Source organism: Fibrobacter sp. UWB2 (assembly GCF_002210425.1).
Classification (GTDB): domain Bacteria; phylum Fibrobacterota; class Fibrobacteria; order Fibrobacterales; family Fibrobacteraceae; genus Fibrobacter; species Fibrobacter elongatus.
This window is the reverse complement of record NZ_MWQK01000005.1, coordinates 346030-403700: the sequence shown is the minus strand read 5'-3', so window position 1 is coordinate 403700 and position 57671 is coordinate 346030. Positions and strand designations below refer to the sequence as shown.

General features: G+C 49.6%; 46 protein-coding genes and 2 tRNA genes (2 of these 48 only partly in view). 34 read left to right on the top strand and 14 right to left on the bottom strand.

The window, feature by feature from the left end:
• Positions 1–917: the 3' portion of an NYN domain-containing protein gene (locus B7982_RS11950; protein ID WP_088660945.1), read on the top strand. The gene continues 238 nt to the left of window position 1, outside the view; the window shows 917 of its 1155 coding nt (coding positions 239–1155); the start codon falls outside the window, past its left edge; its stop codon occupies positions 915–917.
• Positions 918–967: 50 nt separating this feature from the next.
• Here B7982_RS11950 and B7982_RS11945 read toward each other — a convergent pair whose 3' ends face one another.
• The 4 genes from B7982_RS11945 to B7982_RS11930 all read right to left on the bottom strand — a co-directional run bounded on the left by B7982_RS11945 (position 968) and on the right by B7982_RS11930 (position 3873).
• Positions 968–2266, bottom strand: coding sequence for a TolC family protein (locus B7982_RS11945; protein ID WP_088660944.1), 1299 nt, complete (start codon positions 2264–2266; stop codon positions 968–970).
• 99 nt (positions 2267–2365) lie between these two features.
• Positions 2366–2440: transfer RNA gene (locus tag B7982_RS11940), tRNA-Val, on the bottom strand.
• A gap of 129 nt (positions 2441–2569) precedes the next feature.
• Positions 2570–2998: a PTS sugar transporter subunit IIA gene (locus tag B7982_RS11935; RefSeq protein ID WP_233138531.1), complete on the bottom strand. Its 429-nt coding sequence runs from the start codon at positions 2996–2998 to the stop codon at positions 2570–2572.
• Positions 2999–3111: 113 nt separating this feature from the next.
• Positions 3112–3873, bottom strand: coding sequence for a type I 3-dehydroquinate dehydratase (locus B7982_RS11930; protein ID WP_088660943.1), 762 nt, complete (start codon positions 3871–3873; stop codon positions 3112–3114).
• Positions 3874–3977: 104 nt separating this feature from the next.
• Between B7982_RS11930 and B7982_RS11925 the strand changes: the two genes are divergently transcribed.
• From B7982_RS11925 to B7982_RS11900, 6 genes are all read left to right on the top strand, one after another.
• A complete protein-coding gene (locus tag B7982_RS11925; protein WP_088660942.1) occupies positions 3978–4559 on the top strand; it encodes an ATP-dependent Clp protease proteolytic subunit in 582 nt (193 codons plus the stop codon).
• A complete protein-coding gene (ftsY, locus tag B7982_RS11920) occupies positions 4559–5479 on the top strand; it encodes a signal recognition particle-docking protein FtsY (protein WP_085492103.1) in 921 nt (306 codons plus the stop codon). The genes B7982_RS11925 and ftsY overlap by 1 nt, the downstream gene beginning before the upstream one ends.
• 4 nt (positions 5480–5483) lie before the next feature.
• Positions 5484–5864 (top strand): hypothetical protein, encoded by a 381-nt coding sequence (locus B7982_RS11915; protein WP_088660941.1) that lies wholly within the window; start codon positions 5484–5486, stop codon positions 5862–5864.
• Positions 5861–6337 (top strand): DUF255 domain-containing protein, encoded by a 477-nt coding sequence (locus tag B7982_RS11910; protein ID WP_088660940.1) that lies wholly within the window; start codon positions 5861–5863, stop codon positions 6335–6337. The genes B7982_RS11915 and B7982_RS11910 overlap by 4 nt, the downstream gene beginning before the upstream one ends.
• Positions 6334–7485: a glycosyltransferase family 2 protein gene (locus tag B7982_RS11905; RefSeq protein WP_088660984.1), complete on the top strand. Its 1152-nt coding sequence runs from the start codon at positions 6334–6336 to the stop codon at positions 7483–7485. Before B7982_RS11910 ends, B7982_RS11905 begins: the two co-directional genes overlap by 4 nt.
• A gap of 177 nt (positions 7486–7662) precedes the next feature.
• Positions 7663–8121 (top strand): hypothetical protein, encoded by a 459-nt coding sequence (locus B7982_RS11900; protein ID WP_088660939.1) that lies wholly within the window; start codon positions 7663–7665, stop codon positions 8119–8121.
• A gap of 77 nt (positions 8122–8198) precedes the next feature.
• On the opposite strand, the gene B7982_RS11895 is transcribed toward B7982_RS11900, so the two are convergent.
• Both B7982_RS11895 and B7982_RS11890 read right to left on the bottom strand, forming a co-directional pair.
• Complete coding sequence (locus tag B7982_RS11895; protein WP_088660938.1) at positions 8199–9272, bottom strand: glycoside hydrolase family 5 protein; 1074 nt, start codon at positions 9270–9272, stop codon at positions 8199–8201.
• A 51-nt stretch (positions 9273–9323) separates the two neighbouring features.
• Positions 9324–9614 carry a hypothetical protein gene (locus B7982_RS11890; protein ID WP_088660937.1) on the bottom strand — a complete coding sequence of 97 codons (291 nt, stop codon included), beginning with the start codon at positions 9612–9614 and terminating at the stop codon, positions 9324–9326.
• A gap of 87 nt (positions 9615–9701) precedes the next feature.
• Here B7982_RS11890 and B7982_RS11885 point away from each other — a divergent pair, with 87 nt between their 5' ends.
• Complete coding sequence (locus tag B7982_RS11885; RefSeq protein ID WP_088660936.1) at positions 9702–10523, top strand: menaquinone biosynthetic enzyme MqnA/MqnD family protein; 822 nt, start codon at positions 9702–9704, stop codon at positions 10521–10523.
• 50 nt (positions 10524–10573) lie between these two features.
• A complete protein-coding gene (locus tag B7982_RS11880; RefSeq protein ID WP_088660935.1) occupies positions 10574–11443 on the top strand; it encodes a diguanylate cyclase in 870 nt (289 codons plus the stop codon).
• 134 nt (positions 11444–11577) lie between these two features.
• Here the strand turns inward: B7982_RS11880 and B7982_RS11875 are convergent, their stop codons facing one another.
• From B7982_RS11875 to B7982_RS11865, 3 genes are all read right to left on the bottom strand, one after another.
• Positions 11578–12219 carry a bifunctional 4-hydroxy-2-oxoglutarate aldolase/2-dehydro-3-deoxy-phosphogluconate aldolase gene (locus B7982_RS11875; RefSeq protein ID WP_088660934.1) on the bottom strand — a complete coding sequence of 214 codons (642 nt, stop codon included), beginning with the start codon at positions 12217–12219 and terminating at the stop codon, positions 11578–11580.
• A 66-nt stretch (positions 12220–12285) separates the two neighbouring features.
• Positions 12286–13491: an ABC transporter permease gene (locus B7982_RS11870; RefSeq protein WP_088660933.1), complete on the bottom strand. Its 1206-nt coding sequence runs from the start codon at positions 13489–13491 to the stop codon at positions 12286–12288.
• The gene (locus tag B7982_RS11865) at positions 13488–14267 is read right to left on the bottom strand and encodes an ABC transporter ATP-binding protein (protein WP_088660932.1); all 780 of its coding nucleotides are present in this window, start codon (positions 14265–14267) and stop codon (positions 13488–13490) included. The genes B7982_RS11870 and B7982_RS11865 overlap by 4 nt, the downstream gene beginning before the upstream one ends.
• 223 nt (positions 14268–14490) lie before the next feature.
• Between B7982_RS11865 and B7982_RS11860 the strand changes: the two genes are divergently transcribed.
• Together B7982_RS11860 and B7982_RS15165 are read left to right on the top strand one after the other, a co-directional pair.
• Complete coding sequence (locus B7982_RS11860; RefSeq protein WP_088660931.1) at positions 14491–16611, top strand: polysaccharide biosynthesis tyrosine autokinase; 2121 nt, start codon at positions 14491–14493, stop codon at positions 16609–16611.
• A 19-nt stretch (positions 16612–16630) separates the two neighbouring features.
• Entirely contained in the window at positions 16631–18733 is a 2103-nt protein-coding gene (locus B7982_RS15165) for an OmpA family protein (RefSeq protein ID WP_088660930.1), read from the top strand.
• A 234-nt stretch (positions 18734–18967) separates the two neighbouring features.
• Here the strand turns inward: B7982_RS15165 and B7982_RS11850 are convergent, their stop codons facing one another.
• Positions 18968–19384 carry a GtrA family protein gene (locus B7982_RS11850; RefSeq protein WP_088660929.1) on the bottom strand — a complete coding sequence of 139 codons (417 nt, stop codon included), beginning with the start codon at positions 19382–19384 and terminating at the stop codon, positions 18968–18970.
• Between the two features lie 30 nt (positions 19385–19414).
• Between B7982_RS11850 and B7982_RS11845 the strand changes: the two genes are divergently transcribed.
• The 14 genes from B7982_RS11845 to B7982_RS11780 all read left to right on the top strand — a co-directional run bounded on the left by B7982_RS11845 (position 19415) and on the right by B7982_RS11780 (position 44664).
• The gene (locus tag B7982_RS11845) at positions 19415–20902 is read left to right on the top strand and encodes an acetyl-CoA hydrolase/transferase C-terminal domain-containing protein (RefSeq protein ID WP_233138530.1); all 1488 of its coding nucleotides are present in this window, start codon (positions 19415–19417) and stop codon (positions 20900–20902) included.
• A 165-nt stretch (positions 20903–21067) separates the two neighbouring features.
• Entirely contained in the window at positions 21068–23065 is a 1998-nt protein-coding gene (locus B7982_RS11840) for a histidine phosphatase family protein (RefSeq protein ID WP_088660927.1), read from the top strand.
• A 50-nt stretch (positions 23066–23115) separates the two neighbouring features.
• A complete protein-coding gene (locus B7982_RS11835; RefSeq protein WP_233138529.1) occupies positions 23116–25326 on the top strand; it encodes a histidine phosphatase family protein in 2211 nt (736 codons plus the stop codon).
• Positions 25327–25404: 78 nt separating this feature from the next.
• Positions 25405–26244: a hypothetical protein gene (locus B7982_RS11830; protein ID WP_088660925.1), complete on the top strand. Its 840-nt coding sequence runs from the start codon at positions 25405–25407 to the stop codon at positions 26242–26244.
• Between the two features lie 48 nt (positions 26245–26292).
• On the top strand, positions 26293–26655 hold the full coding sequence (locus B7982_RS11825; RefSeq protein WP_014546277.1) for an acetyl-CoA carboxylase biotin carboxyl carrier protein subunit: 363 nt from the start codon (positions 26293–26295) through the stop codon (positions 26653–26655).
• Positions 26656–26669: 14 nt separating this feature from the next.
• Positions 26670–27830 (top strand): sodium ion-translocating decarboxylase subunit beta, encoded by a 1161-nt coding sequence (locus B7982_RS11820; RefSeq protein ID WP_014546278.1) that lies wholly within the window; start codon positions 26670–26672, stop codon positions 27828–27830.
• Positions 27831–28093: 263 nt separating this feature from the next.
• The gene (locus tag B7982_RS11815; protein ID WP_088660924.1) at positions 28094–28930 is read left to right on the top strand and encodes a TIGR02147 family protein; all 837 of its coding nucleotides are present in this window, start codon (positions 28094–28096) and stop codon (positions 28928–28930) included.
• Between the two features lie 13 nt (positions 28931–28943).
• Positions 28944–30767, top strand: a complete 1824-nt coding sequence (locus tag B7982_RS11810) for an FISUMP domain-containing protein (RefSeq protein WP_088660923.1) — start codon at positions 28944–28946, stop codon at positions 30765–30767.
• 196 nt (positions 30768–30963) lie between these two features.
• On the top strand, positions 30964–31848 hold the full coding sequence (locus B7982_RS11805) for a TIGR02147 family protein (protein WP_233138528.1): 885 nt from the start codon (positions 30964–30966) through the stop codon (positions 31846–31848).
• Positions 31829–34276, top strand: a complete 2448-nt coding sequence (locus B7982_RS11800; protein WP_088660921.1) for a fibrobacter succinogenes major paralogous domain-containing protein — start codon at positions 31829–31831, stop codon at positions 34274–34276. Before B7982_RS11805 ends, B7982_RS11800 begins: the two co-directional genes overlap by 20 nt.
• Before the next feature lie 182 nt (positions 34277–34458).
• Positions 34459–35328 carry a TIGR02147 family protein gene (locus B7982_RS11795; RefSeq protein WP_088660920.1) on the top strand — a complete coding sequence of 290 codons (870 nt, stop codon included), beginning with the start codon at positions 34459–34461 and terminating at the stop codon, positions 35326–35328.
• The gene (locus tag B7982_RS11790) at positions 35312–36790 is read left to right on the top strand and encodes a fibrobacter succinogenes major paralogous domain-containing protein (protein ID WP_088660919.1); all 1479 of its coding nucleotides are present in this window, start codon (positions 35312–35314) and stop codon (positions 36788–36790) included. The genes B7982_RS11795 and B7982_RS11790 overlap by 17 nt, the downstream gene beginning before the upstream one ends.
• A 35-nt stretch (positions 36791–36825) precedes the next feature.
• Positions 36826–42585 (top strand): GLUG motif-containing protein, encoded by a 5760-nt coding sequence (locus B7982_RS11785; protein ID WP_088660918.1) that lies wholly within the window; start codon positions 36826–36828, stop codon positions 42583–42585.
• Between the two features lie 165 nt (positions 42586–42750).
• The gene (locus tag B7982_RS11780) at positions 42751–44664 is read left to right on the top strand and encodes a SpoIIE family protein phosphatase (RefSeq protein ID WP_088660917.1); all 1914 of its coding nucleotides are present in this window, start codon (positions 42751–42753) and stop codon (positions 44662–44664) included.
• Between the two features lie 142 nt (positions 44665–44806).
• Here the strand turns inward: B7982_RS11780 and B7982_RS11775 are convergent.
• Both B7982_RS11775 and B7982_RS11770 read right to left on the bottom strand, forming a co-directional pair.
• A tRNA-His gene (locus B7982_RS11775) sits at positions 44807–44880 on the bottom strand.
• Between the two features lie 92 nt (positions 44881–44972).
• Entirely contained in the window at positions 44973–45329 is a 357-nt protein-coding gene (locus B7982_RS11770; protein ID WP_088660916.1) for a hypothetical protein, read from the bottom strand.
• A gap of 136 nt (positions 45330–45465) precedes the next feature.
• Here B7982_RS11770 and B7982_RS11765 point away from each other — a divergent pair, with 136 nt between their 5' ends.
• Positions 45466–46305 (top strand): ComEC/Rec2 family competence protein, encoded by an 840-nt coding sequence (locus B7982_RS11765; protein WP_088660915.1) that lies wholly within the window; start codon positions 45466–45468, stop codon positions 46303–46305.
• Between the two features lie 169 nt (positions 46306–46474).
• Positions 46475–48235 carry a hypothetical protein gene (locus B7982_RS11760; protein WP_088660914.1) on the top strand — a complete coding sequence of 587 codons (1761 nt, stop codon included), beginning with the start codon at positions 46475–46477 and terminating at the stop codon, positions 48233–48235.
• 42 nt (positions 48236–48277) lie between these two features.
• Here B7982_RS11760 and B7982_RS11755 read toward each other — a convergent pair whose 3' ends face one another.
• Positions 48278–49024: an acyl-[acyl-carrier-protein] thioesterase gene (locus B7982_RS11755; protein ID WP_014546297.1), complete on the bottom strand. Its 747-nt coding sequence runs from the start codon at positions 49022–49024 to the stop codon at positions 48278–48280.
• Between the two features lie 89 nt (positions 49025–49113).
• Between B7982_RS11755 and aroA the strand changes: the two genes are divergently transcribed.
• From aroA to B7982_RS14835, 6 genes are all read left to right on the top strand, one after another.
• On the top strand, positions 49114–50442 hold the full coding sequence (aroA, locus tag B7982_RS11750) for a 3-phosphoshikimate 1-carboxyvinyltransferase (protein WP_088660913.1): 1329 nt from the start codon (positions 49114–49116) through the stop codon (positions 50440–50442).
• Positions 50439–52031: an extracellular solute-binding protein gene (locus B7982_RS11745; protein ID WP_088660912.1), complete on the top strand. Its 1593-nt coding sequence runs from the start codon at positions 50439–50441 to the stop codon at positions 52029–52031. The genes aroA and B7982_RS11745 overlap by 4 nt, the downstream gene beginning before the upstream one ends.
• 9 nt (positions 52032–52040) lie before the next feature.
• A complete protein-coding gene (gene dacB / locus B7982_RS11740) occupies positions 52041–54191 on the top strand; it encodes a D-alanyl-D-alanine carboxypeptidase/D-alanyl-D-alanine-endopeptidase (protein WP_088660911.1) in 2151 nt (716 codons plus the stop codon).
• 440 nt (positions 54192–54631) lie between these two features.
• Positions 54632–55606 (top strand): hypothetical protein, encoded by a 975-nt coding sequence (locus B7982_RS11735; RefSeq protein ID WP_144065962.1) that lies wholly within the window; start codon positions 54632–54634, stop codon positions 55604–55606.
• Entirely contained in the window at positions 55603–55830 is a 228-nt protein-coding gene (locus B7982_RS11730) for a hypothetical protein (protein WP_088660909.1), read from the top strand. Before B7982_RS11735 ends, B7982_RS11730 begins: the two co-directional genes overlap by 4 nt.
• Entirely contained in the window at positions 55820–56077 is a 258-nt protein-coding gene (locus B7982_RS14835) for a hypothetical protein (RefSeq protein ID WP_158213009.1), read from the top strand. The genes B7982_RS11730 and B7982_RS14835 overlap by 11 nt, the downstream gene beginning before the upstream one ends.
• A 97-nt stretch (positions 56078–56174) precedes the next feature.
• Here the strand turns inward: B7982_RS14835 and B7982_RS11725 are convergent, their stop codons facing one another.
• Positions 56175–56642, bottom strand: a complete 468-nt coding sequence (locus B7982_RS11725) for a hypothetical protein (protein WP_088660908.1) — start codon at positions 56640–56642, stop codon at positions 56175–56177.
• A 211-nt stretch (positions 56643–56853) separates the two neighbouring features.
• Between B7982_RS11725 and B7982_RS11720 the strand changes: the two genes are divergently transcribed.
• On the top strand, positions 56854–57671 hold the 5' portion of the coding sequence (locus B7982_RS11720; protein WP_088660907.1) for an adenylosuccinate synthase. 466 nt of this gene lie beyond the right edge of the window; 818 of the gene's 1284 nt are visible here — the first part of the coding sequence; the start codon lies at positions 56854–56856; the stop codon falls past the right edge of the window.

Here is a 57671-nt window from a genome sequence, read left to right as displayed (position 1 = left end):
TGACGGTCGATACGATGGAAGTGGCGCTCGATTCCCAGGTGCAGTGGATTGTGCTTGCTACGGGTGATTCCGACTTTTCGCCGCTTTTCCGCAAGCTGCGTGAACAGGGCAAGGAAGTGATTGGCGTGGGACCCAAGTCCCCGCTGAGCGAATGCGTCAAGAATTCATGCTCCCGCTACATTTACACGGACGATGCGGCCCCAGCCGATGACGATTCCGGCGATGAAGTCGCCGATGCCAAGGAACGCGCAAACCTGATTGTTTCCGAGAAAATCGATTCCATGGAAATGCTCCGTAGCGTTTTGCAAAAAGAAGATGGCCCGATTGCTCTTGCGGCGATCAAGCCCAAGATGCTCGGACTCGATAATGCATTTAACGAAAAACGCCTCGGTTTCAAGACGTTCAAGGATTTCGTGAAGTCCGCTGACTTTGTTCAAATGACGGATGTGGGCGGCGGTTCATACATGGTCGCACTTGCCGAGCAGAAAGTCGCTGTCGAAGAAGATGCGCAGATGGTTTTGGCAAAGGCGCTTAAGCGTAAGGGCTGGGATATGTTCCCGCGCAATATGCTCAAGAAGATTTATGCCGAAGCTTGCGACCTCACTTCGTTTGTTCCAATGAACAAGCAGGATCTGGTTCAGGAAATTGTTGCAAAGAATATTGCCGGTACGACGAGCAGCATTATCAACCGCGCGCTGAGCACGTTCTTCAAGGCGAAACTCGTGACGATCAGTGGTGGCGATGACAAGCTCTGGACGCTTACCGAGACAAACCAGTACTGGAAAGAAATTGACAAGGCGATGCTTGACAGGCTCCGCGTGAGCCTCAAGGAGACCGGTCAAAAGGTCCCCAAGAAAGATATCATCGCTATTTTGTACGGAAAGTACGCTGAAGGCGAAGCCGAAAAACTCGTGTAGCGGCTACGCCTTTCGCATTGTCATTCCCGCCTTGAGCGGGAATCACCTTTTTAATCTAGCTTTCCTTGATACAGATCAAGAAGGTTGCGGGCCAAGAGGCTTGTGTACTTGGCGTTCGTGAGCGTGGATTGTGCGCTTTCGAGGCGATTCTTCTGCGTGAGGTAATCGGTGTACGTGAGGGCGCCTACGTTACGCTGTTCTTCGGCGACCTGCAAGGCTTCGTTTTCCGCTTCGACCTGGAGGATTGCCGCCTTCCACTGCATGTCGGCGCTGAGTGCGTTCAGGTAAAGCTTTTCGATATTGTTTTCGAGCGTTTTTGCCTGTTCCTTCAAAGCGACCTGACTTTCTGTTTCGCTAATCTGCGCCTGCAAGACTTTGTTCTCGGTTGCACCGCCGTCGATAATCGGGATGTTGATGTTCAACGAAACGCTGTGCGAGTAGCCGTTTTTGAGCTGGCTTCCGTACTTTCTGGATTCCCAGGCCTGGAGGCCGGTGCTTGCGCTTGCGCCGAGCGAGACCTTGATGGACTTGCCCTTGCCTGCAATTTCGGTGTTCTTCTTTGCGACCTGGATGGCGAGGCTGTCAGACTTTAATCCCGGATTTGTTTCCGTGGCTGTGGACTGGAGCTCATTGAGGGTCGGAATCGGCGTGAGAGCGTCCGGTGTCTGGATTTCGGTTTCCGGAGCGGAGATCTCGAACGCTTCGCTTTCCGGGAGTTCCAAGAGCTGGCGGAGAGTCGTCTTTGCGGTATTCACGCTCAGCTGAGCTGCGAGCTGGGACGCTTCCTTCTGGAGCACGTTTGCCTGCGACTGTGTCAAGTCTTTCTTGGTGATGGAGCCTGCTTCGAACAGCGTGTTGTAGTGCTCGAATTCGGCCTTCGCCAGTTCGACGGTTGCGTCTGCGGTGTGCAACTTTTCGATTGCGGCGAGCAAGTTCATGTAGGCGTTCAAGACGCTTTCTTGCACGGAGCGCTCGGTTTCCTTTGTTGAAAGGCGCGTCGCTTCCTTGTTGATTTCATTTGCTTGGATGGAAAGTCTCGTAGAGCCACCGTCCCAGAGCGTGTAAGAAGCGCTAAGGCCTGCGTTTAAGCGGTAATGGTCTTGCGGACCGTCTCTGAACGGGGAATCGTAAAGGGTATTGCCGATGCTTGCGGAAAGCGTGGGGTAGTTTCCGACTTTCGCCTGTTCGAGGCTCACATCAGCTTTCTGTTCGCGGAGCTTTGCGGATTCGAGCTTGAGGCTCTTTTCTTTGGCCTGCTTGAGGCATGCGCTTAAGGTCCAAGAACCATCAGCGAAAACGAGCGATGCTGACGCAAAAATACCGAGAACGATTGCTTTTCTGTAATTCATACCTTTTAGATGCCCCAGCTATATATTTTGGTTGCGTGAATTTTAAGATAGCAAATTTGTACAAACACAAAAAGGCTTCCTTGCGGAAGCCTTTTCGAATGGACGGTACTGGATTTGAACCAGTGACCTCTGCCGTGTGAAAGCAGCGCTCTAAACCAACTGAGCTAACCGTCCGAGGTGAGAGCAAATATAGAAAAGCTATTGAAGATTGTCAAGTGATGTTGAGTTATTAGTTTTGAGTTACTAGATAAATTCGTTTCTATTAACTAGTAGCTATTGACTAGTAACTGCGGCGAAGCCGCATTAAAGGAACTTGTCTTCGGCGGCGCGGAGAATGGTGAGGAACTCTGCCGGGGTCTTGGAGGCAATGAGGTCCTTGCGCACGTTGCCGTCAGCGAGGAGGCGGCTCACGGAAGAAAGTGCCTTGAGGTGCGGGCCGACTGTATTGCCTGGGCTCACGATGAGGATGAGCAAATAAACCGGTTCACCGTCAAAGGACTGGAAGTCCAGGCCCTTTTCGATGGTAGCGGCGACCATGCACATGCGGTCGACGTAGTCAATCTTGGCGTGGGGGACAGCAAGACCGCAACCGATGCCCGTGGAACGGCTCTGTTCGCGCGTCCAGATGGCTTCAAAGATTTCGTCGCGGTGGTCAAGTTTGTAGGCGCTGCAAAGAGTATCTACCAATTCGTTAAGAATGGCTTCCTTAGTTTCGCTGGAAGAGTTAATCAAGATGCAATTATCTACAAATCTTTCAGAAAGTCGCATGATTTATTATGTTCCTTTTTGTGTATCTGTCAAACAACCATTTTAGAATAATTATTGCGGTTTGGTAAGATTTATATCTAAAATATGTTTAAAAAAGAAGATAATTCTAGCTGTGAAGTGGTATTTTCGAGCCTGTCGATGGCTTTTTTCATGAGTGCAACGTCAATTTGGCCGGGGGCGGCCGCCTTTCCGATGGAACCGTAAGTGAGGTTTGCGCCCTCCTTCAAAGACCAAATTCGGCTGATTTTTCCGGTTTCGCCCATGCCGAATGCGGCGATGAACTTGAACCCTTTTGCCCTTTTGGCGAACTTGTAGAGGCGCGTGCAGTCGTCTTCGGAGTTGCTCATGGCGGCGATTTTGATGCCGTCTGCCTTGACTCGTTTGACGTCGGTGAGGTAGTTCTTGAGTTCGAGGTCGCTCGGGATGCGGGTGAAGTTGTGCTCGGAAATGAGGATCTTCACGCCCTTTGGGGTAGCAAGTTCGCGGAGCTTGTCATAGTCGTGCAAGCAGTCGCGTTCAAGGTCCAGCCATTCCGGGACGTCCGATGCGTTAAGAATTTGTTCGAAAAGTCCGAGGCGCTCGATGGCTCGTGCATCGGGGAATGTACCGCCATCACGCTTGAGGCGGATTGTGCCGAGCTGAATTGCGTTCGGGACGAGCTTGCGGATTCTTGCTGAAAGCCCTGTCCATTCGGATTCGTCAAAAAAGTCGTAGCGGATTTCGAGGATGTCGCAGCTTTCGTAGTCAATGCGCGCCGGGTGGAGTTCTTCGCTCTCGGCGGCGGTAAGCGTTTCGGGACTCACGAGCCCGACTAGGTATTTTTGAGAATCTGTTGGCATGGTGGTGCAAATTTAGCAACTCTCTAATAATAGTTGACTAATGACCAATGACGAACGATAATATATTGAATTTTCTACATTATAATAGAACAAAAGGAATTTTTATGGCAGATTGTAACGAAAACAAAGAAAAGCAGACCCCGGACATGCTCAAGAAGGCTGAAGAATACCTCGCCTCCAAGCGCAGAATTTTCTTGTGGGGTGGTGTCGATGACGAAAGTGCCGAACGCATTGTGAAGCAGCTCCTGTACCTGGATTCTTTGAATCACGAAGACATTATTTTCTTCATCAACAGCCCGGGTGGCGTGATTTCTAGTGGTCTTGCCATTTACGACTGCATGAACGCTATTGAAAGTGATGTCGTGACGGTTTGCTGTGGACAGGCTGCCTCGATGGGTGCCGTGCTCCTCACTGCCGGTGCAAAGGGCAAGCGCGCTGCATGGCCGAACGCCCGCATCATGATCCACCAGCCGCTCATTCATGGCGAGATTGTCGCCCCTGCAAGCGATATCCAGATTCAGGCCGAAGAAATGCTTCGTATCCGTGGCATCACGGGCAAGATTCTTGCTGAAACTTCTGGTCACACGATTGAACAGATTGACCGCGATACCGAACGCGACAACTTTATGTCTGCCGAAGAGGCCAAGGCTTACGGTCTCGTGGATAAAGTCGAGAGTATTATCTAATGGGTTTATTTTCTGCAATTAAGAGTGGCCTTGCCAAGACCCGCGACGCTCTCCTCGGGGAGTTGAAGGGGATTGTCGGTGCCGGTAAGATTACGGACGAGACGCTCGAAGAACTCGAAGAGCATCTCATCAAGGCTGATGTCGGCGTCGAAGCGGCATTCCTTTTGACGGATGCGCTCCGCGAAAACGCTTTGGGCAAGTCGCTTACGACAGAGCAGGTGCTCGACATCATGCGTAACGAAGCGGAACGCTTGCTCAAGGATCCTCCTCCGTTTGAACTCAAGGGCAAGCCGCATGTGGTGCTCGTGATTGGTGTGAACGGAGCAGGCAAGACGACGACAATCGGTAAGCTTGCCGCCCGCCTCAAGAACGAAGGCAAGAAGGTCATGATTGCCGCTTGCGATACGTTCCGTGCGGCTGCAATTGACCAGCTTGAAACATGGGCCGAACGCTCGGGTGCTGAATTCGTGAAGCATCAGGAAGGCTCCGACCCGGCTGCCGTGGCATACGATGCTTGCAGTGCGGCTGTCGCCCGTGGTTGCGATGTTGTCTTGATTGATACCGCTGGCCGTTTGCACAACAAAGACTACTTGATGGAAGAACTCAAGAAGATTGTTCGCGTCATCAAGAAGGTGAGCCCGGACATGCCGCATGACATGTGGCTTGTGATTGACGGCAACACCGGACAGAACACCATCAACCAGACGAAGATTTTCAACCAGAGCTTCCCTCTCACAGGTCTTGTGGTGACAAAGCTCGATGGAACCGCGCGTGGTGGCTCCGTGCTCTCGATTGCTAGTTCGTTGCAAATTCCGATCCGCTGGGTCGGCATGGGCGAACGCATCGACCAGCTCGTGGAATTCAACAAGCGCGACTACGTTGACGGTCTCTTCGAAAACGCTCTAGAAAACAGGGAGTAGTCTATTGCTCTCGAAGCTTCGCGCAATCTTTGCATTTCTGCATTCGGCTATCTATGTGATTGCCCTCGTCGTTGGGGTGGTCATTTTGGCGTTGTTCATTTTTTCGAAGACGCCCGAGAATACCGATGACCACCTTGTGTCTGCGTTTGTAGAAATGCGAGTTGCCGAACAGCTTTATGGTGGCGATTCTCCCATGGGGCGCCTTGTGCGTCGCGATGTGTTGAAGAAGTACGGCTACACCCGCGAGGAGTTCCTCAAGGCGACCGATGAACTTCTCGAAGACGAAAAGCGCTGGATGCCGTTCCAGTTGGCGGTTTCTGAAAGAATTGATTCGTTGTTGGGCATCCCTAAAGTGGTGCCGGTGCAAAAGAAGGGCAAAAAATGATGAGAGCGTGTTTGTGGGTTGTATTGGCGCTAAGCCTTGCGCTTTCTGCATTTGCGGCTCCTCCGCCGAAGCCTAAGCTTGTGCATTGGATGAACTACACCGAAGCATTGGAAAAGGCGAAAGATTCAAACAAGCTTATTTTTGTAGATCTTTATGCGGACTGGTGTGTGCCTTGCCGAATTATGGACGCAAACACTTATTCGGACCCGACGGTAGCATCGATCCTGAATACAAAGTTTATTCCGGTAAAGCTCGATGCCGATTCTCAGGATACGATTGTTTGTGATGGAAAACGCAAGACGGTGCAGCGTTGTTATTTTGACGTTTGGAACCTGAGTGTGCTGCCTGCATTTGTCCTTATTGCCCCGAAAGGGCTTTCAATTTTGACGATAAAGGATTCATTTACTGCTGAGGAAATGAAGTATTTGCTTTATCAAATTCTCGAGAAAGAGAAGGAGTGGATTTCGAAATGAGTGAAGACGTTCTCTTTTATGCTCAGATTGCATTCTGGGTTCTTTTGTTCTTGATTGTCCATTGCTATTTGCTGTTCCCGATGACGCTCCCGTTTGTGAGCGAAATCTTCAAGCGCAAAAAGAAGCCGGTGGATGGGGCCTCCGAACTCCCGACGGTGTCTATCCTGATTTCGGCATATAACGAAGAAGCGGTGATTGAACGCAAAATCCACAACATTCTTGAAATCGACTACCCCAAGGAAAAGCTGGAAGTCCTGATCGGCGATGACGGCTCTGCGGACAAGACGGCTGAAATTGTCGCCCGCTATGCCGACCAGGGAATTACTTTGGTCAAGGCACCGAAGAATGCGGGCAAGGCTGCCATGCTGAACCGCTTGCAGAAAATTGCAAAGAACGATATCCTCTTGTTCTGCGATGCAAATACGATGTTCTTCCCGAATGTGGTACGCAAGCTTGTGGACCCGTTCAAGGATAAAAAGATTGGTTGTGCTTGTGGTCACTTGATTCTTTCGGACAAGAGCGGAAGTGTGCTTGGCAAGGGCGAAAGCTCTTACTGGGATTTGGAAAGTGAAATCAAAAAGTTCGAGGGCGTGCTCGATCGTTTAATTGGCGGTAACGGTGCCCTTTATGCCATTCGCAAGGAACTTTATACGGAACTTCCGGTCAAGAAGAGCGTCATGGACGACTTCTTTGTGACGACGAAGATCTTGCAGAAGGGCTACTTCTGTACGTTTGTGGATAGCGCTATTGGTACGGAACAGACTTCGAAGGAATCGAGCGGTGAATACAGGCGCAAGGTGCGCATTGGCCGTGCGAACTTCAACTATTTGTTCTCTTACTTGCCGCTTTTGAATCCGTTCCGCCCGTTGCTGGCTTACCTGTTCTTCTCGCACAAGATTGTGCGCTGGTTCTCGCCGCATATCATTATTCTTTTGTACGTGGCAAATGCGTTCCTTTTGACGAAGGGCCTTTTCTACCAGGTTTCTTTTGGCTGCATGACGCTTGCGCTGCTTGTGGCGGTGACGCGAATCTTGCCGAGCGCCTATTACTTCTTGCTTATGAACCTCGCGATGCTCAAGGGATTCTTCCTTGCGTTTAAGCGTGAACGCAGTGGTGGCTGGGCTCGCGAAGCTCGCAGCGATGAGTAGTATTAGACGAAAGACCGCTACGCTGGTAGACGAGAGACGAAAGTATTGTGTCATCCTGAGCGAAGTGTAACGGAGTCGAAGGATCCAGTGATGTCTTGTTTCGTAGTGTCATCCCGCACTTGTTGCGGGATCGCCATCTCGTAAGTGAATAGAAATTATATATTAGAGTGTCGAGATATGAAGAAAATTTTGATAACATTACTTTTCGCACTTGCATTTGTCGCTACTCCGGCGAGCGCTTTTACAATGGATGCCCAAGGCGGTATCTGCAATAGCGTGAGCCACATGGGTGATTTCAACATGAGCTTCTATGGCCATTTGTGGTATCCGATTGACCAGATGGTTTTTGCTGGTGTTGGTGTTGGCTATGAGGAGCTCGACAACGTTGGGTATATTCCTGTTTCCGGAAGCCTCTGGGTGCGTCTCCCGATTGGTCGTACAGTGTTGCCGATTGCTACAGGCGATTTTGGCTATATGTTCGGCAAGGACGATCAGATGTTCTGGCGTGCCGGTGGCGGACTCGACATTAAGAATGGCGACCGCACGTCGATTATTGTTTCGACCGGTTACCAGTTCTTGAACCACTCCGGCGAAGGTTATTGGTACTTGCAAGCCGGCATTCTCATTGAGATGTAAAAAAAATGCCCGCTCATGGCGGGCATAACATTCTACTGTTTACGGTCTACTTCTTACTGTTTACTGCAGCGAAGCCGTTACCCTTTCGCGATCATTTCCATGAGTTCGCGGTCGAGGCGTTCGGGGTTATTGTATTGCTCCAGATTGTTGTGCAGTGATTCGCCCTTCGAGACAAGACCGAAGTCCAGATTCTTGTAATTCCAGTAGCTGTAACCCACGTCGGCATCGCGGAGGATGTCGAGGAAGTCGCGCATCCAGGCAAGCTGATACTTGCGAGGAACTTGTACGTAAACGCCGAACTCGTTGCAGCTTACCGGCAAGTCATACTTGGCGCGGAAATCAAGAGCGTTCTGGATGCTTGCCTGCAACTGGGCCTTGTCCCACTTGCCGTATTCCACGTTCAAACGTGTTGTGCCGCCAACTTCGGGGGCGGCGTAATCGCCTGGCCACGGGCGTTCAATCTTGAAGAACGGATCATCAATCCAAGCGGCGCCCTGGTGCGTAAATGTCACCGGTGTGTAGGTATGGAAACTGTAGATAGCGTTGTCGTCATCGAGCGGTGTCAAGAATTCGAATTCCCTTGCGCTGTTCCACTTGTTGGCGCCTACGACGATAGTGTTCTTCGGAGCGTGCTTGCGGATTTCCCAGAAGATTTCGTCCTTGACTTTATCCCAAACCTTGGAATCGCTTGCGGCCGGTTCATTCAAAAGTTCCATCATCACGCGCGGCATGGAACTATAGCGTTCAGCCATGAATGCCCAAATCTTGCGCGTGTCCTTGCGGGCGTTCGCATCGGCAAAGAAAGCTTGTTCGTGATTGCTGGCGAGGTGGAAGTCGTGACCCGGGCACTTGTGAAGGTCGAGAATCACGTCCAGGTCTGCATCCTGAATGTCCTTGAGCGCCTTGTCCAGAAGCGCAAAGATTTCTTCGTCCGGCTTGAGATCGTCGCCTTTAAATAAATTAAAGTAGTCGACCGGCAAGCGAACGTGGTTGAACCCCGCATCGTGGATGCGCTTGAAATCGCTTGTTCCAAGGAACGTCTTGATGTGACCTACGACCCCCGGAAAACCGACAGGGTCCTTTTCTTCGATACAGTCAACCTGACTGAACCATCCGCCCAAATTCACTCCGCGCAATCTTTCTTTCTTCATGCGTGCCGTCCCATACTTTGGCTGCCGAAACAGCCGGTTTGAATGAATAGGTTATTCGTTTACGATGTTCAAATCTTCATCGGCGATGTTCAAGTCCATGATGACTTCCATATCGTCGGGAAGGTTATAAAAATCTACAACCAGGCCCACCTTCTTGTCTTCGTCCTTTTGCTTGTCGAACTGGACGACGTCGTAAATTTTCATTTTGACGACAGCTTCCTGCGTCACAGGAATTTCGATGGTCATACCCTTGCTGATCGGGCCTTCTACAATCTTGCCCTTGAAAACCAGACTAGTCTGGTCATCGCCGAGCGAGGTCTTCTTCACGTGAAATACAGCCATTATTCTTTAGCCATTAACGTTTAAATTAATCGGTTTGTTTTGATGTGGCATACAATTTCGCCACGCGTAAAAATTTAACTTTTTTACATGACTCTCCGTGTTGGTCGAATCCCTTTTTTGGTCTGTGCGCCGTTTTTCTTCAATTCTGTCGGGCGCGAAAACGAATTTCCCGAGGTGGCCTTTGTCGATGGCCCGCCGAGTGCCCATAGTGCAGGTCTCAAGGATGGCTCTATCCACCTTTCTCCGGCGTCTTCGATTACGTTTGCGCAAAAGCCGGGTGCCTTTGTGCTATCGCCTGTGCATTGCACGTCGTGTTCCTTTGAGGTGCGGTCGGTCAAGCTTTTTTCGCGTTACCCGATTGAGGATCTTTCGGACAAACGCATCCGTATGACATCGCAGAGCAAGACGTCTGTTACGTTATTGCGGATTCTCCTTGAAAAGCGCTATGGCCTTCGCCCGGAATATGTGCCGGGGCTTGCGGCTGAATCGACCGATGATGCTTGCCTCTTGATTGGCGACTTGGCGCTTGAAGAAAATGAACGCCACCGCTTTGCGTATAGCTATGACTTGGGGACTCTCTGGCAGGAATGGCAAGGACTCCCTTTTGTGTTTGGTGCTTGGCTTATTTCGAAGGATGCACTTTCGGCACGCTTGCGCCCTGTTCTCGATGATTATATGGTGCGTTTGGAAACAGGCATTCGCGAGTTCCGTAAAAATCCGTCGCAGGCGCTGGACGTGTGGCTTGCGAAGTATCCGGTGAATTTGCCTCGCCCTCTTATCGAAGATTACTTTAGTGTGCTCGATTACCATTTTACTGATGAACGTAAACAATCGTTATCACTGTTTTTCAAATTGGCGGCTCAAATGGGGTTAGTTGATTCCGCTCCGCCGATAGAGTTCCTCGAGTAATTTTATTTTATAGCGGTTGGAATGAGTGTTGGGATGGTAAGGAGAACAAAATGGTAGAGGAAAAAATTCTTATCGTCGACGATGATGATGTTGAATTAAAAAGAGATTCGGATGTTCTGAAAGCAGTTGGGTACGAAGTTATCGGCTGCAAATCCGGTGCCGAAGCATTGGAGTACCTGAACAACAATCCCGTGGAGCTTGTGGTGCTTGACGTCAATATGCCAAACATGAATGGTTTCGACGTCTGCCTGAATATCCGCAAGCAGTTCCCGCTAGATGACTTGCCGATTATATTCCTCACGAATCAGGAAAATGAAGCGAGTGTCACGCAGGGGTTCCAGTCGGGAGCTTCTGATTTTGTCTGCAAGTCTGCTGCGTCTGATATCTTGCTTGCAAGAATCGGTGTGCATCTGCGACTGGCGCGTTCGCTCCGCAACTTGCGTGAAATCTCTTTGACGGACGACTTGACGGGCGCCTACAACCGTAGGCATGCTATCTGTTCGCTTCGAGAATTGTTCGCCCGCAGCAAGCGCTATGGTACGAATTTCTCGCTGATTTATTTTGACTTGAACGGTCTCAAAAAAATCAATGACCAGCATGGTCACTTGGCTGGCGACCTGTTACTCCGTTCTGTCGTGAACGCTTGCAACAAGCTGCTTCGCGAATCGGATATGCTGTTCCGCATGGGGGGCGATGAGTTCATGGTCATCTGCCCGGATACTGATTTGAAGGGGGCGTTTGTCTGTGCCGAGAGAATGCAAGAGGCTGTGAAGTCGCTTACGATTGTAGACCAGACGGTAGCCTTTGCGTATGGAACTGCAAGCTCTGCCGAAGACTACAAGGACATGGACGAGATGCTTCGCAGTGCGGACGCTTCTATGTACGAATGCAAACGCAAGATGCGCGCTGGACGTAGCTAATGCAGCTGCGCTGCAGTTGCTAGTTAGTAGTTAATAGTTACTAGTTTAAAGTATGGCGGCAAAGCCGCAAAAAGAAAAGCCGCGGAAAAAACCGCGGCATTTTCGCATTGTTCAAAATTGTCTCGCTAGGCTAGTTATGCAATCGCAGCCTTGACGGCTTCCAACAGCTTCTGCATCTTAGCTTCGATGGTTGCCCAGTCGCCCGCCTTCATAAGTTCTGCATTGAAGATGCTCCCGCCGAACGAAAGCAAGTTTGCGCTAGCCTTCAAGTAGCTTGCGGCGTTCTCTGCGTTCACGCCACCGCATGCCATCAGCGGGATGTCGCGGAATGGCCCACGCAATGCCTTGATGTATTCTGGACCGCCTACGCAGTTCACCGGAAAAATCTTGATAGCGGTTGCGCCAAGGTCGTAAGCCTTCTGCACTTCGGTCGGCGTGAGTGCTCCCGGGATAATCGGGATGCCTGCCGTATTCGAAAGTCGGATGACTTCGTGACGCGTGTTCGGTGTGACGATGAATTCGGCACCTGCAGAAATCGCCTTTTCTACATCGCTCCCGTGACGGACCGTACCTGCGCCGACCTTGATTCCAAGCGGCTTAGCGTAAGACTTGAGCTTTGCGATAATCTCGGTTGCTGCAGCAGTGTTCATCGTGACCTCAATCGCCTTGAGTCCGCACTTTGCAGATGCGTTCACGCACGCTTCTTCGGCGCCCTGAGGAATGTCGCGGAGAATGCCCACGACTGGCATCGGTTGTAAAAATTCAAGGAAATTCATGACTTTAAAATAGCTTATGAATAGGGAATGTGACAAGAAAAATGAAATTTTTTTCTTTTGACTATCCTACTCAAACCTAAGCGCTTCAATCGGGTCGAGCCTGCTTGCCTTGCGGGCGGGGTACCATCCGAAGAATACGCCTGTGGCAAAGCACACGCCAAAGCTCACGATGACGCTTGTGACAGAGACGCTCATGGGCCAGTTCATTGCAATCTTTACAGTTTCTGAAGCGGCAATGCCGAGCGCAATTCCAATCGCGCCACCGAGCAAGCTGATAATTACGGATTCGAACAAAAACTGTAAAAGAATGTCGCGGCCGCGGGCGCCGATTGCCATACGAAGGCCGATTTCCTTTGTGCGTTCGGTGACGGACACGTACATGATGTTCATGATGCCGATACCGCCAACAAACAAACTAATTCCTGCGATGGCGGTGAGCACGAGCGATAGCATATCGGAAGTACTGGTGACCATCTGGATCATTTCTTCTTGCGTGAACACGCGGAATGGGTCGGTCGGTTTGGTCCAGTTGCGGCGTTCCTTTAGAATGGTCATGATTTCTTCGGTCGCTTTTGCGGCATAGCCTTCACCGATGGAGTTCGCGTAAATCTGTCGGATATTCGTCGTGGCGGAGAATCGCCTCATCACAGTTTGGTATGGAGTGAAAATCACATCGTCCTGGTCTTGCCCGAAATCGCCGGAACCTTTAGCTTTGAGTGTGCCGATGACTTTCAGCGGAATGCTCTTGTAGCGGATGGTCTTGCCAATCGGGTCGGTGTCCGGGAACAGGTTTTTGACGACAGTTTGTCCGATGACGCAGACTTTTGCCATGCGGTCGGTTTCATCGTCAAACATCACGCCGTCCTGGATTTCGTAGTTGCGAATTTTGAGGTAGTCAGCAGAAACACCGGAGAGCGTGGTGGGCGAGTTGTTGTTTCCGACGATGGCCTGCCCTCCGACTGTGACCATAGGTGAAACGCCGTTGATGTAGTTTGCGTTTTCGCGGATGGCGATGACGTCTTCTTCTTCGAGAGTTTCGGTCGATTCCGTCTGGACGCCGCCTCGGCGGCTTTGGTTTGGCATGATGGTGATGGCGTTTGTTCCCATTGCGGTCATCTGTTCCTTGATGGACTTCTTGGAGCCTTCGCCCATGGCGACCATGGTGATGACGGCGGCAACGCCGATGACGATACCGAGTACGGAGAGGAATGTGCGCATGCGGTTACGGAGCAATGCGCGGAGAGCAATCTTGGCTAAGGTAAACGGATTCATTCCACTTCTCCTTCTTCGTCGTCTTCAAATGTTTCTGGTGGCGGGAGCATTTCGAATGCTACTTTGGCATCTTGTACTTTTTCGTTGATGACATCTTTTTTCAGGAGTCCGTCTCGGAGGGTGATAGTGCGTCCGCTGAAGGTGGCGATGTCGGGTTCGTGCGTCACGAAGGCGATGGTCTTGCCTTGCCGGTGCAGTTCCTGGAATATCATCATGATTTCGTAGCTCGTGCGGGTATCGAGGTTGCCGGTCGCTTCGTCTGCAAGAATGATGACGGGGTCGTTCACGAGGGCTCGCGCGATGGCCACGCGTTGCTGCTGACCGCCCGAGAGCTGGTTTGGCAGGTGGTTCATGCGGCTTTCGAGCCCGACCATCTTTAAAGCTTCGATGGCACGGTGGCGGCGTTCTTCGGCGGAAATCTTTGAATTATATAATAGGGGGAGCTCTACGTTTTCGATGGCGGTCGTGCGGCTGAGCAGGTTGTAGCTCTGGAATACGAACCCGAGCTTCTGGCTCCGAATGCGTGCGAGCGCGTCGCGCTTCAATGTCTCGGTATGTTGCCCATCTAATATATAGTGTCCTGAAGTCGGTCGATCCATGCACCCTAGAATGTTCAGCATGGTGGACTTGCCGGAGCCGGATGTGCCCATGATGGTCACGAATTCGCCGGGGTAAATATCGAAGCTTACGCCACGGAGGGCGTGGACAATTTCGTCGCCCATTTTAAAGTCACGACGTAAGTTCTGAACAGAAAGTATCGGTTGTTCGGTTTGCATAAAGACCTTTTTTCTTGCCTCTTTGGATGCTTTAACCCGTTGATTAGGTTGCTTTTACATCGCAAGAATATCTTTTTTTGCCTTTTCGGGGGCGAAATACTTTAAAAGCACCAAAAAGTTACATGATTCTTATGTTTCAATGTATAAACATTAAATTTTTTTTTATTTTATATTCCGAATTGGACCACGCTAGGTGGTCGGTTCTGTGTCCTTGGAGATTTTAATGAACGAGAAAATGACTCAAAATGCTTCGAATGCGTCTGCCGATGACGAAATCGACATTCTTGAGATATTGGTGTATTTAAAAGGTAAGTGGAAATTCTTACTTATTTTCTTGTTCCTTGGCGTTATTTTTGGCGGATTTGTCTCGATGTGGCTTCGCCCGTCGTACAGAAGCGACATCCTTCTTCAGGTAAATGTTAAAGGAAATAAACAAGGACTCGCCCTTGGCGAAATGGGCGCCTTGCTGGATGTCTCTACTCCGTCTGCTGCAGAAATGGAACTTATCAAGAGCCGTGTCGTTCTTGACCATGTCGTGAACGAAGAAAGACTCTGCTTCTCTGCTACTCCGCTGAACAAGCAGGACCGCCTGCTCCATCACGAAGGCCGCATGGATCTTGAACTGCTGGTTATTCCTCGTGCTTTCCAGGAAGCCAAAGGCAAGCTTGTTGCTCGCGTGACTGCAGATTCCAGTGCATACGAAGTAATCGGACTGGAGGGCGAGGTCGTCCTTTCTGGTTCCGTTGGTGAAACTTATCGTAAGCCGTTCGCTGGTGATACTTTGGTCATCTGCGTCAAGTCCCTGACCGCGACTGTTGGTCAGACCTTTTTACTTTCTGCCGTGCATCCGCAGATTGCGGCTGCCTCCCTCCTCAAGGGTCTCAGCATTTCTGAAGAAGGTAAGAATTCCGGCATCATCAGAGTCTCGCTCGAGAACCGCTATGCAGACCGCGTTGCTGCCATTCTGAACACTATTGCAAATACCTATCTGAAGCAGAACATCGAAATGCGCAGTGCCGAAGCCAAGAAGACTTTGGCATTCCTCGAAGAGCAATTGCCGGGCGTTAAGGCCAAGCTCGATTCTGCAGAACAGAAGCTTACGTCGTTCCGCAACTCCAAGGGGACAATCGACCTGACTGGTGAAACCCGTGTTCATTTGGAAAAAGATGTTTCCTTGCAACAGCGCCTTATCGAACTTGAACAGAAAAAGCAGGAGGCCTTGCGCCTGTTCCGTGCGGAACACCCGACGGTCCGCACTATTGAAGAACAGCAGTCTAGACTTCGTCGCGAACTGGCTAAGCAGCAGCGCTCCGCTGCAACCTTGCCCGTCGTGCAGCAGGAAGTCCTCTCTCTGCAAGAAGAAGTTGAAGTTAACAACAAGCTCTATACGAACCTGTTGAACAATATCCAGCAGTTGCGCGTGGTTCAGGCTGGTGAAGTCGGTAACGTCCGCATTGTGGACCAGGCCTACGCTCCGCTCCTGCCGAGCAAGCCGAACCGCAAGTTGATTTTCTTGGGTGTGGTTGCTGCATTCCTGCTTCTCGGCTGCTTTATCGTCTATATCCGCCGCATGCTTGCAAACGGTGTTTGCAGCAGTAGCGAGGTCGAACAGGCTACGGGAGTTGGCGTTTATGGCAAGCTCCCGATGCTCGATGGCAAGACCCAGAACGACGTGATGAAACCTTGCGTCTCGGTCAAGCCTGACGATCCGTTTGCCGAAGGCATCCGCGCTCTCCGTACGGCTCTCGAGTTTTCTGTATTCTCTGATGGCAAGAAGGTGCTTATGGTTTCCGGTCTTGTACAGGGAGTCGGTAAGTCTTTTGTCTCTACAAACCTTGCAGCTTCTTTTGCCATGTCTGGCAAGAAGGTCTTGCTCGTCGATATGGATCTCCGTCGCGGTCATTTGTTCAAGCATAGCCAGAAGGGCTTGTGCGAAATGCTCGAAAAGGAAGATTATAGCGATGAATATGTTGTCAAGGTTACAGATAATTTCTACGTTCTCGGTTCGGGTGCGCGTGTTGTGAACCCAGGTGGACTTTTGAATAGCTCTAGATTTAGCGCTTTCCTTGACGCATTCAAGGATAAGTATGATTTGATTGTTCTGGATACTCCTCCAGTATTCCAGTGCAGTGACGCATTGCTTGTCGAAAAGCATGCGGATTACCTGTTGTGTGTCTTGAAGCATGCAGCTCATACCATTGAAAGCATCCAAGATGCCTTGAATACTTTTGACCGCAGTACGGAAACACCATTGCAGAAGGCGTTTGTCTTCAACAAGTGTGAACGTCATGCGGGGTACGGCTATGGTAGTTACGGCTACTATGGCTACCACAAGAAATATTAACCAATAACAAGGAGAATAGATGAAAAAAATAGTCGCAATGTCTCTCTTGGCCGGTAGCTTCGCTTTCGCGCAGTCTGGCCTGATGGGCGGAGCCGATGGTCTCAACCAGAAAACAGCCCAAACCCTCGGTGAAGGTGGCTTTGCTGCCGGTTTCGGTGGCCAGGTCTCTTATGACGCTTGGTCCCTCACCCGTGGTGGTGCCTATAGCAAGGGTGGCAAGAGTGCATCCTTCTACGACAATGCTGGTAGCCTTACTGCAAATATCAACTTTGCAGCTGGCGTTACTGATTTCATTGACGTGGGTCTTGCTCTTCCGCTTTACTACGATCATGCCAACTCCCCGGCAAACGGCGAAGGTGACATGTGGAAGGCTAGCCGTGGTGACCTCGAACTCTGGGCAAAGGCAAAGCTTCCGCTCGATGAAATGACTGATGGCATCTTCAACGCTGCCATTGCTGCTCAGTTCTACTTCCCGACTGGCGACAAGTCCGTCGGTGTTCGTCCGCGTCATGCTTGGTTCTTGCATGCCAAGGGTGGTGAAACCCATCCGTACGGCCTCCGCAACATGGCATTCGGTGGCGAATTGATCCTCACTCTCGACCTCCAGAAGGTTGGCGCTCCGCTCCGTTTCAACGGTAACGTCGGTTTCGTCGGCACTGTGACGAAGGGCTCTAACACTCTCGTCTACGGTGGTGGCATCAACGTTCTCCCGACTGACTGGATGGACTTCTTCGTTGAAGCTAACGGTGAATTCCGTGTTGAAAAGGGTGAATATCCGCGTGATCCGGGTTATGACCCGTTCACTCTTACTCCGGGCTTCCGCTTCCACCTCCCGGCAAACATCGACATCGCCCTCGGTCTCGATGTGGGTATCCGTGCTCTCTCCAACTTCACTTGGAAGTACAAGGATGAAATGCACAGCGCTGAACACTATCAGCTCTACTACACCGACAAGAACGGTAAGAAGGTCCAGTACGGCTATACCCCGACTCCGCGTTACGCAGGTACCGCATCTCTCGTCTGGCGCTTCGGCAACGTCCGCGGTGCTGACGAAGATAACGATGGCGTAGCAAACAACATCGACCAGTGCGCAGGCACTCCGGCTGGTGCTGTTGTTGACGCTAACGGCTGCCCGGTTGACGGTGACAACGACGGCGTGTTCGACGGTCTCGACCAGTGCGCTGAAACTCCGGCTGGTGCTGTTGTTGACGCTGCTGGCTGCCCGGTTGACTCCGACAATGACGGTATTGCTGACGGTCTCGACCAGTGCGCTGAAACTCCGGCTAACGTTGTTGTTGACGCTGCTGGCTGCCCGGTTGACTCTGATAAGGATGGCGTTGCTGATTACCTCGACAAGTGCCCGAACACTGCTTCTGGTGCTACTATCGATGCTAACGGCTGCCCGATCGACTCTGACAAGGATGGCGTTGCTGACTACCTCGACCAGTGCCCGAATACTCAGTCTGGCATTGCTGTTGACGGCAAGGGCTGCCCGGTTGACTCTGACAACGACGGCGTTGCTGACTACCTCGACAAGTGCCCGAGCACTCCGGCTGGTCTCCCGGTTAACGCTGATGGTTGCAGCCCGGATGGCGATAAGGACGGCATCGTTGATGCTCTCGACAAGTGCCCGAATACTCCGGCTGGCGTCTCTGTTGACGAAGTTGGTTGCCCGGTTGACTCTGACAAGGATGGCGTTGCCGATCACCTCGACAAGTGCCCGAACACCCTCGTTGGCGTTGCAGTTGATAAGAACGGCTGCCCGAACAAGAACCAGGACCTCGACAAGCTCAAGAAGGGTATCCAGTTCAAGACCGGTTCTGCTAAGCTCACTGCAAGCAGCAACAAGACCTTGAACAACATCGCTAAGTTGCTCAAGAAGCTCCCGGCTGTCAACCTCGAAGTCCAGGGTCACACGGATGACACTGGTTCTGAAGAAAAGAACAAGACCATGTCCGAACAGCGTGCTCAGGCTGTTGTCAAGTACCTCGTCAAGAAGGGCATTGACAGCGAACGTCTCCGCGCAGTCGGTTACGGTTCTGACAAGCCGATCGCAGATAACAAGACTAAGAAGGGCCGCAAGCTCAACCGCCGTGTTGAACTCGTTCCGTTCGAAAAGTAATCTTCGATCTTAACTGAGAACTAAAAAGGGGCGTCCGCAAGGGCGCCCTTTTTGTATATGCACGATGTTGCGAACGTGCTGCACAATGTTGCGAATGCGCCACGCAATTACATGAACAGCGCAAAAAAGCGCACGGATAACCCGTGCGCCTTTCTAAATAGAGATCTTTATAAGTAAATGTGGGGTGTTTTAATTCCTTAAAAGGCTTGTGCTGCGACCATTCTTAATTCCGAATTAGCTCTTAAACACCCACTTCTTATAGAGCGTAAAGCTTACAAGCACGTAGACGACGTTGGCGACAAAGCTTGCGAATGTTGTCGGCTTCATGAACCTTGAAACGAATTCCGTGAAGCTTGCGCACCAAGCGGCGTTTTCGAGTACGTAAATGCTTCCTTTGAGGACCGCCAGGTTCACGAGATACGAGCAGAGGAATACGACGATGAATCTTACGATTTCGGCGCGTTTTTTGTTTGTACTCTTGAAATTCCAGATGCGGTTACAGATGTAACTGTTGAGCCCGCCCGCGACAAATCCCAAGAAGTTAGAAAGAACCACGTTCCAGTCGAGAACTTCGTGCAGGAGCCAGACTGTAAAGAATGTGATGGCGGTGTTCATTACACCGATAGCGTTGTATTTGATAAAATGTTTCACGGCGGTAAAAATACTATTTTTTGCTACGATATGACCTGGATTACAACTAAGAAATGCAGTGCTGCCAGCGCTGCAGATATGATTCGTAATGACGATGTTCTCGGGGTTTCCGGATTTACTTTGGCAGGATACCCCAAGGCGGTTCCCTTGGCGCTTGCTGCGCGCGCTGAAAAATTGCACGAAGCAGGTCAGGAATTTAAGGTAACGTTGTTTGCGGGCGCCTCGACGGGCGACAGTTGCGATGGGGCTCTTGCCCGCGCAAAGGCTTTGTCGCTCCGCATGCCTTACCAGTCTAATCCGAGCTTGCGCAAGGCGATTAACGACGGTAGCATCCGTTACATTGACGCTCACTTGGGTAAGATGGGTTACCTTGTTCGCACGGGTGCTGTCCCTGCGCCGACGGTTGCGATTATTGAAGTTTCTGCGATTTTGCCGGATGGCCGCGTTTGCCTCTCGACTTCGGGCGGTAACTCCGTTTGCTATTTGGAAATGGCGCCGAAGATTATTTTGGAATTGAACACTCGCTTGGGTGATAGCTGCATTGGCATGCACGATAACGCTCTCCCGGAGCTCCCGCCGCATGCAAAGCCGCTTGCGATTTATAGCGCTGGTGATCGCGTAGGTGGCGAATTTGTTCAGATTGACCCGAACAAGGTTATTGCGATTGTCGAAAACGAAGCGTATGACGAAGTGACTCCGTTTGTGGAACCTGATGAGGTTTCGAAGAATATCGGCGAACGCATTTTGGACTTTATCCGATTCGAAGAATCGCATGGCAGACTCCCGAAGGGGCTTGCTTACCAGAGCGGTGTTGGCAAGGTGGCGAATGCAGTGCTTTGTGCGATGGCTGACGATGACCGCCTGGGACAAATTGACCTTTACACTGAAGTGATTCAGGAAGCGGTACTTCCGCTTTTGAAGAAGGGTAAGCTTGGTATTGCGTCTGGGACGGCCTTGACGCTTTCGCAGACGGCACAGAAAGAATTTGTTGAAAACAGCGCTGAATGGAAAAAGCATTTCATTATCCGCCAGCAAGAAGTGAGCAATAGCCCGGATGTAATCCGTCGCTTGGGCGTGATTTCTATGAACACGGCTTTGGAAGCGGATATCTTTGGCAATGTGAACAGCTCGCTTGTGTGCGGTTCGGCAATGATGAATGGCATTGGCGGTTCGGCTGACTTTGCACGAAATTGCGCACTCGGATTTTTCCTCACGCCGTCTGTGGCAAAGGGCGGTGCCATTTCGAGCATTGTGCCTTACGTGAGCCATGTGGACCATACCGATCATGACACGCAGATTTTTGTGACGGAACAGGGGCTTGCTGATCTTCGTGGCTTGCCTGTTGAAGAACGCGCCCGCCTGATTATCAAGAACTGCGCCCATCCGGATTACCGCGATGCGCTCACGGATGTTCTGGAGTACGGCCTCAAGCATGCAAAGGGCGTCCATGTGCCGCTTGCGCTTTCACGTGCGTTCGAAATGCACACCCGCTTCCTCGAAACAGGCAAGATGCTGTAAGGTTTTACTGCGATTCCTATTTGAACAGTCGGTACAGATTACTTAGTAAAGCACCTTTTGGGGTGCTTTATTTTGTATTAGCGGTTGCGCACTTTGTGCAAAAATTATAATTTAGTTACGGGGTGTTTTGGTTAGGCCAAAACTTGAAGGTAAGGGGTACGCTTTATGGGGACCTTTTTTAAGCAGATTTCGCTTTCTACTTTTGTAGCAGCGTTTTTAGTTGCGTGTGGAGATGATCCCGTCAGTGAATTGAAGGAACTTGCTCAAGACGAATTGGAATCGTCTAGTTCTGTAAAAGGTGCTGCAAAATCCTCATCTAGTACAGCTGATAAGAAAACATCCTCGTCGAGTAGCGTTGATGGGAAGGTCTCGTCATCTAGCTTAAAAGAAGTTGGCCCTGAAGAAGGGTTGGACGTTGTTTATTCACTCGTAGATGGGACTATCTCGGGTGTTGTTGGTTTGGATAGCTATACTAGTGCCAAAAAGGTCAAAATGGTGGAGCTTGATTCCGCTGATGCCTACGATGAAACGAAAAATGTTTTCTCGGCAGAGATTGACAAGAACGGCGCTTATGAATTCAAAAAAGTCAACTTGGTTCAGCCTTTTGTTCAAGTCTCCGCTGAAGTAACCCTTACAAGTCCTAGCGATGGAAAGTCTTTTCCGATTACGTTCTCTGCTTTAGGGGATGTTTCCTCGAGTGAAAAAATCAACTTGGGTCTCTTGACGACTCTTGAAGCAGAACGTGCTCGTGTACTCTTGGCGGGGAAGGACAAGCTTTCTTTTGAATTGGCAAAGAGCAAGGCTGCTGAAGATGTGTGGAATATGTTCCATCTGGAATCTATTGACTTTGACCAGACCGAGACGATTGATGTTTCTAAGGCTAGTGAGTCTGGGACTGCTCTTGTGGCGGCGACGATCTTGTTGCAGCTTGCTGCTGGTTCTGATTTGCTAGAAAATTACGATTTTGTAGGAACGTTTAAGTCTATAGTTGCCGATGTCGCAAAGGATGGTAAGTGGGATGACGAAAAGACTCGTTTGAGAGCTGCCGATTATGCACTTGGATTGAAAATATCTGGTGGTTATGAAAATACTTTTGCATACGTCAAAGAACGTTTCCCTAAGAATAAAAACTTTGATAAGTACCTCACGAACTTCGCATTGACGGAATTGGAGTTCCCGGAATGCGATGGCGGTTCTGCAGGGGAAATATTCTTTGTCAAGAACAAGGCTAGTAGTCTTTTTTATGCAGAGTCGTATGACGATCAGAAACATTCACTTTACCGCTTTGTCTGTGATGAAAAGAAAGGCTGGGAACTCATCCCGGATAGTTTGAAGGACTTCATAGGCGATAAAACGCCCGCTAAAGATGGCGAAGTCCGTCGTGGTGCGTACTCGGGCAAATTCTTTACGTACGATGGAGCAAAGAAGGAATGGCGCGAAGCGACTGCCGTTGAAAAAGACCGTTATTTTGTCTTGGAATCTAATGCAAAGGAATTTGTGGATATCCAGGATGTCTACGAAAGTATCAAGGACGATGAACGCGTCATCTTTGTGCTGCGCCATGCTGAACGCGGTGACGATACGAGCAAGAGCGGGACGCTTACGGATAACGGTAAAAAGCAGTCCGAAGAAGTTGGTGCTCGACTCACGAAGTTCAAGGAAGACTTTGTCCTTGGTGCTTCAGAATTCTTGCGTGCGCACCAAACGGTAGAATCGATTGCGAAGGGTCGTGGACAATCTTATGATAAGCGTGATACGATTCCGCAGCTGAACGATGACTGGTACGCCAAGAATAGCGAGGCTGTCGAAAAGGCCAAGAACGAATGCGGTGGCGGCTGGGAAGTGACTTCCAAGTACGCTTACACGGGTGCTTACTCGACGGGCGCCGATGCCGCATACTACGATCTTGCAGAACGCTCCGTTGAACTTATCGAAGATGTTCTTGTCAAGAAGTACCCGACAGAAAAGTTTGTGCTCCTGAGTTCTCATGACAAGTTGATGGTTCCGCTTGTCGCTTACTGCTCGAATTTGCAGGTGGAACTCAAGAAATATGATGGCGGCAAGTGGATTAATTACCTCGCTGGCGTTGCGATCATCATCGATAAGGATGGAAATCGCCGTTATGTCGCCATTCGCGGTCTCAAGTCTGGGTACGCGAACTAGATTTTACTAATATTCAACCTATGCGGGTTTGGATATTAGCTTTATCGGTTTTGTTATGGACGTCTTGCGATTCCGTCCGTTACGGTTCTGTGCCGTGCGAGGGCGATGATTGCGAGGCGGCTGCTGAAATTGGAAGTTCCGATTCGAAGGATAAACCTTCGGGCGGTAATTCTTCGAGTGAAAATCCCTCAAAGGATGAAAAGGGCAATCAGGACCAGAAGGACTCCCTGGATAACAAGGGTAAGCCCGATGTCCATGATACCATTGAAGTTGTCGATACGACGACTGTTACGGATACAAAGTCCTTGCCTGCTTGCAACTCGTCAAACGAGGGCGAGGCTCTCATGGTGGCGGGCGAGCAGAAACTTTACTATTGCATTTCGGGGAGCTGGGAAACCGATGTCGAGGAGCTCTTTACGGTTGAGTGTAAAGATGGCGTCTTGAAACTTGGCGACTCGAAGGTGATTGGCGCGGAATCCTTGGATTCTACCGATGCTTCGGATTATCGCAGGGCAGACGTTAATATCAAGGGCATTGCCGAAAAGGGCCCGTTCCGTTACGGAGCTTCCGTGAAGATTGTGGAACTCGATAGCGTGATGCGCCTTGCCGATTCCAAGCGTACGCACGAGACCTGCATTACCTCTTCGGATGGTAGTTTTGATTTTGGAAGTGTTGACCTCGTTTCGCCTTATGCTAGGGTTGAAGCGAGCGGCTTTTTCAGGAATGAATTTGGCGGGCAGTCATCGCTTGTAAAGCTCAATGCGGTTGTGGACTTGTCCAAGCGCGATTCTTTTAACGTGAATATCCTGACGCACATGGCGGCTCCGCGCGTGATGAAGCTCGTGGAGGATTCGGGCAACAACCAACCGATTGGGAGCCAGAGCGGGCGTGCGCTGAGCGATGTGCTTTCTTCGTTCGGTATTAGCCTTGGCGGTTCTAGCACGGGTGGCTTTAATGGATTTGGTTGGAACCGTGGTACTCAGACGACGTCGTCGGACAAGGCGGCAGAAGACATTAGCTTGTTCGGTTCTGATGACTACAGTGCGGCGCTCCTTGCCGTTTCTGTGATGATGCAGAGCTATGCGCCGGATGGCAACTTCCTTTCGCAGGCGGATTATATTGCTGAAGATATCCGTGGCGATGGCAACTGGGGCGACAATGCTTCGAAGGCAAAACTTGCAGATAAGCTGTTGATTCTCGATGCTGAAGGTGGCCTTGCAAAAATCCGCAAGAACATGGAGAGCTGGAAGCTTGGCGATGTGCCGGACTTTGAAAAGCATGTGCGCAATTTCTGGACGAGTACGCATGGCTTTGAATCTTGCAATGCGATGACCAATGGAATGGTGAAGTATGTAGGCAACAGCCAGAGCGAGTACTTTGTCTCTTACTATGAACAGCCCGAAGGCCCGCGTATCCGCTTCATTTGCGATGGTTCTATCAAGGCTTGGCGCGTGGCGACAGACCTTGAAAAGGATACGGTTGGCTTTGGCGCTGGCGATTACGATGGCCAGATCAAGAATGGTAAAATCAATGCCGATAAGTTCTACGTTTACGAACAGAGCAAGAAGTCTTGGCGTGAAGCAACCTCGGATGATATCCAGGAATTTGTCGATGTCGAAGAAGTCATGAAAAAGCTTGCTCCTGGCGAAAAGGTCATCTTTATCTTGCGCCATGCGGAACGTACGGACGATACGGGCAAGAAGGGCCACCTGACGGACAATGGTAAAAAGCAGTCTCAGTCGGTGGGCGCAAAGCTCGAAGGCGAAAGTATTTACTTCGTGAATTCGACTTACACGCGTAGCTACGAAACCTGCGAGAACGTGGCGGCGGGTGCGGGCGTCACGAGCATGGGTAACGACACGTTGCCGGAACTAGATGGTGACTGGTTCGTGAAGGACGAAAATAAGTTTGAAACGTACAAGAACAACAATGGCGGTGGCTGGGTCGTCGCTTCGGAATATGCGTACAAAGGAAGCTATACCGATGCATACTATCCTCTACAGTCCCGTGGCGAAGAATTCATGACCGAGATTGTGATGCCCCGCTTTGCGAAGGTAAACCGCGTAGGCGTGTGGATTTCCCACGACATGATGGTTGTGCCGCTGACGGCGTTCTGCACGAACGGCAAGGCAAATCTCCGCTATTTCGACACGAAGCAGTGGATCAATTACCTCGCTGGCGTGGCTATCATTCTGGGGACCGACGGCACCCTCCGTTATGAGCCTGTGAAGGGTCTTTCTTCTGGTACGATGACGATGTAAAATCCCTAAAATTGCTATATTCACGCGCGTTGATTTTTATCAAACAGTTCACTTAATTAAACATGGACGCATTCCGATATGAATGATACACTAAAGAAAGCTATGCTTTTTGCCGCGGTGACAACGGTTTCCGGTGCCTTCGCGTCTGAAATCGTAGCTCAACCTGCTGCTTCCAAGGCTGCAAAGGTTGGCCGTTTTGACGAGCAGATTGCTCTGATGCCGGACTCCATTGCCGCTCCGATCAAGGAACAGCTCAAGTGGATGGATGAATCTACTGTTTTCCAGATTGTGGAAACTCACGGTGGTGGCTATTCCATTCTTTATAAGACATACGAACAGTCCGTTCGCGCCCGCGATATTCGCGATTCCGTTGAAAATGCCAACGGTACGGCCGTGCTCCCGATTGCTAAGGCTAAGCTCGGTAGCGAATACTGCCATGGCAAGATGGAAGCTGGCAAGTGCCATGGTGAAGTCCAGAAGTTCACCATCGGCAAGCTCGTCGAATTCCAGGCAACAGGCCTCATCGTCGTGATGTCTGTGATCATTGGCCTCCTCGTCCTCTGCACTATCATGAGCGCAATCATGAAGAAGCTCGGTTTGGACAAGGTCAAGGCTCCGGCTCCTGCTAAGAAGGCAGCTCCGGCCGCTGCTGCTGCCGCTCCGGCTCCTGCGGTTCGTGCTCCGGCACACTGCGACTGGGATCCGAATGCAAAGAGCATCCATCCGGGATTCACCAACAAGCAGCTCCAGGCGTTCCTCGGCATTGCCGCCGTTGCCGCCCTCGAAGAACATCCGGGACTTACAAACGAACAGTTCCTCGTGATTGCTACCGCTGCTGCAACGCAGGCTCTTGGTCAGCCCTGCCGCGTGACCGCTTACAGAAACATTAACTCCCCTGCTTGGACGATCGTCAAGTAAGGTTCAACTTTTAAAACTTAACAGGCTTTTAAGCCAGGAAAAATAAAAATGAAGAAAACAGTCCGTATCAGTTTCGAAGGCAAGACCTACGACGTCGAAGTAGAAGTTCTTGATTCCGCAGTTGCTGCAGCTCCTGCTGCTCCGGTTGCCGCTCCGGCCCCGGCTCCTGCTGCTGCTCCGGCTCCGGCCGTCGCTGGTGGCACCGAAGTCAAGAGCCCGCTCGCTGGCTCTGTGTTCAAGCTCAAAGTCAACGTTGGTGACACTGTTGCTGCCAACCAGGAAGTGGCTGTTATCGAAGCCCTCAAGATGGAAAACCCGGTCGTCGCTCCGTGCGCAGGCAAGGTCACCTCTATCTCCGTCAAGGAAACCGACACTGTTACTGATGGCCAGGTCTTGATGACCATTGCCTAATGAGGTAAAAGTCAATGAGTGGAATTATTAACTCAGTCGCGGACTTCGCCTCGAGCACAGGATTCGCGCAGATTACCGTTCCGATGGTAATCATGTGGATCGTGAGCTTCGTGTTGATGTTCCTTGCGATTGTCAAAAAATACGAACCGCTTCTGCTCTTGCCGATTGCTATCGGTGCACTTGCGGTGAACATCCCGTCCGTCGCGTTCTACGACGGTGGCTGGAGCATCGAAGGTATGTTCAGCCCGACTGGCGGTCTCTACTACTACATCAGCCAGGGTATCCATCTGGAACTCTTCCCGCCCATCATCTTCTTGGGCGTGGGTGCCATGACGGATTTTGGACCGCTTATCGCTAATCCGCGTACGCTCATCCTCGGTGGTGGCGCACAGTTTGGCGTGTTCATGACCATGTTTGCAGCTGTCGCTCTCGGTGGCTTTACGCTCGGTGAAGCAGCTTCCATCGGTATCATCGGTGGTGCTGACGGTCCGACGTCCATCTTCACTGCGAACAAGCTTGCTAAGCACCTCATCGGCCCCATCGCCGTTGCTGCCTACACCTACATGGCTCTCGTGCCGCTCATCCAGCCGCCTATCATGCGCGCTATGACGAACGACGCTGAACGCAAGATTCGCATGAAGGCTCTCCGCCAGGTTTCCAAGGCCGAACGCATCGTGTTTGCCGTGATGGTGATGATCGTTTGCGTGCTCGTCGTGCCGGATGCTTCTGCCCTTATCATCATGCTTATGATGGGCAACATCTTCAAGGAAGCAGGTGTCGTTGAACGCCTCGTGAAGACTTCTTCGAACGAACTCATGAACATTGTGACGATCTTCCTCGGCACGTCCGTGGGTCTCACGATGTCTGCTGACATCTTCCTCAAGCCGCAGACTCTCATGATCATCGCTATGGGTGTGGTTGCTTTTGGCTTCTCCACTTTCGGCGGTTTGCTCCTCGCAAAGATCATGAACAAGTGCTCTCCGAAGAACCCGGTGAACCCGCTTATCGGTTCCGCAGGCGTTTCCGCTGTGCCGATGGCTGCCCGTGTTTCTCAGGTTGAAGGTGCCAAGTATGACCCGCAGAACTTCCTCCTCATGCACGCTATGGGCCCGAACGTCTCTGGCGTGATTGGTACGGCAGTTTGCGCTGGTTATATGATCAGCCGCTTGAGCTAAGATAAACGCGAGTATTGTCATTCCCGCCGGAGCCTGTGCTGAGCGCAGTCGAAGTAAGCGGGAATCTCCATCGCTTTAAATTCCCTCGGCATTACGCCGGGGGATTTTTTTTGTTCTATGAAAATTAATTCTTGTTTTATGTTTTTGAATTTTCTTTAAGTTGTTTTTTAAAGTGCTTAAATTTGCTTAAAATCGCCATTTTTGTTTTAATAAAAATTTTGCAGAATATTGTGTGTAACTCTATGATAAAGTAAATTTATGGTATGATGAAATCGGTAACAGAATACAAAAATTATCGCGAATACGTCCTGGATTATTACCAGGAACGCAAGCGCTGTTCTGCGTTTACGTGGCGTGAATTTGCGAAGGATGCAGGCTTTGCTTCGGGTTCGTACTTGAAGCTTGTCAGTGACGGCAAAACGCGCTTGCGCGAAGAGAGCGCTAAAAAGACGGCGCTTGCAATGGGCTTAGTCGGCTTTGAGTTCGATTATTTTGTCCTGATGGTGCGTTACGAAAACGCGAAAACCGATCGGGAGAAGAAAAAGTGCTTTGAAGAGATGCGGGCACTTGGCGAGGCGAGCCGCGTTAAAGTTCTCGGGAGCGAAATGTACACGTTCTATGAAACGTGGAAACATTCCGTGGTCCGCGAGTTGGCGGTGGCGATGCCGGGGGCAAAACCAAGCGAGATTGCCAAAGTTTGTAGGCCTCCTATTTCTGCGGAGGATGTGAGCGAGAGCTTGCGTTTTCTCGTGAAGTCGGGGCTACTGACGCGCGACATCAAGGGGAATTACCACCAGACGAACCGTTCGCTTTCGACGGGGCGCTTGAACGTGGTCGCCGTGGCGGTGCATTCGCTCTTGCGCCAAATGGGCGAGTTTGCACTGGACGCTTTGGATAAATTACCCATTTCAGAAAGACATTTTAGCGGGATTACTATGGGCGTGACAGAAGATAGCTATACAAGGATTGTTGATGAAATTGCATCGTTCCGCAAGCGCATTGTGTCGATTGTCGCGGACGAGAAAAAGCCGGAAAAAATTTGCCGATTGAACTTTCAGTTTTTCCCGCTGACGGAAAAGATTGAAAAGAAATTTAAATAGGGGGAGAGAGAATATGTTGTTGAATAAATTTATACCAAGTTTGTCAGTGCTTGTGCCTGGATTAATGATTTGGGCATGTTCTGGAATTGACACTGCAGGAACGAGCGAAGAATCCGAAGGCATTGTTGCGCTTGCGGGTAAAAGAGTCTCAGGTGCGGCGCAGAAAGGCCCGCTCGTGAAAGGCTCAGGCGTTATTCTCAGGGAAACGTCGGCTGAAGGGAACCTGGAACCCACAGGCCGCGAATTCAATGCTACGATTACCGGCGATAGGGGCGAATTTACAGTTGATAGCATTAATCTGGAATGCCAGTATGTGCTTCTATCTGCAGAAGGTTTCTACACTCACGAAAAAGATGGAACGCTTTCGAAGTGCTCGATGCGGCTTGATGCGGTCACCAATTTGGAAAAACGCAATACATCAAATATCAATCTTCTGACGCATTTTGAATATAAGCGAGTCTTGAACTTGGTCAAGTCTGGAAAGACTTTCGCCGAAGCGAAAAAACAGGCCGCTACGGAAGTCCTTGGTGCTTTCGGTGTTAAGCTGGAAATCTCCAATGCCGAAGATTTGAATATATACAACACGACTGAAGGTGATAGGACCCTTTACAATATCAGTGTTTTTATTGATCAGCGAGAACTGTGGGATCCTTGGAAAGGTGGAGGCGATTCGTATGATGAATGGGAACATTGGACATTGCCAGAACGTATAAATTGCTCCAACTTGCAAAAGTTCATTGATGGGTTTGCCGATGATTTTGCTGACGATGGTGAACTTGGGGACTCCATTATGATGAACATCGCAAGTTATGCTTATTCAACGGCTAGAGCTTATAGCCACATGGAAGGTGTAAGCGAAGCTGGCATGAGGGCAAAGGAAGATGCGGACCCTGGGTCGTATGACATTCTTACGATTATGAAGAAGCAATATGATTTTAGCAAGTTATTCTTGCTGAATTACTGGAATGTAGAACTTTGTACAGAAGACCTTTGGGGCGAGTATAGAACGTTCAATAGGCCTATCAGATATTACGATCTCGACGCCGGTGAATATAAAGTTTCGGATTCGGGATATGTCCTTTGCAATGGCTACTCTTGGAAAATGGAGACGAAAGGTTATTTGGATTCCCTCAAGATGAAGATTGAGCATGGATCGGGGACCATGACAGACCCGCGAGATGGCAAGGAATACAAGACCGTAAGTTTTGAATTTGGCGGGAAAAGTTATGAGTGGATGGCCGAAGATCTCGAGTACTCTGTGTCCGCGTATTCGCCGGGTAGTATTATGACAGGTAATTACGTTGAAAATGGTCTTTATAGCTGGACTACCGCGATGCGAATTGATCAAAAGTATATGAAGGAACCTGTTGATGATGTCGTGATTAAAACGGTCCATCAAGGCATCTGTCCTGACGGCTGGCATATCTCCAGTAGCAAGGATTGGGAGGCGTTAATCGCTTATGTCGGTGGCATCAACAATCTGCTTGACGAAACCTGGAGAACGGATAGGTATGCCGCTTTTGGAAAGGATTTGATGGGCGTGTTCTACAATAAGTTTGACTTTAATCTTGAACCAATGGACAAGAGGTATCTCGAACTCTATTACCACACCTACTCGAATAAGTCTTTTGGCGAAAATATCGAGGCAGAATTGGATTCGTTGTGGAACTATTATGGAGAAGATAGTCATGGCGAAGAAAATTGGGTTCGTTCTTACCTTGACAACTATCGAAATTACAGGCTACCGGATCTCTCGACGTTCGAAATTTCTATCGGTTATGCTAGGACTATCTCTGAACCTAGAAAAATAGCTCGCGTACGTTGTGTGAAAAACTAATTAGTTTGGAGGGGGAGTAAGGAGGAAAACGGATCTCGCTGGCGAAACGCTGGCGAGGTCTTTTTTGTGTTCCTGGAATACGCAGTTTGTGTTCTGAATTGCTAAAATTTGCGTAAATTATGCAAAATTGGTAAAATTTGGCTAAAAACGCCATTTTTGTATTCCGAAAAGTGTATAAATGTCTATATTTGTACACATGAAGGAGATTGTAGAATACACAGACTACCGCAAGTTCATCCAGGATTACTACGATGAACGCAAGCGCAGCTCGGCTTTTACGTGGCGTGATTTTGCGCGTGATGCAGGATTTTCGTCGGCTGTGTATTTGAAGTACGTTTGCGAGGGCAAAAAGAATCTGAGTGTAGGGTCGGCAGGGTCCGTTGCTGCGGCGATGGGGCTTGCCGGGTTCGAACAGACGTACTTTGTTCTGATGGTTTCGTATGCGCATGCGAAAGATGACAAGGCGAGACGAGCCGCGTTCGAAGAACGCTGTGCGCTCGCGCATGCCCACAAGGTGCGTGTGCTCGGGAACGAGGAATTCGATTATTTCAAGTCGTGGAAGAATCCGGTGCTGCGCGAGATTGCTCCGCACATGCCTGGTGCCAAGCCTCTTGACATGGCTCGTAAGTGCAAGCCGCAGATTTCTGCGGCGGAGGTCTCCGAGACACTAGACTTTTTGGTGCGCGCGAAGCTCTTGAAGAAGGACAAGAGCGGAAACTACGAACAGACAGACAAATCCCTTTCGATGGGATCGGTCGATGCGGTGCCTGTGGCGGCTCGTGATATGCAGCGCCAGATGGGGGAATTTGCGGTGAAGGCTTTGGACTTGCCGCTTTCGGAACGTGACATGTCGGGGCTTACCATGGGGCTCACGCGCCGTGCTTACGAAAAAATCAGGAAGGAAATCGCGGATTTTCGCCGCCGCATTGTGGCGATTGCGAGTGAGGATGACGAGACGGAACAGGTGTACCGCCTGAATTTGCAGTTGTTCCCGCTGAGCGAACGACTTGGCGATTGTGATGATAAAAATAAAGGACTTGTGTTTAAAAAGGAGAAGGAAAGTGAAAAAACTCATAAGTAAATCATTTACTTTATGGATGGCCATTGTTTCGGCAGGAATGTTCGCTGCTTGTTCTGAAGATAAAGTTGCGGGCGGCATTACCGAAGATGCGGGGCTTGCCATCAAGAATCTAGATATTGCTGGCGTTTCCCAAAAGGGCCCGTTCGTGAAGGGCTCCGCGGTGACGGTGCAGGGAATCGACTGCAAGACAATGGAATTCACGGATGAAGTTTTTGAGGGTGAAGTCAAAAATAACATGGGTGAATTTGTTGTTGAAAAGGTGAACTTGTCTACGACTTGTGCTGTTGTTGCAGTGACAGGCGAATACCGTAGCGAAATGACGGGAAAAAAAGTCTCGGATAAAATGACGCTCCGTGCGTTAACGAATCTTAAGGATCGTACGCATGTGAATGTCAACTTGCTTACGAACTTGGAATACGAGCGCGTGATGTACTATGTGACTGAAAAGGGCAAGACTTTCGACGAGGCTAAGGAATTGGCTGAAAGGGAAGTGCTTGCCGCATTCGGGATGGCTGGTGAATCGGCCGAATTTGAAGATTTGGATATTTTTGGAACAAGCGATGCGGATGCGACGCTCCTTGCTATAAGCGTGTTGATGCAAGGCGATGCCGATGTGAAAACGCTTGCGAAACGTCTGGATAAATTCAATGATTCCTTTGCAGAAAGCGGCAAGTGGAACGATGATGATACGAAAAAAGCGATTACCGACTGGATTGCGAATGCCGTGGCTAAAGCCGTGATGGATTCCATTCGTAAGAATATGGAAAATTGGGGATTCGCAAATGAAGTTCCCGATTTTGAAACGGCGGTCGATGCGTTTGCTACTAATGTTTCAAAGGAAAAAAATAGCGACAGCGTCAAGACAGATGGGTGGAGCTGGGATGTGCCGCAGTCCGCTCGCCTGAATCCGAATATCAAGTACGACTCGATAATCGACCCGCGCGACAAGCAAGTGTACAAAGTTGTAAAAATCGAAGTGAAGGAGCATGATTATTCACAAGTGTGGATGGCCGAAAACTTGAACTATGCCGATAGCGTCAAGACGCTGAGCTTGAAAGGCCAAAACTGGTGCTACAATAATGATGAGAAAAATTGTAAGGTAAGCGGTCGCTATTACACTTGGGCGGCGGCGATAGACTCTGTGGCTTTGGCAAACGATTCAAAGAATCCGCTGAATTGCGGTTATGGCAAGACGTGTGGAATTAATCGCGGAGTGCAGGGAATTTGCCCTGACGGCTGGCATTTGCCGACGCTCCATGAATGGGGATTGTTGAGCGTAGCTCTGGGGAACGCTGGCGTGGCCGGAGATAGCCTCAAGGCGCTGACTGGCTGGGATTACGCCGGAACGGCTGACAATAACGGCGTAGATGCCTATGGATTTGCGGCGCTTCCGACCGGAAGGATGGTTTCTACATCTAGCTGGAGCAATGTTGGTTCTAATGTTTATTATTGGAGTTCCGAAGAGGATGGTACGTATGAAGCGCGATATTCGAATATAAACAACATTTATACTAAATTCTATTTGTTCCAAGGTTCAAAAAAATATGGACAGAGTGTACGTTGCATCAAGGGTGATCCTTCGACTGCAGCGATTAAATCTTCTTCAAGTTCTAGTGTTGGCGAAACGAAGTCTAGCAGCAGTTCTGCAAAATCGAGTAGCAGTGTGGTTGTGTCTAGCAGTAGTCAAGTAAAAATGAGTAGCAGTTCTGTAGTTCCTTCCGGCTGGAGCTGGGACGTGCCTAAGGAATTGCGTTTTAATCCGAATATCAAATACGACTCAATGGTTGACCCTCGCGATAAGCGTGTGTATAAAGTTGTGAAAATCGAAGTGAAAGAAAGGGATTATTCAAAGGTGTGGATGGCGGAGAATCTGAACTACGCCGATAGCGTGAAGACTCCGAGTTTGAAGGGCAATAGCTGGTGCTACCACGATACCACGAAATATTGCGAGGTGAGCGGTCGCTATTACACTTGGGCTGCGGCGATTGATTCAGTTGCGCTAGCAAATGATCCTAAGGACCCATTGAATTGCGGTTATGGCAAAACTTGTGGACTTAATCGCCAGATACAGGGAATTTGTCCTGACGGTTGGCACTTGCCGGTTCGTGATGAATGGGGCTGGTTGAGCGTGTACTTAGGGAATGCTGGCGTGGCCGGCGATACCCTCAAGGCTTTGACCGGATGGGATTATGCCGGAACAGAAGACAATAACGGTGTGGATGCCTATGGATTTACGGCACTCCCGACTGGACGAAGAATCTCTGAAACTAACTGGAGCAACATTGGTTCTAATGTCTATTATTGGACCTCCGAAGAAGAGGATGCGTATGAAGCCCAGTATTCGAATATAAACAACATTTATACCAAATTCTATTTGTACCAAGGCTCAAAAACTTATGGACAAAGTGTCCGCTGCGTGAAGGACTAATTTTTCGTTCTCATCATCCCGAGGCCTCGCTATTCACGGCGAGGTCTTTTTTTGTATCCCAGGGATACAACTTGTGTTCTAAAATTTTGCAAACTCGTTTAAAAATGACTAAAAACGTAAAAATTAGGCTAAAAACGGCAATTTTTGTATTCCAATAATGTTTAAAAACTATATTTGTAATCATGAAGGCGATTCTTGAATATACAGATTATCGCAAGTTCATCCAGGATTACTACGATGAACGCAAGCGCGACTCCGCTTTTACTTGGCGTGAGTTTGCTCAGAATGCCGGTTTCACGTCGGCAATTTTTTTGAAGTATGTTGCTGAAGGGAAAAAGAATCTGAGCGTTAGTGCCGCAAGTTCTGTTGCGAACGCCATGGGCCTTGCCGGATTCGAAAAGACGTATTTTGTTTTGATGGTGACGTACGCCCATGCCAAAGGGGACGAGGCCAAAATGGCGGCGTTCGAAAAACGCTGTGCGTTGGCTAGAGCGCATAAGATTCGTGTGCTCGGTGGCGAAGAATTCGATTACTACAAGTCTTGGAAAAATCCGTTGCTCCGTGAACTTGCCCCGCATATGCCTGGTGCAAGGCCTGCCGAAATGGCCCGTGCGTGCAAACCGAAAATTTCTACAGCGGAAGCTGTTGAAACGCTTGAGTTTTTGGAAGATGCGAATCTCCTGAAAAAAGACCGAAATGGGAATTATGTGCAGACGGACAAGTCCATATCGATGGGCTCCGTGGATGCGGTGCCGATTGCCGCGAAAGATTTACAGCGCCAGATGGGTGAGCTTGCCGTGAAGGCGTTGGACTTGCCACTTGCAGAACGCTCTATGTCGGGAGTTGTCGTGGGGCTGACGCAGGATTCTTACGAAAAAATCAAGAAGGAACTTTTGGAATGCCGTCGCCGTGTTATTGCGATTGCTACGGAAAGTAACAAGACGCAGCGCGTGTACCGTTTGAATTTGCAACTATTCCCGATAAGTGAACGGCTTGACAAATGTGAAGAAAATAAAGTAAGTGGAGTTGGTGAAAATGAAATGCGACGTTAATGGTTTGGCGGGTTGTACTGGAAAAGTTCAAATCAACGGTTTTCGAAAGTTGATGATTCTTTTGCTTGCGTTGATTTCGTGCGTCTTTGTCGCATGTTCGAATTCCGAGGTTGCAGGCGGTTCTTCGGACGATGCCGGCATTTACGCCGTCAAGAATTTGGATGTGGCGGGCGTTTCGCAGAAGGGACCGTTTGTGACGGGTTCTGTTGTGAGCGTGCAGGGCGTGGATTGCAAGACGTTTGAGCTGACTGACGAAAAATTTACAGGCAACGTAAAAAGCGACAAGGGCGACTTTGCTATAGATGGCGTCAATCTCAAATCTTCGTGTGCGTTGTTCGAAGTGACGGGTTATTACCTCAACGAAGTGACCGGAAAAGAGTCTTCGGATAAGCTCTCGCTCAAGGCTCTGACCGACCTTAGCGTTCGAAAAACTGTGAACGTCAACTTGCTCACGCACTTGGAATACGAGCGCCTAAAGCACCTTGTGACGGTTGAGAAAATGGACTTTGCGGCGGCGAAAGCCCAAGCGGAACGCGAAGTGCTCACATCGTTTGATATTGCGAATAACGTTGATGAATTTGAAAACTTGAACATCTTCGAAAAAGGCGACGGAAACGCGGCACTCCTTGCGGTGAGCGTGCTGATGCAAGCCGATGCGGATGTAGCAAAGCTTGAAGAACGTACAAACGAAGTCAGCTCTGCCATTGCGAAAAACGGTTTGTGGGACGATGACGAAACGAAGTCGGAAGTCGCGGAATGGGTAGCCACCGCAAAAGAAAACGGTCAAATTGAAAAAATTCGCCAAAACCTCGAAGGCTTGAATTATGCAAGCGAGATTCCTGCGTTCGAAACGTATGTGGAACGCTTTGGCGAAAGCTTGACACGGGAATCTTTTCTAAATCCGCAAGTGCAGTACGATTCCATTGTCGATAACCGCGATGGACAAGTTTATAAAACCGTAAAAATCGGCGAACAAGTTTGGATGGCCCAGAACTTGAACTATGCTGATGACGTAAAAATGCCGGAATTGAAAGGGAATATGTGGTGCTATGACAACAATCCCGAAAAGTGCAGCCTGATGGGCCGTCTTTACACTTGGAATGTGGCAAAAGATTCGCTTTGTCCTGATGGCTACCGCTTGCCGGATACGACATCGTGGAATACCTTGATTGCTGTGGCTGGCGGAGTGGCCAAGGCCGCTGCCGTGCTCAAGTCGCAATTTGGCTGGGATGCTTTGGATGGCACGAACGATTACGGTTTTTCAGCTGTCGCCGATGGCGAATGGTATCGTAGCGGCTCCTTCGATTCCGAGGGGCTTAAAGCTTATATCTGGAGTTCCGCTGAATATTCAGAGGCTAGCGAGAATGCTGCATACGCCATTTATTTTGGAAACGACGGTACCGTTTCTGTGAAAAAATTTCCGAAGAATAACGGATTTTCAGTCCGTTGCCTTAAAAACTAGGAGCTTTTATGTTATTTGAACCTATGAGGAAAAATATGAAACCGCAATTCATTTTTACTGTTGTTTTATCGCTATTTGCGATTCACTCTTTTGCGGCTAACGGCACCATGAAAGGCGACGGTTCCGCAAGTAAACCGTTCCAAATCGAAGACTACGAAGACCTCAAGGCGATAGGCAAGGGCGCTTATCTCTATTCTTCGGATTACGTCTTGACGAAGGATATCGACGCTTCGGCTTCGAAAAACGAGATGTGCAACGAAGACGGCTGCAATGGATTCATTCCCATCGGAAAAAACAAGGATGCCGCCGATAGCATTATATTCTGGGGTAATATCGACGGAAAGAACCATACCATTAACAACTTGACCATTTGGCTCCCGTGTGAAAATGATGTTGCATTTATCTCTTATTTGGGTGGTTCTGTTTCTAACTTGAAATTCGACCGTATTCATGTGACCGGTCGCGTAACAGAATCGAATTTTGTGGCAAGTGTTGCCGCCAAGCAGATGGGCTCTATCAAGAATGTGCATGTGACGAACGGCTTTGTCCAAGGGCAAAATTATGTGGGTGGTATTGTCGGTCAGGGTACGAAACGCTACAATGATAAAGCTGTTCTCAAAGATGTCTCGTTCCAAGGTGACATCAAGGGCTCGCAAAGAGTTGGCGGCATTGTCGGTGAAACAGATATGGATGTTGCCCATGCAGAAGCCGATGTGAATATCATTATTTTGGATCAGGATGTGGGTGGTATTGTCGGATATTTGACCGGTAATGTTTATCAGTCGCGTTCTAGTGGTACGATTGTTCCTTGGGAGGATGACGTAGATGATGTCGGCGGTATTGTCGGATATTCCAAAGGCGATATCAATGAATGTGTTTCGACAATGGACTTGATGCATTATGGTTTTTATTACTTTGGTGATAAAGTAGGTGGAATTGTCGGCAATGGCGGCTTTGTAAACGCTTCTTATGCACTTGGATCCGTCGAAGGCGAACGTTATGTTGGCGGTATTGGCGGAAGTAGCGGGGTGGCAAACTCTTTTGCGATGGGTGCGGTTCGTGGCGATGAATATGTGGGTGGCCTTGTGGGTAACGGAACGGCTCAATATTCATATGCGGCAAATGTCGTTCAGGGAAATAGCCACGTTGGTGGACTTGTCGGAAGTGCATCCGATGCGGTTGTGGGTTCATACTGGAATACCGAGATTTCGGGACTTGATACGAGTGCGGGTGGCACAGGCTTAACGACCGCAAAAATGATGAAATTTGCGTCGTTTGCGGGCTGGGATACTTTAGGTTATGATGAATATGTCATTGACGGTACTGACACTTGCGACTACTATGTGCATTTAGGTTATTGCTATAGCCCTACAGGGAAATTTATTCGCTATTGGAACATTGATGAAGGTAAATCGTTCCCCTACTTGGTGAATAATCCTTTTATGAAAAAATCTCCGATTCCGGTTGCGGTTCCGACATCAGCCCCGAAATGGCAAGAGACTCCGAAGATTGCTTCGCTTTTCGATGTGGAGGGCGAACTTGTCGGTAAATGGCTTGGCTGGGCGAGATGGAGCGATAATATAGATTCTACTGAGAATGGCAAGACGCTTAGGAGAGATTCGCTCTATTTCGGTTACCGAATTGGTGTCGTAAACAAGGGCGATACGGTTTGGGGGACTTCAAGTTATATGGCAGTTCCCAACAAGATTGAAATCTCGACTTTTGCTGAACTCCAGAAAATCGGAAATGACATTGCCTATCCGCTAATAGCTAATTACGAATTGACAAAGGATATCGATGCTTCGGGTTTGAAATTTGAACCGATTGGCGACAGCGTACGTGCTTTTACGGGCTCGTTTGACGGTAAAAATCATGTTATCAAGAATCTGACGATTGATGAGCCGAATCGCGACTTTACGGGAATGTTCGGTTATATGGAAGGTGCGACAGTCCGAAACTTGACTCTGCAAAATACGAAGGTGGTCGGCTCTTGGTGTGTGGGCGCCTTGGCTGGCGAAGCACGCTTGTCTTTAATCCATAATGTCGTGTCGTTCAATGGCGATGTCAAAGGTGAGTCGTCTGTTGGCGGCTTGATTGGGGTGGCTGTAGGTGATAGCATTAATGTCGTTGGCACTACTGGAAACATTAAGGGAACAACGTATGTTGGCGGCTTGATAGGCGATGCTTCTACTAGGTTGGAAAACGGTTTTTCTATCAATGTCATTAAGGGATATGAACGTGTCGGTGGCGTTGTCGGTTTCGTCGATTCCTATTCGCCAAGCATCTATCGTGTCTATTCTGCGAGTATGATCAAGGCTTCGGATGGACGGGGATTTGCCGGCTTTTCGCTTTCCAGTTCCTTGGATTCAAACACTTGCTTCTTCGATAGCTCTCTTGCTGATTATGATAGAAATGGCAAGACAACCGCGGAGATGCTGAAACAGGGAACGTTCCAGGGCTATGACTTTGTAAATGTATGGACTATCCAGGAAGGCGTTTCTTATCCGTATTTCAAGGGGATGGAACCTCTGCTTCCGGGAACGCTCAAGGATGACGGGACGGTCAATGTGCTTGCCGGAGCGGGGACTGCAACGAACCCCTATAAAATTTATAATTACGATGATCTCAAGTATATTGGCAAATACGAATACGGCCTTGATGCATACTACAAACTCATGGGCAATATCAATGCTACGGTCTCGTTCAAGGAAAATTGCAATGCCGACAGTACTGTATGTAAGGGCTTTGAACCGATTGGAAAATTCAGCGGTGTCTTTATCGGTAACAACAAGATAATTGCGGGCTTGAATATCAATCGCCCCGACGAAGATTCGGTGGGACTTTTCCGGGCTCTGGCGAAGGGTGCCAAGGTAAGCAATGTTGTCTTTGATACGGCTTCGTATCTTGGAGAAAGCTATTCGTATGGGCCTGCGAATACTAGGGGTGCCATCCGTGGTAAGGACTATGTCGGCGTCCTGGCCGGTGTCGATAATGGTGCTACGGTCGAAAACATCTTTATCAAGTATGATGTTGCCGGCGAAAATTACGTTGGCTCTCTTGCCGGTAAGAAATCTGCCGGCTCTGTCGTGAGGAGCGCGTCTAGATTCCTGGTCTCGGGCAAGGAAAACGTGGGCGGTCTCGTGGGCTTTTTGGGCGAGGCGAGTGTCGCGGACTGCTATTCGATTGCAAATGTCGTGGGAACAAAGAATGTCGGCGGCTTGGCGGGCTATTCGGACAATGCGACTGTGAAGAACTCGTTTGCCGCAGGTCAAGTTACGGGCGATTCTAAATGGGGTGGCCTTGCGGGCTCTGACAACAAGTCGACCTACACCTCGGTCTATTATGATACGACACTCTGGTATGTTAATACGACGGCTGCGGGGGATCTCCGCAATACAACAGAGATGGTCAAGAAGGAAAACTACGAAGGCTGGGATTTCGATTCAACCTGGAAGATCGCAGCAGATTCGACTTATCCCTATCTGTCGTGGCTGACTAAGCCTTACTATATATCCAAGACAATGAAGGAAAAGATTTATCCGAATCAGGCTGTGGATCAGACCATGATGAAAATGGCCGGTTCCGGTACGGAAAAAGACCCGTTCTTGATCAAGACCTACGGAGACTTGAAATCAATCGGATTCGGAAAATACAAGTTGTCGGCCGTTTATCGCTTGGCCAACGATATCGATGCCACTGCTTCCAGGACGGATGAACGTTTTGCTGTCGGTGGAACAGGATTCAAGCCTATTGGTAAGTACGATGTGTTGGAAGAATTCTGCAACTGTTACGGTGTTGTCCTTGGCGGTTACGCAAAACAGGATACCGGTGCTTTTACCGGCGAATTCCATGGTGGCGGTCATAGCATCGACAGCTTGTTTACGGGATTTTGGGATAAGGATCATAAGGCAATTGGATTTATCGATACTGTTGCGCAGTCTGCAATCGTAGATAGTTTGTCTTTCAAGGGGTATTCTATTGGTCGCAATCGTGAATTGAAAATTGGCGGTGTTGCCACTGTGAATAAAGGAACGATTCGTAATGTGAATGTCGATGTCTTGATGGATAGCATTTATCAAAGTGCAGGCTTCGTGTTCAGAAACTATGGCTCTATCGAAAATGTATCGGTCAAAGGGAAGGTTAATAATAGCAACAACGTTTCTGGAATTGCACTTGTGAATTACGGAAACATTGTCGGTGCCGAAGTCGATATGCGATGGGAGGGGGGATGGTGCGCTGCTGGTGTTGCCGTGCTGAACAAGGGATCCATCGAGAAAGCGACCGTTAATGCGACCCTAAAGGGGAGTAGCGGTTTCATGGGCGGTATTGCTGCCCTGAACACAGCTGCCGGAACTATCAGCGAAAGCAAAGCGAATGTCAATGTGTCTGGTCAAGAATCGTCTAGGGGTGATTTATCCTTTTCTTACGAAGATGGTGGCGAAATCTCGGAGTATTATGTCATTGAAGGCATTGCTGGCCTTGTCGCGGTCGATAGCGGAACGGTCACGAACTCTACGGCAACAGGCATTATTGATGCGAAAAACCTCAACTATATCGGTGGCCTGATTGGTAAAGCTTATGGCAAGGAATTGAAAGGTTTGCATGCATCCGTCGATGTTGTGGGTTCGAGTTATGTCGGCAGCTTTGCTGCTTTGAATCAAACTACTATTTCTGAAAGCTATGCTACCGGAAGTGCCAAGGGCACGGGCATTTTTAGTTATTCTGGTGCATTTGTCGGCAAGAACGAAGGTTTGATCGAACGCTCGTTTGCGATGGGAAATGCAAACGCGGCTGCCGGTTTTGTTGGCGAAAATGATGGAACTATCAAGCGATCCTATTCTACAGGAAATGTAGAGAGTACGGGCAACTTTGTCAATAACAATCAAGCTGTAATTGAAGACTGCTATTCGACGGGTGATATGTCGGCAGTAGAAGAGTTTTATGGCTTTGGTTTTGTCGGGGTCAATGGTAACGATACGAAGGTGAGGGGGTACGCTTCTGGAAAATCAGTTAAAGACGGAATCCGTTTTTGCACCGGCTTGCCTGCGAAATCGCAACCTTCGGATGAATTCTACTACCTTGCCGATGCTTGTAGCGACTCTACAATGTCGGGCAAAGGCTTGACTAACGTACAAATGATGTTGAAGAACTCTTTCAAGGAATTTGACTTCGATTCTGTGTGGTACATGCAAGAAGGCGTGAGCTATCCGCTGCTTCGCGGTTTGCCGAATCCGCCTGTTGCCGCAAGTGAAAATGTTTCGTACAAAGACAACAAGTCGCTTGCGAAAAACGTTCGCGGCAAACTGCTGGACGACGCTTTCGTGATGGATTCGTCTGCGAAAAAGGTGCTCAAGCTGGATTCTGCAAGCGAGGCTTTGCTGGATTCTTTGGAAAATGCAAATGCACCTTCTGGAACGTTCAACGTGCTTTACCGTGTAGGCGTGCTTGTCGAGAACGATACGCTTTGGGGCAAGGCTTCTACGATGGAACTTCGCGTTGAATCTCCGACGAGCGTTCGCTTTAGCGAAAAGGTGGTTGTTCGTAATGCTTCCCTCGGTGCTGTGTTCCAAGGCGGTGACATCGCCGTGCGTTTTGAAATCCCTGCAGCGGCTGCGGTGAAGTTCTCGCTCATCGACATGCAAGGTCGAGTGGTGCGGGTGTTTGATCTTGGTCGCCGAGCAACGGGTGTGCATTTCGAAACACTTAATGCTGGAGAAATTGCCCGGGGCCGCTATGTTGGCGTGCTGCAAGTGGGCGGCATGGCGACCGAAAATGTGATGCTCCTGAAAAAATAGTTCTCTAATTTTTTGATTGACGATTCGATAGATCCGTGGGTTAAATAGCCTGCGGGTCTTTTTTTATGTGATATAGCTCCCATGGCTTAAAATCATGGGTTGATATTCCCCTCAAAAAATATATGTTTACTTAAAGGTTCTCATTGGGGTATTCGAGGGGTTTTGATGAAATTGAATTTTCACAGTCTTGCGTTTAAACAGACTGTTTTGATATTGCTCGGCATCACGGTGATCTTTGTCGCGATGATTTTTATGCTTCAGCAGCAGGTCAGCTCGAGGATGTCGGAACTCATCATGGCACGTGGTCAGGAAATCAGTGAAAAGCACGTGTCTTCCATCGACAATATCTTTGAAGATAACGCTGCGGTTGTAAAAAACATTGTGGCGATGCTCGAACGTGGCGACTTGAACAAGAAGGATATCGAGGAGTTTTTGCCGGCGGAATACGTGCGCACCCATGAGAAAAATCCGATTGCGTCTGCGTTGTTTATCGCCTACGAGCCCGAACGGAATGGCCGCGAGTTCATGCGCATTACGGGGCACGGCCTCGAGGACACGGTCATGGAAGTGAAGGACTACCGCGAAATGCCTTGGTACAAACAGTCCATCGAAACGGGCAAGGGCCAGTGGTACGAACCGTTTATTGGCGTTTATGCGGACCAGCCGGTGGCGCTTTTTGCGATGCCTTTTTACCAGACGCTCCCCGATGGTTCTAAGAAATTCAAGGGCGTTGTCGGGCTTGATATTTTTGTCTCGTTCTTGCGCGATGCGGTCTCCTCGATAAATATTGAAAACTCGGGATATGCGTTTATCCTCTCTGCCGAAAACAGGTTTGTGGCGCATCCGCGTGATGACTGGATTTTCAAGGAATCGCTCCATTCGCTTGCAAAAGGCCATGAAGCGGGCTTGTCTAATTTCGAGACGGCGGTACGCAATTTGCACAGCGGGCTTTTACTTGGCAAGACTTTTAGCGGCGAAAAGGCTTGCATCTATTTTTCGCACATGAAGGTGGACGGCTGGGTGTTCGGCGTCGTTTGGCCTGCGGATGAATTCTTTGCAAAACAACGTAAGATGGCGTCGGTTCTCGGCATCCTTGGCCTCGCTAGCTACATCATGATGATTGTACTTGTGCTTGTGATTTCGAGTCGTGTGACGCGACCGCTCAAGGCGCTTGCAGGGGTGGCGAAGCGTTTGGGCCAGGGCGACTTTGACGTGGAGATTCCACCGGTTGATGGCAAGGACGAAATTGCGGAATTTGCAGATGCGTTTGGCCGCATGCGTGATTCGCTCAAGGAAAATATTGAAAAGCAGAAGGGCGCCGAACGTGTGGCGAGCGAACTGGAGATGGCACGCAAGATCCAGCTTGGGTTGCTTGCGCGTAGCGATGATGACGAGGGCGTAAAGGATGCCCGCCATTTGCTTTCTCCGTTTATTTTACCTGCAAAGGCGGTGGGTGGTGACTTCTATGATTTCTGCAAGGTGGATAATGACAGGCTTGCCTTCTTGATCGCAGACGTGTCGGGCAAGGGCGTTCCGGCGGCGCTCCTCATGATGTCGGCGCGCTCGATGCTCAAGAGCGTCTTGCTTGCGGGCACTTCGGTTGTAGACACATTCAACGTTGTGAATGACCGCCTGGCGTTCCGCAACTACCTCAATATGTTCGTCACGGTCTGGATGGGCGTTCTCGACTTGCGGACGGGCGAAGTGGAATTTGTATGTGCAGGGCATAACCCGCCGGCTATCCGCCGTGCGGACGGTACGGTCGAGTTTGCAAAGAGCAAGCCCGGTCTTGTGATTGCCGCGATGGAAGGGACCCGTTACAAGCGCCAGACGCTCAAGCTGAATCCGGGCGATACAATCTTCTTGTACACGGACGGCGTGACCGAGGCGACGGATGCGAACGAGAATCTGTTTGGTGACGAGCGGCTGCTCAAGACGCTCCGCGATGCGGGCAACCGCGAACCTGCCGAAATTTGCCCGTTCGTGAAATCCAAGATTGATGAATTTGTGGGCGACGCTCCGCAGTTCGACGACATTACCATGCTCGCGCTCAAGTTCGTGGGCGGTGATAAAACTTAATTCGAGAATGTGTGCAGAAAAGGAGGTGCCCGCTTACTTCGACTGCGCTCAGCACAGGCTCCGGCGGGCATGACATCTTTGGCACGGAATGCGCGCATGTCGGTAAATGAAAAAAGACCTTGCTTTCGCAAGGTCTTTTTCGGGTGGATGACCGGACTCGAACCGGCAACATCCAGAATCACAATCTGGGACTCTAACCAATTGAGCTACATCCACCATGTAGCGAGACCAAATATAAAAAAGCCATCCCAAATTTCAAGGGATGGCAAACACTTTTTTCTAAAAAATTTGTTTTTAGCGCGCTACGACTACTTTTTCTGCATGATTCGGAGGAAATTTGCACGCTTGAAGTCGTTTCTGTGTTCCATGCAGAAGCGCGGGTACACGTACTGCTTCGGGAACATACGGATCGTGAACGTGTTGTTGCAGCCTTCGAGGCAGCACTTGAATTCCAAGTCCATGGCTTCCGAGTAGTTGTGGCGGAAAATGATGTTCTTGGACTCGATGTTCTCGATATCCTTCTTTTGCTTTTGGCGCTGCTTGATGTCGCGGTGCAGTTCGCAGTACTTCGCGATCGGGTGACCCCAGAATTCACGGCCGCAGCCGGGTTCCTGGCAGACTTTGAGCTTGATGCGTTTCTTCTTTTTGTACTTAGGTAATTGCATAGAGACCTCAATTAGTAGTAAAGATAATAAAAATCGCCGTTTTTGTAAAAATTTTGGATTTTGTGAGGCTCGAAATGGGCCAAATTCGCGAAAAAAGCGTGTTATATAAGTAGGAACATTTAAAAAAAGGACGCTTATGAGGCTTTTTTGGATTTTGGTTGTCGCGGCGGTGATTAACGGCTGCATGTACGTGAGCGGGTCGGCGGAGGGCGAAACTCCGGTACACGTTACGGCGATTGACGTGGGGCAGGGGCTTGCGGTTCTCCTCGAATATGGCGGTCGCTATGCGATGTATGACTTTGGGCCCGATTCGGTCGGCGTGGTGGATTCGCTTTTGGCGCGCGGAGTCGATACGCTTGAGTGGGTGGTGCTAAGCCATAACCATCGGGACCATATTGGCGGATTTTTGGAACTTGCGGGGCGGGGCGTTTTTGTGCGGCGGTTGTACGTGGGGCCGGATACGGCGGGCGACTTTTATCGCGATAGCGTGTTGCGGGTAGCGAGATCGCTTGGAACGCCGGTGGATACGCTATTGCGAGGCGAGAACGTAAGTTTTGGGGGTGGGGCTAATGGCTTTGAAGTGCTGTGGCCGGCGAGCTATTGGCGCGTGGGCGAGAATCGTGCGAGTCTGGTGCTGCTCGGAAAGTTTGGCGCCAGCAAAATGCTTTTGACGGGAGACCTGGATTCGGTGGGCGAACGCCATTTGCTTGAGATGAATCCGACACTTTCGGCGGAGCTTTTGCAGGTGGCGCATCACGGTTCGGCGGGGAGCAATACGTTAAGTTTCTTGTCGCAGGTCTCGCCGAAGTATGCTTTTGTGAGCGTCGGTGCGGAGAACCGCTATGGGCATCCCGCGCCATCTGTTGTCCGTAAACTAAATTTGGTGCTTGGGGATTCTACGAGACTTTACCGTACTGATTTGCAAGGCTCCATCCGCTTTGAACTCTCGCCGAGCATGGGCGTACTTGTACCGTAGGGGGATGTGTCATTCCCGCCACCGAGCGGGAATCGCCATCTCGTCATCCTGAATGTGCATGTCATTCCGCATTCGTCATCCTGAAGGAACGAAGTGACTGAAGGATCCAGTTATTTTTTATATTACTATTTGATTCGCATTTTGGGTAATCGCGAGGTTTTCGAGGGTTATGGTTCACAAAATTCACATTCCGGTGATGGGCATTTGCTATACGGCGGATACGCCGATTCGTGTAGCGCATTTGGGAATCACGTCTGTGATTTCGCTTGTGGATGATGGCCTCCTCGAAGAATACCGTATGGCTTATGCAGAACGCTTGGGCCTTGATTTGGGTTCTCCGCAGACAACCCGCATTGGGCGCATCCGTTCGTATTTGGACTTTATTGCAGACGAAGTAGAGCGCAAGTTTACACGTCTTTGTGCGTGCCGCTTTGATGGCGGTAGCGACAAGGACCTTTATTTCTTAATGCTCCCGCTGGATTCCAGGCTTCGCGTAGAATACGATGGCATTTTTGCAAAGACGGGTCTTGCCCGCATTGCGGCTGAGGCCGCCCTCACCGAAAAAATGGAACCGGGCGAAATCCAGGCTAACATCATGGTTGGCTTGAATCATGACGAGGCTGCGTTTGATGCCGTTCGCGGCTTTGCCGCTTCGAAAGTGGCGGGGGCGCTTGTGCTCAGTGCAGGCGTGAACTTGTCCGTCTTCGAAGAAATTGCAAAGTGCAAGGATTTTTACAGGACGGGTACAAGACCTCCGAAAAAGAAGATTATCCTGAAAGTTTCGGATTATCGTTCGGCGCTCGTTCAGGGTCGCTATTTGGCAAAGAAGGGCTTGGAAGTTTACGAATACCGCATTGAATCTGGCGTGAACTGCGGCGGTCATGCGTTTTTTGAATCCAAGAAGTTATTGCTTGATGTGGTCCGGGAATTTGTCGAAAAGCGCAAAGAACTTTTTGAAACTACGTGCTCGATGATTGCGAAGTTCGCTGATTCTTGTGATGCGGGGGACAATGATGCGACCGTCCCGGTGCAAGGAATTCTCCCGCCGCCGTCGCCTGCGCGGATTACCGCGCAGGGTGGGCTTTGCGCTCCCGAAGATATTGCTCAAGTCTTGTCGCTCGGGATAGATGGCGTAGGTGTCGGGACTCCGTTTTTGCTTGTACCGCAGGCGACTAGCGTCGATAAGGAAACGCGCCGATTGCTCGCGAGCGCAAAGCCCGAAGATGTTTGCATTAGTCATGCATCGCCTCTTGGCATCCCGTTCGTGAATCTGCAAACATCGACGGCGGCAAGAATTTGTGAGCAGAAAATTCAGGAATACTTTGCTCCAGAATCAGAAAAATCTGGAAGCCCTGAACTGAAACCCGGATTCCCGTGCCGTCAGCATTACCTTTGCCAAAATATCCCCGGCTTTGACCATCCTGTTTGCATGGCGTCTCGCGAGTACGTGATGCACCGCCTAGCCGAAATTGATGCTTTGGAAAAAGAGGACCTTGAGGCCTGTAAAATGCATCCGTATAATGCGGATGTTGAACAGTCGCAACCGGTTGTGCACGAAAAAATCTCGCAGGAATTCGACTCGCTTGAATCTTCCATCCGTCGAAAGTACGACAAGCTTCGTCGCGTCACGCTTTCGCGTGAATGCATCTGCCGATTTCTCGGAAATGCTGGTCGCGAAGAAATCCGCGAGAAGAGCCCATCGCTCCATTACCAGCCGGAATGTGTCGCCGTCGCTCGTGGCTCGCAGCCCGCTCGCACTCGCGAACCGGTTACCATTTGCCCGAACCCGGACATCGGCTATTTCGACCGCGAATACACGCTTCTAGAAATGATGCAGCACCTCTACGGCACAGGCAAGCGCCTTACGCCCAAAGGCAAACCAAGCGCCTTCGAGGTCGAAGAACGCTTGCTGAAAAATGCGCTGTTGTAAAACAAGAAATAATGGTTCCCCTACGCTTCGCTTCGAGGATGACTAATCAGCGAAACCGATGCGCGCCTGGAAGTGGCATTGCGTCATGTCGTCAGCGTTCGTCCCGAAAATATACGCATGGTGGTTTGTATTCTTGAAACGCACAATGTTCACCTTGCCGCCGAGCGGAATCTGCGAAATGTAATTTATCTGTATTGAACGGATTCTGCGGCTCTTGAGTTCCTGCGGGTCGAGCGAGTTTGTCACCCAGTCCACATAGCGGCAGTGGTTCACATGCTTGTTCATGTCCAAGTCACTATACTTTGCAATTTCTGTCGCTACAATTTGCGGGTCAACTTGCGGGTCCAAAATATCCATCATTTCGGGGAGCGCGTTCTTGCCCTGAATGAGCGGAATCGGGTACGGTGCGTTGGCCGGGTTTTCTGCTTTGCCGGTCTTCATGTTCACCAAGAGCCACGAAGAAGTCGCCTGCGCGATGGAATGCCCCTGCGCATCGAGGATGGAATAATCCTTAAGACAAACTTTGTCCTTGATGATGTCCTTTGCCCACGTCGAGATGGAAAGCTTTTCGCCCCAGACCGGGTGGTGCAACAGGCGAATCTTCAGTCGCGTGATGACCGTGGTGTAGCCTGCCTTCATCATCTTCCATATCCCAAAGCCGTTCTGTTCGGCATCGGCGATGGCGGTTTCTTCCATGAACAAGAAGAGATTTGAAAGCTTGAGTCGGCTGTGGTGGTCGCAGTCCGAGAAACGCACTTCAAAATTTTTGGTGGTGACTTCCGGTTCCATGATATTCCTCACGTGGTTGTGTGATTTTCGACTCGCTTTGGACGCCTGCGAAAAAACACGGTATGATAATAATGTATAATTTTTCTTGTATGAACGACTCTCAATTTCGCCCTAGTTTTAAACAGCTTGACGCTTATCATTCATTTAATGGTTCTATCCGTGTTCCGGGGTCCAAAAGCATTACCAATCGTGTGCTTTTGATCTCGGCAATTGCTAACGGGACAACTCGCTTGCACAACCTGCTGCGTAGCGACGATACCCGCTATATGGGCGAGGCTTTAAAACGTCTTGGCGTGAAGGTCGATTTTTCGGCTGATTATACGGATGCTGTGGTTGAAGGCCATGGTAAACCGTTTGATGCTGGCAATTTCCCGGTGGAGCTTTATCTCGGGAACGCCGGTACGGCGATGCGTTCCTTGACGGCCGCTCTTTCGCTTGGCTGGGGCAAGTTCATTTTGCGCGGTGAAGAACGCATGGGCGAACGCCCGATTCGCGACTTGGTCGATGCGCTCAGTACGCTTGGTGCCGATATCAAGTATCTGGAATCCGAAGGCTACCCGCCGGTCCGCATCAAGGCCGATGGCCTCAAGGGCGGCGATGTGAGCGTTCGCGGTAACATTTCGAGCCAGTACCTCACGGCCCTTTTGATTTGCGCTCCGTACTGTAAGACCCCGCTCCACATCCATGTGGAAGGCGAGCTTATTTCTGCACCGTACATCGAACTCACGCTCGATGTGATGAAGTGCTTTGGCGTGAACGTGCGCCACAACGACCTGACGGACTTCTACGTGCCGCAGGGCGTGTACCAGAGCCCCGGTGACTATTATGTCGAGGGCGATGCAAGCTCAGCCACTTACCCCCTTGCCGCTGCCGCGATTTCTGGTGGTGAAGTGAAGGTCCTTGGAATTAGTGAAGACAGTATCCAGGGCGATATCGCCTTTATCGATGTCCTGAAGCGCATGGGTGCAGAAGTTATCCCGAGTGTAGAACCCAGTGGCGAAAAGTGCATTATCTGCAAGGGACCTAAAGACCGTCGCTTGCGCAGCCTTGGCGATTTTAGTGCTGTTGAAATTCCTGATGCAGCAATGACGCTTGCCGTGCTTGCCTTGTTTGCAGATGCTCCGACGACGATTCGCGGCATTGGCAGCTGGCGCGTGAAAGAGACCGACCGCATTGCGGCCATGGTGGCAGAACTCCGCAAAGTGGGTGCGACCGTCTCCTCTGACATGGATTCGATTACGATTGAACCGCCGAAGGAACTGCAACCGGCAACAATTGAAACTTACAATGACCACCGCATGGCAATGTGCTTTAGCCTTGTCTCGCTCGGTGGCGTGCCCATCAAGATTCTCGACCCTGCGTGTGTGAACAAGACTTATCCCCAATTCTTTGAAGATTTCGGAAGACTCGCTCAATGATAAGCCTCGCCTCGAAGATAGTTGCCACAAGTTTTGCTCGGCTCGCGCTTTGCGCCTGCCTCGTGTTTGGCGCTCTTGCTGCCCCCGCTACGGCGGCGGATACGCTCTCGATTTGGGTCATGGACAATGGTCTTGGCTCGAAAAATGCGATGAAGCGCCTTGTGAAAAAGTTCTATCGCGAAACGGGAATCCCGGTGAAGCTTACATCGCTTAGCTGGGGCGAAGCATTCAGAAAAATCACTTTCGCATTTGCCGATTCAAATGATGTCGCTCCTGACGTAATCCAGCTTGGTTCGACGTGGGTCCCGCACTTTGCGGCGACTGGAGCCATCCGTCCTATTGACGACTTGATTTCGAAAATCGATACGGCTCGATTCTTAGGCGAGGGCCTTCGTAGTACGCATATTTCTGGAAAGCCCGAAACGTATGCGGTGCCTTGGTTTATTGACGTTCGTGGCTTTTTTGTGAACGAAAGGATTTGGAGCGAACTCGGTTTTGAAGATTCCGATATCGATTCGTACCCGCAGTTCCTTGGCGTGCTGAAGACGATTGCTAAATCGGACATGAAGACGGAAAGTGGAGTCAAGGTGACTCCGATTGCGCTCCCTGGTAAAGACGACTGGGCGGGCCAACAGTGCATGGCACCGTTTATCTGGAGCCATGGTGGTGATTTCGTGGTGCCTTCAGACAAGGGCTACCGCAGTGCGCTTTTGGATTCAAACACGCTTGTCGGGCTTGCGCTTTATGCAAAGATTATGGGCGATGCGCAGATGGCGCCTCATAGCTTGTACGAAAACTCCTCGGACAATGCCGAAGGCTTTGTGCGTTCGGAGCGCGTGTTCCATTACGGTACATCCGAATTGATTAAGCAACTGGAATTCCCGGAACAGGCGGGCGGCCTTGCAAATTCCTCGATTGCAAAAGATGGAATCAAGGTGATGGTTTTACCCACCGGGCCTTTCGGAAGGTTCTCTTTCATGGGCGGAAGTCACTTGGCTCTTGGCAACAAGAAGGATACGTCCAAGTATGCTCTTGCCGAACAGCTGCTTGCCTACATGCTCCGTGCCGACAACATCGATGCGTTTTCGCGCCAGGTCGGGTTCTTGCCTGCAGACCGCAGCATTCTCCACATCTGGAATCGCGACTCGCGCTATTCCAAGATTGTTGCGGAACTCGAGCATAGCCGCAGTTTCCCGAATATCCCGGAATGGGGCGAGGTCGAAAAAGTCCTGATTGACCTTTCGAACAGCATGGGGGCGTTGTTTGTGAATACGAAACACAAAAAACAACGAAGCGCCTCCCTTGCAAAACTGGTTTATGACGCCAACGCCAAGATCAATGCGTTGCTCAGCTATCCCGATACTTTAGAGGGCTCGGAGCGTATGCATTGGGCCCAGCAGTTCTTCCTTTATGAACACAAGGAAATTTATCCGAAAAATGTAGCGAATATCATTGGCCGTAACGAACACCCTTCGGCAGATGAATTCAAGGATTGGCTTGATACATCTAAGTATTTGCTCATTTCGGTTGGCGCAGGAATTTTGGTGATTTGCGTTCTCGTCACTTGCTTTAGAAGAAGAAAAAAGTAGATCTCGTTCATGAATAAGTTGTTTAAAATGACTTCCCGTTTGTTGCCGTTCCTTGTGGCACCGCTTTTTGCACATGTCAACGTGGCCTCTTATAAAAGCTATGTCGATTCGCTTTTGCCGGGGACGACTTTTGGGATGTCTTTGCGCTCTGTAAAGATGGGCAAGGAAATTGGCAACGTAAACGGAAATGAAATGTTTACGCCTGCAAGTACGCTTAAAACCTTGACGACTGCTGCCGCAATCCATTTTTTGCCGCTTGATTACGAGCCGAAAACCGAAATGACGGTGTTTGGCGATGTTAATGCCAAAAGGCACACGCTGACGGGCTCGCTAAAAATCCGCGGCGAGGGTGACCCGAACATTTCGGCGAGATATTACGACGATCCGTTTTACGTCTTGAATAACATGGCGGATTCCATCCGTGCGATGGGCATTGATACGATTGTCGGGCGGATTGACTTGGATACAAGTTATTATACCGGTCCGTGGAAAGCGGAAAATTGGCGCCGCAATTATTACGATTCCTGGTACGGTGCCGAAATTGGCCCGCTTGGATTCAATGACAACTGCGTGACTGTCCGATTCTGGCCGGGCTATTTCCGTGGCGATACGGCGGTCGTGTCGTTACAGCCCGATGTGGGCTATGTCAAGGTTGTGAACAACTTAAAGACCGTCAAGGGTCTCAAGAAAAAGTGGGTGTATTCCATTGACCCCGACAAGTCCATCATTACGCTGGGCGGAACAATTGGCGAAGATATCGATTCTGCAAGTATGGTGCTCCCCATCCGTAATCCGATTGGATATTTCAGGGCGGCGTTTATGTACGCGCTCAAGGACCGTGGCGTTGTCTTTAAAGAAGATGCAACGATTGCTTCCAATACTGAACTGAAAAAGTTCTCGTATTCGGCGGCGCCTCTCTTGAGCATCCTCGATGAAATCAATCAGCGCAGCCAGAATTTCCATGCCGAAACGCTGTTGCGCAATCTCGGGGCGCAAATCGCAGGCGAAGGTAGTGTCGAAGGTGGTCGCAAGGCAGAACGCAGGTTCCTCCAGGATATGGGCATTAAGCAGTCCGATTTTGATGTCTGGGATGGCAGTGGACTTTCTCCTGAAAACAAGGTGAAACCGTCGACGGTCACGAGATTGCTTGCAAAGATGGCTCGCCACCCGAAGGGCGCCTACTATATCAATAGTTTTGCAAGTCCGGGCGTGGGTTCCGGTGCAAAGCGAATGATCGATTTTGAAGCCCCGTGGCTTACTCGATTCAAGACGGGCTACATCGCAGAAGTCCATGCATTGGTCGGCTACATCTACACGATGGATGGTGACACGCTGACGGCGGCCATGTACCTGAACGGCACCAATACCAATCCGGATTACAAGAGCAAGGATGTTCTCGATACGCTCTGGATGCGCCTTATCAGCTACACCAACAATAATTACAAGTCGCTTTTGCAAATGAAGACTTTGTGGCTCGATGCCCAAGGTGTTAGCGGACTCAACAAGCGCTTGGATTATTTCTCGAAGCGATTGATTGGAACTCCTTACAAGCTTGGCCCGATGGGCGAAGGCCATTTGGATACGGTTGAAGATAAGCCGCTAGTTTATCTGGACTCTGTCGATTGCGTGACGTATTTGGAACATGTCGTTGCCCTTGCGATGGCCAAGAGCGAAAAGTCTCTGTATCGCCAGTTACAACGCCTCCGCTACAAAGGAGGCAAGGTGAGTTACCTCAATCGCAAACACTACCTGCTCGACGACTGGATTGGCGAAGGCAAGTATGCCAAGGTCATTCCGATGGAAAACGAAGTTTCGGTCGAACGCACGATGCCCAAGAGGGAATTCTTCAGCAACCATAACCTGAAATACACGGGCAAGGAAACGCCTGTTAAAGTGCGCTACATGCCTTTGGACAAGGCGATTGAAATGGCGAAGAAAACGTACAAGGGTACAATGAAAGTTCTTGGCGTGGGAATTGTCGGAACGTCGGACAAGATTGACCTCACGCATACGGGATTTGTAATTTTCAATCCGGGGCAAAAGCCGATACTGCGCCATGCGTCATCGCAAAGGAAGCAGGTTGTTGAAGTTCCGCTCGCCGAATACTTGCAGACTCGTAAAGTCCCCGGCGTCACGTTCTTCAAGTTTATACAGCATTAGCTGTTAGTCATTGGTTATTAGTTGATAGCCGGTTGCACTTTGTCATGCCCGCCACTAAGCGGGCATCGCCTTTTTGACGTCATCCTGAACCCAAAGGGTGAAGGATCCGGTTAAATTTTGTTTATTGCTCTGTCATGCCGCACTTGTTGTCTTTGACCACTTAGAGCTTTAGCTCTTATGTGGTCATGATCCGCGGATGGGGACGGCTTCGCCTTTGTCTTTGCTTTTATACATGCTGTCATCTACTTGGACAATGCATCTTAAAGTTATAAGAAATTTTATATAAATTCATCTTTGAAAATTTTAAACATAGATGAACTTGCATTTGGTTGGGATGGGCTGTCGGCAAAATCTCTTATTTAATTTTGTTCGAATCATTATTTATATTTACTTTGGATATTTGTTTTCTTGTCGGTTTGCAGCGACAAGGGAGGAATTTTATGAAGGGTGGAATGAAAAAGTTTCAAGTGGCGTTAGTTGCCCTACTTGCTTGCATAGGCGTGTGGGGGTGTGGGGATAATACAACTTTTAAGTGGGAAGATCGTTCGGCTCCAAGAGTTGTTTCGCTTGTAGATGATTCTCTTGCGCTGCTTTATAATCGTAGGTCCTATAAAAAATGTGATGAAGGTGTTGGACCCTTGGGCTATGATGACTGTATTGAAGGTGGGAGCAACGATGGCTTGTATCTCGCAAATTATAGAAAAAAACAACCTATTTATTGGGGGGATACCTTGGATTACTCTGTGAGTTTTATGAGAGGATTTTTCAGAGATTCTTCCGTTATTTTTTTGATGGATGACAAGCGTAAATTTGGGTTTTGGAAAATTGGTGAAAAACCGACAAATGTAAAGAGTTTAAAATGGGTTGCTCCTTGTAACGGATATGATGGGGCTAAGCACACTCGTTTTAGACCATGGAAAAATGGAAATGTTCTCTTGATTGGGACTAAGGGGTGTGACTATGCAGTTTTGGATACATCAACAGGAAATGTGAATCAACTTACGATGGATGGTGAATACGCATGGCTCGATGAATGTGAGGATGCGACTTATTTGGATGGAGATGAAATATGTTTGAAGGCTATATACGAAGATGGACGTTATGGGGTTAGGCTCTATAAGAATGGACGTAAAACGGATTCTCTGGTTTGGGAAAATGCAAATTGGTCTATAGTGTCGGAGGATAACGTGAAAATTATCGGTGGAAAATGGTTTTTGCTCGATCATCCGACTCGGCTTCTGGATGGAAAATCAAACCCTTTGAATGGTTGGACTCTTAATATAATCAATCCATTAAATCCTGTTACTCCTATGATAAGAATGGATAAAATATACTCGTCATTTATTGATTCTGTGGGTTCGGAAATAAAATACGATGTTGACGATGATTTGTATGTCGTGGAAGGAAGATTATGAAACGTTTATACGCTGTTCTTGTTCTTTTCTGTTTTCTTTCTGATTTATGGGCATTGCTTCCGCAACCGATGGAATCCGTAACGAAGTACAATGTGGTCCTTGTTCATGGTGCAGCTGATTCTTCTAGTGGTTTTATTGAAAGATGCGCAAGTTCGGTAGATGATGCGTTTGCTTTGCTTTCAGAAAGACTTGCAGCTGACCCTGATTCTGGTAATGTTCCATGATCGTATGGGTGCTGCTACCATGGGTGGCTATACGTCTGATGATCGTGTGACAAGATGGATTTCGCATAATATTTTGGAAGAACCTAAATGGAATGCTGGTTATGATTATGTTCGCAATTCTTATGTTTATAATTGGCGTGCGTTTTCTAATACAAGAAACAGTTCCAAGAACAATGCTGTAGAACTTGGTGATAGAACTTGGAATAAAAATAAACGATTTGGTCATCGTCGAACTTTGATTGAATAAGCCCAAGAAGTAAAGGCATGGGGTGTGAGTGAAAATTCTGAATGAAATTGCCCATACCTCAAAGGAGCTTTAGCTCCGAGCTCATACCCCAAAACCGCTACAGCAACGAATCTAGCGCGACTATTGCCACGAGGCTGTAGTCGCCTTTTTTGTCCTCTGGCGCGGTGGCTTCGTCGAATGCGTTGTTTTCGAAAATCGTCCAGGCGTCAGGAGCCCACCCGTAGGCGTTCATCGTGAGTTCATTGCCCATCGCAATTTCGGCGGCTTCGACTTCTTCCCACTTGATATTCCCGGTTGGCGCCTTGTAGTAGCGCAACATGCCGATGCTGTCCATCATTTCGGGATAGTTGTCCACAAGCTCGTAAACGCAGTCCTTGTAGCTCTTGCCGCTCACGCGCACGACTTCGAACGTTCTGTTGTCCTGAAGGAACTTGGAAAGGTCGCCGTGGTGCATCTCGATTTTGGCATTCTTGCCAAAGAACGTAGTGAGTTCGCGAAAAACTTCGGAATCTTCTTCGAGAAGCGGCGCGAGCCTCTTGATTTGCGATGTAATTTCTTCTGGCATGGCCTAAAGATAAGAAATTTGTATTTTACGGGAGCGCGCAAAAATGAAACGCCTTGATTTGACCTCGTTTTTAGGGGTAAATTGTGAGTTAATTTTGGGCGTAAAGTTCGCTTTTTATGGTAGCTCTTACTATCTTTATGGCGAAAAAGGGCTCCAGGGAAGTACCTTGGGGAAACCGTTTCGGTTGTCAAAGAAATAAAACGAAGGATTTATGGCAAATCGTGTTGTTATCGGCTCCCAGTGGGGTGACGAAGGAAAAGCCAAGGTTGTAGATTTCTTAACGCTCGATGCAGACTATATCGTGCGTTTCCAGGGCGGCGCTAACGCCGGTCACACTGTGGAAGTTGGCGACAAGAAGTTCGTCTTCCACCTTATTCCCTCGGGCATTATGCACCCGGACAAGATTTGCGTCATCGGTAACGGTGTCGTGCTCGACCCGATCCAGACTCTGAACGAAATTGCAGACCTCCACACGAAGGGCATCAACCCGGAAGGCCGTCTGTTCATCGCTAACAACGCACACGTCGTGCTCCCGTACCACTCCACCTTGGACCGCGCCAAGGAAAAGAAGGCCGGCAAGGCCGCTATCGGTACTACGGGTCGCGGTATCGGTCCGTGCTATAGCGACAAGGTGAACCGCATCGGTGTCCGCGTGGGTGACCTCATGGACGAACGCGAACTCCGTCCGCGCGTCGAAGCCATGGCCAAGGTCCACAACGAAGAATTTAAGGTGATGTACGATGTTCCGGAAATCGATCCGGAAGTGGTCATCAAGGACTACCTCGAACTCGGCCAGAAGATCAAGCCGTTCGTTGCCGACGTGAGCGAAATGCTCTACAAGGCAGTGAAGGAAGGCAAGCGCCTCGTGTTCGAAGGTGCTCAGGGTACTATCCTTGACGTCGACCAGGGTACTTACCCGTTCGTGACCTCCAGCAACACTGTTGCCGGTTACGCAAGCTGCGGCGCAGGCATTGGCCCCACGGCTATCGACCAGGTTGTCGGTGTCGTCAAGGCTTACACGACCCGCGT

Excerpts from the sequence above, each read along its gene's own strand:
- B7982_RS11730 (WP_088660909.1), top strand. The coding sequence starts at position 55,603 with ATGAAACGTTTATACGCTGTTCTTGTTCTTTTCTGTTTTCTTTCTGAT.
- B7982_RS11875 (WP_088660934.1), bottom strand. The coding sequence starts at position 12,219 with ATGAATTTCCTTGAATTTTTACAACCGATGCCAGTCGTGGGCATTCTC.
- B7982_RS11735 (WP_144065962.1), top strand. The coding sequence starts at position 54,632 with ATGAAGGGTGGAATGAAAAAGTTTCAAGTGGCGTTAGTTGCCCTACTT.
- B7982_RS11945 (WP_088660944.1), bottom strand. The coding sequence starts at position 2,266 with ATGAATTACAGAAAAGCAATCGTTCTCGGTATTTTTGCGTCAGCATCG.
- B7982_RS11810 (WP_088660923.1), top strand. The coding sequence starts at position 28,944 with ATGTTGTTGAATAAATTTATACCAAGTTTGTCAGTGCTTGTGCCTGGA.
- B7982_RS11820 (WP_014546278.1), top strand. The coding sequence starts at position 26,670 with ATGAGTGGAATTATTAACTCAGTCGCGGACTTCGCCTCGAGCACAGGA.
- B7982_RS11880 (WP_088660935.1), top strand. The coding sequence starts at position 10,574 with ATGGTAGAGGAAAAAATTCTTATCGTCGACGATGATGATGTTGAATTA.
- dacB (WP_088660911.1), top strand. The coding sequence starts at position 52,041 with ATGAATAAGTTGTTTAAAATGACTTCCCGTTTGTTGCCGTTCCTTGTG.
- B7982_RS11805 (WP_233138528.1), top strand. The coding sequence starts at position 30,964 with ATGAAGGAGATTGTAGAATACACAGACTACCGCAAGTTCATCCAGGAT.
- B7982_RS11860 (WP_088660931.1), top strand. The coding sequence starts at position 14,491 with ATGAACGAGAAAATGACTCAAAATGCTTCGAATGCGTCTGCCGATGAC.
- B7982_RS11895 (WP_088660938.1), bottom strand. The coding sequence starts at position 9,272 with ATGAAGAAAGAAAGATTGCGCGGAGTGAATTTGGGCGGATGGTTCAGT.
- aroA (WP_088660913.1), top strand. The coding sequence starts at position 49,114 with ATGAACGACTCTCAATTTCGCCCTAGTTTTAAACAGCTTGACGCTTAT.
- B7982_RS11905 (WP_088660984.1), top strand. The coding sequence starts at position 6,334 with ATGAGTGAAGACGTTCTCTTTTATGCTCAGATTGCATTCTGGGTTCTT.
- B7982_RS14835 (WP_158213009.1), top strand. The coding sequence starts at position 55,820 with ATGTTCCATGATCGTATGGGTGCTGCTACCATGGGTGGCTATACGTCT.
- B7982_RS11825 (WP_014546277.1), top strand. The coding sequence starts at position 26,293 with ATGAAGAAAACAGTCCGTATCAGTTTCGAAGGCAAGACCTACGACGTC.
- B7982_RS11725 (WP_088660908.1), bottom strand. The coding sequence starts at position 56,642 with ATGCCAGAAGAAATTACATCGCAAATCAAGAGGCTCGCGCCGCTTCTC.
- B7982_RS11770 (WP_088660916.1), bottom strand. The coding sequence starts at position 45,329 with ATGCAATTACCTAAGTACAAAAAGAAGAAACGCATCAAGCTCAAAGTC.
- B7982_RS11780 (WP_088660917.1), top strand. The coding sequence starts at position 42,751 with ATGAAATTGAATTTTCACAGTCTTGCGTTTAAACAGACTGTTTTGATA.
- B7982_RS11890 (WP_088660937.1), bottom strand. The coding sequence starts at position 9,614 with ATGGCTGTATTTCACGTGAAGAAGACCTCGCTCGGCGATGACCAGACT.
- B7982_RS11785 (WP_088660918.1), top strand. The coding sequence starts at position 36,826 with ATGAAACCGCAATTCATTTTTACTGTTGTTTTATCGCTATTTGCGATT.
- B7982_RS11745 (WP_088660912.1), top strand. The coding sequence starts at position 50,439 with ATGATAAGCCTCGCCTCGAAGATAGTTGCCACAAGTTTTGCTCGGCTC.
- B7982_RS11885 (WP_088660936.1), top strand. The coding sequence starts at position 9,702 with ATGACTCTCCGTGTTGGTCGAATCCCTTTTTTGGTCTGTGCGCCGTTT.
- B7982_RS15165 (WP_088660930.1), top strand. The coding sequence starts at position 16,631 with ATGAAAAAAATAGTCGCAATGTCTCTCTTGGCCGGTAGCTTCGCTTTC.
- ftsY (WP_085492103.1), top strand. The coding sequence starts at position 4,559 with ATGGGTTTATTTTCTGCAATTAAGAGTGGCCTTGCCAAGACCCGCGAC.
- B7982_RS11865 (WP_088660932.1), bottom strand. The coding sequence starts at position 14,267 with ATGCAAACCGAACAACCGATACTTTCTGTTCAGAACTTACGTCGTGAC.
- B7982_RS11765 (WP_088660915.1), top strand. The coding sequence starts at position 45,466 with ATGAGGCTTTTTTGGATTTTGGTTGTCGCGGCGGTGATTAACGGCTGC.
- B7982_RS11910 (WP_088660940.1), top strand. The coding sequence starts at position 5,861 with ATGATGAGAGCGTGTTTGTGGGTTGTATTGGCGCTAAGCCTTGCGCTT.
- B7982_RS11790 (WP_088660919.1), top strand. The coding sequence starts at position 35,312 with ATGAAATGCGACGTTAATGGTTTGGCGGGTTGTACTGGAAAAGTTCAA.
- B7982_RS11925 (WP_088660942.1), top strand. The coding sequence starts at position 3,978 with ATGGCAGATTGTAACGAAAACAAAGAAAAGCAGACCCCGGACATGCTC.
- B7982_RS11930 (WP_088660943.1), bottom strand. The coding sequence starts at position 3,873 with ATGCCAACAGATTCTCAAAAATACCTAGTCGGGCTCGTGAGTCCCGAA.
- B7982_RS11760 (WP_088660914.1), top strand. The coding sequence starts at position 46,475 with ATGGTTCACAAAATTCACATTCCGGTGATGGGCATTTGCTATACGGCG.
- B7982_RS11840 (WP_088660927.1), top strand. The coding sequence starts at position 21,068 with ATGGGGACCTTTTTTAAGCAGATTTCGCTTTCTACTTTTGTAGCAGCG.
- B7982_RS11845 (WP_233138530.1), top strand. The coding sequence starts at position 19,415 with ATGACCTGGATTACAACTAAGAAATGCAGTGCTGCCAGCGCTGCAGAT.
- B7982_RS11815 (WP_088660924.1), top strand. The coding sequence starts at position 28,094 with ATGATGAAATCGGTAACAGAATACAAAAATTATCGCGAATACGTCCTG.
- B7982_RS11755 (WP_014546297.1), bottom strand. The coding sequence starts at position 49,024 with ATGGAACCGGAAGTCACCACCAAAAATTTTGAAGTGCGTTTCTCGGAC.
- B7982_RS11900 (WP_088660939.1), top strand. The coding sequence starts at position 7,663 with ATGAAGAAAATTTTGATAACATTACTTTTCGCACTTGCATTTGTCGCT.
- B7982_RS11870 (WP_088660933.1), bottom strand. The coding sequence starts at position 13,491 with ATGAATCCGTTTACCTTAGCCAAGATTGCTCTCCGCGCATTGCTCCGT.
- B7982_RS11830 (WP_088660925.1), top strand. The coding sequence starts at position 25,405 with ATGAATGATACACTAAAGAAAGCTATGCTTTTTGCCGCGGTGACAACG.
- B7982_RS11795 (WP_088660920.1), top strand. The coding sequence starts at position 34,459 with ATGAAGGCGATTCTTGAATATACAGATTATCGCAAGTTCATCCAGGAT.